The 57,671-nt window shown below is 47.1% G+C and carries 53 protein-coding genes and 1 other annotated feature (2 of these 54 cut by a window edge); of the genes, 51 read left to right on the forward strand and 2 right to left on the reverse strand.

Features of this window, described 5'->3' with window-relative positions; genetic code table 11:
• The 48 genes from WG8_RS10135 to WG8_RS10365 all read left to right on the forward strand — a co-directional run.
• Nucleotides 1-2,727, forward strand: the 3' portion of a protein-coding gene (locus WG8_RS10135) for a PolC-type DNA polymerase III (protein ID WP_007430064.1). The gene continues 1,590 nt to the left of window position 1, outside the view; 2,727 of the gene's 4,317 nt are visible here — the last part of the coding sequence; its start codon lies beyond the left edge, outside the window; its stop codon occupies nucleotides 2,725-2,727.
• Between the two features lie 311 nt (nucleotides 2,728-3,038).
• Complete coding sequence (gene rimP / locus WG8_RS10140; protein ID WP_007430065.1) at nucleotides 3,039-3,500, forward strand: ribosome maturation factor RimP; 462 nt, start codon at nucleotides 3,039-3,041, stop codon at nucleotides 3,498-3,500.
• Between the two features lie 100 nt (nucleotides 3,501-3,600).
• Nucleotides 3,601-4,698: a transcription termination factor NusA gene (gene nusA, locus WG8_RS10145; protein ID WP_007430066.1), complete on the forward strand. Its 1,098-nt coding sequence runs from the start codon at nucleotides 3,601-3,603 to the stop codon at nucleotides 4,696-4,698.
• Between the two features lie 24 nt (nucleotides 4,699-4,722).
• A complete protein-coding gene (gene rnpM / locus WG8_RS10150) occupies nucleotides 4,723-5,031 on the forward strand; it encodes an RNase P modulator RnpM (protein WP_007430067.1) in 309 nt (102 codons plus the stop codon).
• Nucleotides 5,024-5,347 (forward strand): L7Ae/L30e/S12e/Gadd45 family ribosomal protein, encoded by a 324-nt coding sequence (locus WG8_RS10155; RefSeq protein WP_007430068.1) that lies wholly within the window; start codon nucleotides 5,024-5,026, stop codon nucleotides 5,345-5,347. The genes rnpM and WG8_RS10155 overlap by 8 nt, the downstream gene beginning before the upstream one ends.
• A complete protein-coding gene (infB, locus tag WG8_RS10160; protein ID WP_007430069.1) occupies nucleotides 5,340-7,916 on the forward strand; it encodes a translation initiation factor IF-2 in 2,577 nt (858 codons plus the stop codon). The genes WG8_RS10155 and infB overlap by 8 nt, the downstream gene beginning before the upstream one ends.
• A 20-nt stretch (nucleotides 7,917-7,936) precedes the next feature.
• Nucleotides 7,937-8,287, forward strand: a complete 351-nt coding sequence (rbfA, locus tag WG8_RS10165) for a 30S ribosome-binding factor RbfA (RefSeq protein ID WP_007430070.1) — start codon at nucleotides 7,937-7,939, stop codon at nucleotides 8,285-8,287.
• A 51-nt stretch (nucleotides 8,288-8,338) separates the two neighbouring features.
• Entirely contained in the window at nucleotides 8,339-9,316 is a 978-nt protein-coding gene (locus WG8_RS10170) for a DHH family phosphoesterase (protein ID WP_007430071.1), read from the forward strand.
• On the forward strand, nucleotides 9,313-10,251 hold the full coding sequence (gene truB / locus WG8_RS10175; protein ID WP_007430072.1) for a tRNA pseudouridine(55) synthase TruB: 939 nt from the start codon (nucleotides 9,313-9,315) through the stop codon (nucleotides 10,249-10,251). Before WG8_RS10170 ends, truB begins: the two co-directional genes overlap by 4 nt.
• Nucleotides 10,252-10,420: 169 nt before the next feature.
• Nucleotides 10,421-11,359, forward strand: coding sequence for a bifunctional riboflavin kinase/FAD synthetase (locus WG8_RS10180; RefSeq protein ID WP_007430073.1), 939 nt, complete (start codon nucleotides 10,421-10,423; stop codon nucleotides 11,357-11,359).
• 132 nt (nucleotides 11,360-11,491) lie between these two features.
• Complete coding sequence (gene rpsO / locus WG8_RS10185; RefSeq protein WP_007430074.1) at nucleotides 11,492-11,761, forward strand: 30S ribosomal protein S15; 270 nt, start codon at nucleotides 11,492-11,494, stop codon at nucleotides 11,759-11,761.
• Nucleotides 11,762-11,993: 232 nt separating this feature from the next.
• Nucleotides 11,994-14,096 (forward strand): polyribonucleotide nucleotidyltransferase, encoded by a 2,103-nt coding sequence (gene pnp, locus WG8_RS10190; RefSeq protein ID WP_007430075.1) that lies wholly within the window; start codon nucleotides 11,994-11,996, stop codon nucleotides 14,094-14,096.
• A gap of 227 nt (nucleotides 14,097-14,323) precedes the next feature.
• Complete coding sequence (locus WG8_RS10195; RefSeq protein ID WP_007430076.1) at nucleotides 14,324-15,328, forward strand: polysaccharide deacetylase family protein; 1,005 nt, start codon at nucleotides 14,324-14,326, stop codon at nucleotides 15,326-15,328.
• A gap of 66 nt (nucleotides 15,329-15,394) precedes the next feature.
• Complete coding sequence (locus tag WG8_RS10200) at nucleotides 15,395-16,654, forward strand: M16 family metallopeptidase (RefSeq protein WP_007430077.1); 1,260 nt, start codon at nucleotides 15,395-15,397, stop codon at nucleotides 16,652-16,654.
• Complete coding sequence (gene dut / locus WG8_RS10205) at nucleotides 16,638-17,084, forward strand: dUTP diphosphatase (RefSeq protein ID WP_007430078.1); 447 nt, start codon at nucleotides 16,638-16,640, stop codon at nucleotides 17,082-17,084. Before WG8_RS10200 ends, dut begins: the two co-directional genes overlap by 17 nt.
• Before the next feature lie 255 nt (nucleotides 17,085-17,339).
• Nucleotides 17,340-18,239 carry a dipicolinate synthase subunit DpsA gene (gene dpsA / locus WG8_RS10210; RefSeq protein WP_007430079.1) on the forward strand — a complete coding sequence of 300 codons (900 nt, stop codon included), beginning with the start codon at nucleotides 17,340-17,342 and terminating at the stop codon, nucleotides 18,237-18,239.
• Complete coding sequence (locus WG8_RS10215) at nucleotides 18,236-18,829, forward strand: dipicolinate synthase subunit B (protein WP_007430080.1); 594 nt, start codon at nucleotides 18,236-18,238, stop codon at nucleotides 18,827-18,829. Before dpsA ends, WG8_RS10215 begins: the two co-directional genes overlap by 4 nt.
• Nucleotides 18,830-18,964: 135 nt before the next feature.
• Complete coding sequence (locus WG8_RS10220; RefSeq protein ID WP_007430081.1) at nucleotides 18,965-20,002, forward strand: aspartate-semialdehyde dehydrogenase; 1,038 nt, start codon at nucleotides 18,965-18,967, stop codon at nucleotides 20,000-20,002.
• 36 nt (nucleotides 20,003-20,038) lie between these two features.
• Nucleotides 20,039-21,256 (forward strand): aspartate kinase, encoded by a 1,218-nt coding sequence (gene dapG / locus WG8_RS10225; protein WP_007430082.1) that lies wholly within the window; start codon nucleotides 20,039-20,041, stop codon nucleotides 21,254-21,256.
• A 40-nt stretch (nucleotides 21,257-21,296) separates the two neighbouring features.
• Nucleotides 21,297-22,178 carry a 4-hydroxy-tetrahydrodipicolinate synthase gene (gene dapA / locus WG8_RS10230; RefSeq protein WP_007430083.1) on the forward strand — a complete coding sequence of 294 codons (882 nt, stop codon included), beginning with the start codon at nucleotides 21,297-21,299 and terminating at the stop codon, nucleotides 22,176-22,178.
• A gap of 288 nt (nucleotides 22,179-22,466) precedes the next feature.
• Complete coding sequence (locus WG8_RS10235; protein WP_007430084.1) at nucleotides 22,467-24,146, forward strand: ribonuclease J; 1,680 nt, start codon at nucleotides 22,467-22,469, stop codon at nucleotides 24,144-24,146.
• Nucleotides 24,147-24,374: 228 nt separating this feature from the next.
• Nucleotides 24,375-25,223 carry a ClpP family protease gene (locus WG8_RS10240; protein WP_007430085.1) on the forward strand — a complete coding sequence of 283 codons (849 nt, stop codon included), beginning with the start codon at nucleotides 24,375-24,377 and terminating at the stop codon, nucleotides 25,221-25,223.
• Entirely contained in the window at nucleotides 25,220-25,432 is a 213-nt protein-coding gene (locus tag WG8_RS10245; protein ID WP_007430086.1) for a YlzJ-like family protein, read from the forward strand. The genes WG8_RS10240 and WG8_RS10245 overlap by 4 nt, the downstream gene beginning before the upstream one ends.
• 103 nt (nucleotides 25,433-25,535) lie before the next feature.
• Complete coding sequence (locus tag WG8_RS10250; RefSeq protein ID WP_007430087.1) at nucleotides 25,536-28,202, forward strand: FtsK/SpoIIIE family DNA translocase; 2,667 nt, start codon at nucleotides 25,536-25,538, stop codon at nucleotides 28,200-28,202.
• A gap of 227 nt (nucleotides 28,203-28,429) precedes the next feature.
• Nucleotides 28,430-29,272, forward strand: a complete 843-nt coding sequence (gene sleB / locus WG8_RS10255; RefSeq protein WP_007430088.1) for a spore cortex-lytic enzyme — start codon at nucleotides 28,430-28,432, stop codon at nucleotides 29,270-29,272.
• Between the two features lie 159 nt (nucleotides 29,273-29,431).
• Nucleotides 29,432-30,712, forward strand: coding sequence for an EF-P 5-aminopentanol modification-associated protein YfmF (gene yfmF, locus WG8_RS10260; protein WP_007430089.1), 1,281 nt, complete (start codon nucleotides 29,432-29,434; stop codon nucleotides 30,710-30,712).
• Between the two features lie 3 nt (nucleotides 30,713-30,715).
• Complete coding sequence (gene yfmH, locus WG8_RS10265; RefSeq protein ID WP_007430090.1) at nucleotides 30,716-31,996, forward strand: EF-P 5-aminopentanol modification-associated protein YfmH; 1,281 nt, start codon at nucleotides 30,716-30,718, stop codon at nucleotides 31,994-31,996.
• Entirely contained in the window at nucleotides 31,996-32,784 is a 789-nt protein-coding gene (gene ymfI / locus WG8_RS10270) for an elongation factor P 5-aminopentanone reductase (RefSeq protein WP_007430091.1), read from the forward strand. The genes yfmH and ymfI overlap by 1 nt, the downstream gene beginning before the upstream one ends.
• Before the next feature lie 103 nt (nucleotides 32,785-32,887).
• On the forward strand, nucleotides 32,888-33,142 hold the full coding sequence (locus WG8_RS10275; protein ID WP_007430092.1) for a DUF3243 domain-containing protein: 255 nt from the start codon (nucleotides 32,888-32,890) through the stop codon (nucleotides 33,140-33,142).
• 240 nt (nucleotides 33,143-33,382) lie between these two features.
• Nucleotides 33,383-34,156 carry a DUF3388 domain-containing protein gene (locus WG8_RS10280; protein WP_007430093.1) on the forward strand — a complete coding sequence of 258 codons (774 nt, stop codon included), beginning with the start codon at nucleotides 33,383-33,385 and terminating at the stop codon, nucleotides 34,154-34,156.
• Nucleotides 34,157-34,186: 30 nt separating this feature from the next.
• Nucleotides 34,187-35,284 (forward strand): helix-turn-helix domain-containing protein, encoded by a 1,098-nt coding sequence (locus tag WG8_RS10285; RefSeq protein ID WP_007430094.1) that lies wholly within the window; start codon nucleotides 34,187-34,189, stop codon nucleotides 35,282-35,284.
• Nucleotides 35,285-35,367: 83 nt separating this feature from the next.
• Nucleotides 35,368-35,532: a hypothetical protein gene (locus WG8_RS27375; protein WP_007430095.1), complete on the forward strand. Its 165-nt coding sequence runs from the start codon at nucleotides 35,368-35,370 to the stop codon at nucleotides 35,530-35,532.
• A 147-nt stretch (nucleotides 35,533-35,679) separates the two neighbouring features.
• Nucleotides 35,680-36,171 carry a YajQ family cyclic di-GMP-binding protein gene (locus WG8_RS10290; RefSeq protein ID WP_007430096.1) on the forward strand — a complete coding sequence of 164 codons (492 nt, stop codon included), beginning with the start codon at nucleotides 35,680-35,682 and terminating at the stop codon, nucleotides 36,169-36,171.
• 209 nt (nucleotides 36,172-36,380) lie between these two features.
• On the forward strand, nucleotides 36,381-36,968 hold the full coding sequence (pgsA, locus tag WG8_RS10295; RefSeq protein WP_007430097.1) for a CDP-diacylglycerol--glycerol-3-phosphate 3-phosphatidyltransferase: 588 nt from the start codon (nucleotides 36,381-36,383) through the stop codon (nucleotides 36,966-36,968).
• 96 nt (nucleotides 36,969-37,064) lie between these two features.
• On the forward strand, nucleotides 37,065-38,336 hold the full coding sequence (locus WG8_RS10300; RefSeq protein ID WP_007430098.1) for a competence/damage-inducible protein A: 1,272 nt from the start codon (nucleotides 37,065-37,067) through the stop codon (nucleotides 38,334-38,336).
• A gap of 237 nt (nucleotides 38,337-38,573) precedes the next feature.
• On the forward strand, nucleotides 38,574-39,635 hold the full coding sequence (gene recA, locus WG8_RS10305; protein ID WP_007430099.1) for a recombinase RecA: 1,062 nt from the start codon (nucleotides 38,574-38,576) through the stop codon (nucleotides 39,633-39,635).
• A gap of 221 nt (nucleotides 39,636-39,856) precedes the next feature.
• Nucleotides 39,857-40,600, forward strand: coding sequence for a regulatory protein RecX (locus tag WG8_RS10310; RefSeq protein ID WP_007430100.1), 744 nt, complete (start codon nucleotides 39,857-39,859; stop codon nucleotides 40,598-40,600).
• Nucleotides 40,601-40,974: 374 nt separating this feature from the next.
• Nucleotides 40,975-42,519 (forward strand): ribonuclease Y, encoded by a 1,545-nt coding sequence (gene rny, locus WG8_RS10315; protein WP_007430102.1) that lies wholly within the window; start codon nucleotides 40,975-40,977, stop codon nucleotides 42,517-42,519.
• A gap of 76 nt (nucleotides 42,520-42,595) precedes the next feature.
• Complete coding sequence (locus tag WG8_RS10320; protein ID WP_043890951.1) at nucleotides 42,596-43,390, forward strand: TIGR00282 family metallophosphoesterase; 795 nt, start codon at nucleotides 42,596-42,598, stop codon at nucleotides 43,388-43,390.
• A gap of 129 nt (nucleotides 43,391-43,519) precedes the next feature.
• Nucleotides 43,520-43,780, forward strand: coding sequence for a stage V sporulation protein S (locus WG8_RS10325; RefSeq protein WP_007430104.1), 261 nt, complete (start codon nucleotides 43,520-43,522; stop codon nucleotides 43,778-43,780).
• Between the two features lie 119 nt (nucleotides 43,781-43,899).
• On the forward strand, nucleotides 43,900-44,916 hold the full coding sequence (locus WG8_RS10330) for a dipeptidase (protein WP_007430105.1): 1,017 nt from the start codon (nucleotides 43,900-43,902) through the stop codon (nucleotides 44,914-44,916).
• Between the two features lie 118 nt (nucleotides 44,917-45,034).
• Entirely contained in the window at nucleotides 45,035-45,607 is a 573-nt protein-coding gene (gene pduL, locus WG8_RS10335) for a phosphate propanoyltransferase (protein WP_007430106.1), read from the forward strand.
• Nucleotides 45,608-45,901: 294 nt separating this feature from the next.
• Nucleotides 45,902-47,455, forward strand: coding sequence for a tRNA (N6-isopentenyl adenosine(37)-C2)-methylthiotransferase MiaB (gene miaB / locus WG8_RS10340; protein WP_007430107.1), 1,554 nt, complete (start codon nucleotides 45,902-45,904; stop codon nucleotides 47,453-47,455).
• Nucleotides 47,456-47,539: 84 nt separating this feature from the next.
• Entirely contained in the window at nucleotides 47,540-47,992 is a 453-nt protein-coding gene (locus tag WG8_RS10345; protein ID WP_007430108.1) for a RicAFT regulatory complex protein RicA family protein, read from the forward strand.
• A 157-nt stretch (nucleotides 47,993-48,149) separates the two neighbouring features.
• A complete protein-coding gene (locus WG8_RS10350; protein WP_007430109.1) occupies nucleotides 48,150-48,560 on the forward strand; it encodes a PaaI family thioesterase in 411 nt (136 codons plus the stop codon).
• 78 nt (nucleotides 48,561-48,638) lie between these two features.
• A complete protein-coding gene (locus tag WG8_RS10355) occupies nucleotides 48,639-49,427 on the forward strand; it encodes an NUDIX domain-containing protein (protein ID WP_007430110.1) in 789 nt (262 codons plus the stop codon).
• 68 nt (nucleotides 49,428-49,495) lie between these two features.
• Nucleotides 49,496-50,062, forward strand: coding sequence for a cysteine hydrolase family protein (locus tag WG8_RS10360; protein ID WP_007430111.1), 567 nt, complete (start codon nucleotides 49,496-49,498; stop codon nucleotides 50,060-50,062).
• A gap of 123 nt (nucleotides 50,063-50,185) precedes the next feature.
• The gene (locus WG8_RS10365; protein WP_007430112.1) at nucleotides 50,186-51,649 is read left to right on the forward strand and encodes a nicotinate phosphoribosyltransferase; all 1,464 of its coding nucleotides are present in this window, start codon (nucleotides 50,186-50,188) and stop codon (nucleotides 51,647-51,649) included.
• A gap of 71 nt (nucleotides 51,650-51,720) precedes the next feature.
• Here the strand turns inward: WG8_RS10365 and WG8_RS10370 are convergent, their stop codons facing one another.
• A complete protein-coding gene (locus WG8_RS10370; RefSeq protein WP_007430113.1) occupies nucleotides 51,721-52,236 on the reverse strand; it encodes a MogA/MoaB family molybdenum cofactor biosynthesis protein in 516 nt (171 codons plus the stop codon).
• A 261-nt stretch (nucleotides 52,237-52,497) separates the two neighbouring features.
• Here WG8_RS10370 and WG8_RS10375 point away from each other — a divergent pair, with 261 nt between their 5' ends.
• The 3 genes from WG8_RS10375 to WG8_RS10385 all read left to right on the forward strand — a co-directional run bounded on the left by WG8_RS10375 (nucleotide 52,498) and on the right by WG8_RS10385 (nucleotide 56,097).
• On the forward strand, nucleotides 52,498-52,827 hold the full coding sequence (locus WG8_RS10375; protein WP_007430114.1) for a four-helix bundle copper-binding protein: 330 nt from the start codon (nucleotides 52,498-52,500) through the stop codon (nucleotides 52,825-52,827).
• A gap of 74 nt (nucleotides 52,828-52,901) precedes the next feature.
• Nucleotides 52,902-53,191 (forward strand) — a binding site (T-box leader).
• 84 nt (nucleotides 53,192-53,275) lie between these two features.
• Nucleotides 53,276-55,006 (forward strand): arginine--tRNA ligase, encoded by a 1,731-nt coding sequence (gene argS, locus WG8_RS10380; protein ID WP_007430116.1) that lies wholly within the window; start codon nucleotides 53,276-53,278, stop codon nucleotides 55,004-55,006.
• Between the two features lie 122 nt (nucleotides 55,007-55,128).
• On the forward strand, nucleotides 55,129-56,097 hold the full coding sequence (locus WG8_RS10385; protein ID WP_007430117.1) for an S-layer homology domain-containing protein: 969 nt from the start codon (nucleotides 55,129-55,131) through the stop codon (nucleotides 56,095-56,097).
• Nucleotides 56,098-56,259: 162 nt separating this feature from the next.
• Here WG8_RS10385 and WG8_RS10390 read toward each other — a convergent pair whose 3' ends face one another.
• Nucleotides 56,260-57,671 carry the 3' portion of an ABC transporter ATP-binding protein gene (locus WG8_RS10390; protein ID WP_007430118.1) on the reverse strand. It continues 769 nt past the right edge of the window, so 1,412 of the gene's 2,181 nt are visible here — the last part of the coding sequence; its start codon lies beyond the right edge, outside the window — the gene reads right to left on this strand; it ends in the stop codon at nucleotides 56,260-56,262.

The following is a 57,671-nucleotide window of genomic DNA, read 5'->3' on the forward strand; positions in this document are numbered from 1 at the left end:
CTGGATACGCTGGAACTGGCCCGCTTGCTGTTTCCGACGCTGAAAAATCACCGATTAAATACGCTGACGGCTAAGTATAAGGTTGCGCTCGAAAGCCATCACCGGGCTATTGATGATACCGTTGCGTTGGCAGAAGTGTTAAACGGACTGCTGAGTGATGCGGAACAAATTAAGGGGTTGAAAATGCTTGATCGCTTGAATGACTATGTAGGGAAGGATCTATCGACCGTTCGTCCCTTCCACTGCTGTATTTATGCCCTGAACCCAATAGGCAAAAAAAATCTGTACAAGCTGGTTTCAATGTCTCATACCGAATATTTCAAGCGTGTGCCTTGTATTCCTAAATCTAAATTGTCGGAAATGAGAGAGGGATTGCTTATTATTTCCGGCTGCGAAAAGGGAGAGTTTTTCGAAGCTGTGTTGAATAAATCCGAGGAAGAAGCCGAGGAAGTTGCACAGTTTTATGATGTGTTGGAGATTCAACCTTTAACAATGTATATGCATCTGGTGGAAAAGCAACTGGTAAGCGGACCTGACGCTCTGAAAACGGCCATACGCAAAGTATGTGAAATAGGAAAGCGGCTTGATAAGCCGGTTATTGCTACAGGCAATGTTCACTATTTGGAGACTCGCGATAAGCTGTATCGTGATATCACCATACACGGCATTACTGGGTTTAGCCCGTTAAAAGATATCCGTAAGCCGGATGCTCATTTGCGGACAACGGATGAAATGCTGGCAGAGTTCGAGTTTTTAGGTGAGGAAAAAGCTTATGAGGTTGTTGTGACCAACACAAGCGAGCTGGCGGAGCGGTTTGAGGAACTGGAATTGTTCCCTGACAAGCTGTTTACGCCATTGCTGGACGGAGCAGATGAGGAGATCCGTAATACATGCTATGAGACGGCTCAATCCATCTATGGCGAATCCTTGCCCGAGGTCGTTGTAGCTCGTCTTGAAAAAGAATTGGAGCCTATTATCAAATACGGGTTCTCCGCTAACTATCTCATTTCCGAGCGTCTGGTTAAAAAGTCTAATCAGGATGGATACCTGGTAGGTTCACGGGGCTCTGTCGGTTCTTCTGTGGTAGCTACTTTCCTCGGTATTTCCGAGGTTAATCCATTGCCTGCTCATTATATTTGCGTTAATCCTGAATGCAGACACAGCGAATGGTTTTTGGATGGAAGTGTGCCGAGCGGGTTTGACTTGCCAGACAAAAACTGTCCGAATTGCGGTGGCAAGCTTAAGGGTGAGGGACAGGATATACCATTTGAAACGTTCCTCGGCTTTAAAGGAGATAAAGTTCCCGATATTGACTTGAACTTCTCCGGAGAATATCAGCCTGTCGCGCATAACTATACGAAAGTGCTGTTTGGTGAAAAAAGTGTTTTCCGTGCAGGAACCATCGGTACGGTTGCTGAGAAAACGGCGTTTGGTTTTGCCAAAAAATATGAAGAGGCACATCATAAAAAATGGCGCGGAGCTGAGCTGAACAGGCTGGCTTCCGGTTGTACAGGTGTAAAACGCAGTACCGGACAGCATCCGGGTGGGATTGTGGTTGTTCCCGATTATATTGAGGTCGAGGACATTACGCCGGTGCAGTACCCGGCTGATGATACGAGCTCGGAATGGAAAACGACGCATTTTGATTATCACGCTTTTGATGCGAACTTGCTCAAGCTCGATATTCTGGGCCATGATGATCCGACCATGATGAGGATGCTTCAGGATTTGACCGGGGTTGACCCGACGACGATCCCAATGAATGATCCCAAAGTGATGAGCATGTTCAACTCCACGGAGGCACTCGGTGTAACACCACAGCAAATCCGCACACCTGTCGCAACCTATGGTGTACCAGAGATGGGGACGAAGTTTGTACGCCAAATGCTGGTAGAGTCGCAGCCGAGCTCTTTTGCCGATTTACTGCAAATCTCCGGTTTGTCTCACGGTACGGGCGTATGGCTGGGGAACGCGCAGGAGTTGATCAAAAATAATACCTGCAACATCAAGACTGTAATTGGTTGCCGGGATGATATCATGCTGTTTTTGATTTACAAGGCGGGGATGGACGCAGGTCTGGCCTTTAAAATTACGGAGAGCGTGCGTAAAGGTAAGGGTCTTAGTGCCGAATGGATTGAGGAAATGAAAAAATGCAAGGTGCCGCAGTGGTACATTGATTCCTGTCTGAAAATCCAGTACATGTTTCCGAAGGCGCATGCCGCAGCCTATGTTATTTCAGCGGTGCGTACAGCGTATTTCAAGTTGTATCATCCGATAGAATATTATGCGACTTACTTCTCCGTACGTGCAGCCGATTTTGATATTGAACTGTGTTGTCAGGGATATGATGCAATTGGAAAGAAAATTGTTGAGATCGAGCAGCTTGGCTTCCAGGCCTCGCAAAAGGAAAAAGGGATGCTGCCAATCCTGGAAATGGCTTTGGAAATGACAGCTCGCGGCTTCAGTTTCAAATCGATTGATTTGTACCGTTCCGAAGCTACACGCTTCAAAGTAGATGGAGATTCGCTCATTCCGCCGTTTGGAGCCCTTCAGGGGATTGGTGAAAACGCGGCGCGTAACATCGCGGCTGCCCGTGAACAGGGTGAATTTTTGTCTGTCGAGGATTTTCAGCAAAAGTCGAAGGCCAGTAAAACCATTGTCGAAATGCTGTCCCAGATGGGGTGCTTTCGAGGTCTGCCAGAGAGTAATCAGCTGTCTCTGTTTTAATCCGAACCACAGTAGTCAAGCTCTGGCACTTGTCACATAACTACGGTTATGATATAATTTTTTTGGTAATCATGGAGATAAAACCGTTGCTAAAAGAGTGGGGAAACCCACTCTTTACTGTTTGATATACAGTTACAACGTGAAAACGTTATTTTTGGGCCAAAACCGGTACGCCGGTTTATTTGCAGTGAGCCCGAAATGAACATTACATCAAATAAAAATGGAAAATGCCGGTGATGAAGAAGCATTGTCCATCGTAATGGGGCGTCTTTTTTCACCACAGGAAAGTTTACTTTTGGAGGTTATAATCTTTGAGCACACCAAAGATCAAGTCAGCAGTAGAAGAAATGGCCCAACCTTATTTTGATGAGCATGGCTTTGAACTGGTCGATGTCGAGTATGTCAAAGAGGGCAGCAACTGGTTTCTTCGCGTTTTTGTAGACAAAGACGGAGGAATTGATCTGGACGACTGTAGTATGATCAGTGAATATCTGAGCCAAAAGCTGGATGAGAATGATCCGGTTTCTACAGCATATTTTCTGGAAGTATCCTCACCAGGTGCCGAGAGACCGCTGAAAAAAGCGGAGGACGTAACTAAAGCGGTAGGCAAAAATGTATTTGTTACTACATACGAGCCGATCAACGGCCTGAAGGAATTTGAAGGTCGTCTGCTTTCTTTTGAAGATGGGGAGCTCACCGTTCAAAGCGGACAAAAGAAGCATGCCATACCTTATGAAAAGGTAGCTGGTGCAAGGCTCGCGATCATATTTTAATTTGGATTTGACTGTTGCTGTTTGACATGACTTCATGTTTTATACCTCGTGTGCTGACCAGGACACAGGTGCCATCATTTGAAAGGGGGAGCAGTAATCCATGAGTATGGATTTTATTGAAGCAATGAACGAGTTGGAAAGAGAAAAGGGGATCAGCAAGGATGTGCTGTTTGAGGCCATTGAAGCAGCCTTGATTTCCAGCTACAAACGGAATTTCAACACTGCACAGAATGTGCGTGTTGATATGAACCGCAACTCGGGAGTCATTAAGGTATATGCGCGCAAGCTGATTGTTGAGGAGGTATTGGACCCTCGCACCGAGATTTCGTTGCCGGCAGCTCGTGAAATTAATCCGCATTTTCAGTTGGAGGATATTGCTGAAATTGAAGTTACACCACGTGATTTTGGACGGATTGCTGCACAAACGGCGAAGCAGGTCGTGACCCAGCGTATCCGCGAAGCGGAACGAGGCTTGATCTACAACAAGTTTGTGGACAAGGAAGAAGATATTGTAACAGGAACTGTACAGCGCCAAGACCCGCGCAATATTTATATTGATTTGGGCAAGGTAGAAGCGGTTCTGCCGTTGAGCGAGCTGATGCCGAATGAGAAATTCAACCATCTGGATCGGATTAAGGCTTATATTACCAAGGTGGAGAACACAACTAAAGGGCCGCAAATTATGCTGTCCCGCTCACATCCCGGTCTGCTTAAGCGTTTGTTTGAACTCGAAGTGCCTGAAATTTTTGACGGTGTGGTAGAGATTCGTTCTGTAGCGCGTGAAGCAGGCTTCCGTTCTAAAATCGCGGTTCATTCCCGCAATGAAGAGGTTGATCCGGTAGGCTCCTGTGTAGGACCTAGAGGAACACGGGTACAAACCATTGTGAATGAGCTGCGTGGCGAAAAAATCGACATCGTGCGCTATTCCGATAACGTTGACGAATACGTTGCTAATGCGTTAAGCCCTTCTAAAGTACTTGAGGTACAGGTTTTTGAAGAAGAAAAGATGGCGCGCGTCATTGTACCGGATTATCAGCTTTCTCTGGCTATTGGCATTAAAGGGCAGAATGCTCGTCTTGCTGCTAAGCTTACTGGCTGGAAAATTGATATTAAGAGTGAGACACAGGCGGAGGAAGAGCTTGGCAGACCAAGAACATCCACCGATGAAATGCATCAGGATTCCGTTTCTGTAGATTAAGCGGAGTGTAGGGGGGGTTAATGCATGAAACAGAGAAAGATACCTTTGCGCAAATGTGTGGCCTGTCATGAAATGATGCCAAAGAAGCAGTTGATCCGTGTCGTTAAAACCCCTGAAGACGAAGTGCTGATTGACTTGACCGGTAAAAAGTCAGGGCGCGGTGCTTACTTGTGCGGCAAAGCCGCCTGCTTCAAGCTGGCTCAAAAAAGCAAGGCACTGGATCGAGCATTGAAGCACTCGGTTCATCCTGACATCTATGAGCAGCTAAGTCGTGATTTTGCTGCCGTCGAGGAAGAATTCCTGGCGGCACAAGGCAGCGTGCAGGATGAATAAGGCGCTGTCTGGATTGGGTCTTGCCATGAGAGCTGGCAAGCTGCTAACAGGTGATGAGATCGTTTATAAAGCGATCAGGTCTTCAGAAGCCAAGCTGGTCATTCTTGCAAAAGATGCTTCAATGAATACTCAAAAGAAATTCCGCGACAAATGCGGGACGTACAAAATCCCCTTATTGATAGGATTTGACCGGGAAAGCTTGGGAAGCAGTATCGGCAAACCTGAACGGGTTGTGCTGGCTGTGACGGATCAAGGATTCGCGAAATTGATCATGAAACATGCGGGGATAATGTCGGAGGTGGAGTATATTGAGTAAACAAGAAAGCAAAGACAAAGTGCGGGTATACGAATACGCCAAATCGTTGAACATGAGCAGCAAAGAAATTATCACCATTCTTAAACGGCTGGATATTCCCGTAAACAACCATATGAGCGTCATGGAACATGATGCCGTAGGCAAAGTGGAAAATTTTTTTAAGAATATCAAATCCAATGCTGCGGCCAAGCAAGGTGGAGCAGACACGGCGCAAGTAAGCTCGAATCAGGCTGGTTCAAGCCAGAACGGTTCAAGTCGGACTGGTTCAAGTCAGACCGGTTCAAATCAGAACAGTAATCATTCAACTGAGCAAACCAAAAATCAACAGGAAAAGCAGGTAAGTATGAATAGGACAAATAACAACCAAAACAGTAGTCGAAGCAGCGCTCCAAAAGCGCAAGGTAGTCAGCAGGGCGGTCAAAACCGCAGTCAGCAAAGTGCGAATAAACCAAGTGGCCAGCAGGGCAGCCAGAATCGCAGTAATGGTCAACAACAAGGGGGACAACAGCGTTCCGCTAGCAACACAGGCACGCGTTCTCAAGGGAGTAGTCAAGGTGGGACGGCAGTAAGAACATCTTCATCTACGGGAAGCGGCAATGCCAACCGTAATGGTGGTGGCAATCGTACAGGCAGTAACTTCAGTAACGGAAATAACCGTTCCGGTCAAAGTCGTTTCGACGATAACCGTCAAGGCGGAGGACGCGGTGGTAACGGCGGTGGCCGTGGTGGCAATAACCGCGGTGGTAACAATCGTGGCGGGAAATTTAACAACCGTGGTAAAGGACAACCGCAGGAGCGCCGTGAGAAAATCGACAACACGCCTAAGAAAATTATTGTACGTGGCGAGATGACCGTAGGCGAAACAGCGAAGCTGCTTCACAAGGATGCGTCAGAAGTTATCAAAAAGCTGATTATGCTCGGAACAATGGCGACAATCAATCAGGAACTGGATATGGATACCATTCTTTTACTGGCTGGTGACTTTGGCGTTGAGGTAGAAGTGAAAATTCCGGTCGAGGAAGATCGTTTTGAAACGGTGGAAGAAAATGATGATCCAGCGGATTTGAAAACACGTCCACCAGTTGTAACAATTATGGGTCACGTCGATCATGGTAAAACCACTTTGCTGGATGCTATTCGCTCCACGAATGTAACGGGTGGCGAAGCCGGTGGTATTACACAGCATATCGGTGCATACCAGGTTGAAATCAACGGTAAAAAAATCACTTTCTTGGATACACCGGGTCACGAGGCCTTTACTGCAATGCGTGCTCGTGGTGCTCAAGTTACAGATATGACGATTATCGTGGTTGCAGCTGACGACGGTGTTATGCCACAGACGGTCGAAGCCATCAACCATGCGAAAGCGGCAGGTTTGCCTATTATCGTGGCTGTGAACAAGATTGACAAACCGGATGCGAACCCGGATAAAGTGAAGCAGGAACTGACTGAATATGAGTTGGTACCTGAAGAGTGGGGCGGAGATACCATTTTCGTCAACGTCTCAGCGAAACAAAGAATGGGTCTGGAAGATCTGCTCGAAATGATTCTGCTGGTAGCTGAAGTGAATGAATACAAAGCGAACCCGGACAAACGGGCACGCGGTACTATCATTGAGGCTGAGTTGGATAAGGGCCGCGGTTCTGTAGCTCGTGTGCTTGTGCAGAACGGTACTCTGAAAGTCGGGGATGCCTTCGTAGCGGGGAACTGCTTCGGGCGCGTACGTGCCATGGTCAACGATAAAGGTCGTCGTCTCAAGGAAGCTGGGCCTTCCACACCAGTTGAAATTACTGGTTTGACAGAAGTTCCACTCGCTGGCGATCCGTTCATGGTGTTTGAGGATGAGCGCAAAGCCCGTGCTATCGCGGATAAACGTGCGATCACGCAGCGTCAGTCCGATCTCGGCAGCAACACCCGCGTAACGCTGGATGATCTGTTCCAACATATCAAGGATGGTGAGATGAAGGATCTGAACGTCATTATCAAAGGTGATGTACAAGGTTCTGTCGAAGCGCTGAAAGGCTCCTTGAACAAGATTGAAGTTGAAGGTGTACGCGTCAAAATTCTTCACAGTGGTGCAGGTGCAATCACCGAATCCGATATTATTTTGGCTGCGGCTTCCAATGCCATTGTCATTGGCTTTAACGTTCGTCCTGATAATCAGGCGAAATCTACAGCGGAAGCTGAAAAAGTGGACATTCGTCTGCATCGCGTCATTTACAATGTCATTGAAGAAATCGAGCAGGCTATGAAAGGCATGCTGGACCCTGAATATAAGGAAAATGTGATCGGACACGCTGAAGTTCGTAACGTATTCAAAGTTACTAAAGTCGGTACGATCGCTGGTTGTATGGTGACATCCGGTAAAATTACCCGTTCAGCAGAAGCACGCCTGATTCGTGATGGCATCGTCATTTTTGAAGGTAAAATCGACTCACTGAAACGCTTTAAGGACGACGCAAAAGAAGTTGCCCAAGGTTATGAATGTGGTATCACCCTTGATGGCTATAATGATGTTAAGGAATCCGACATTATTGAAGCGTTCGTCATGGAAACAGTGGAGCGCTAACGGCAGAGAGGTGAGCATCCATGGCTAAAATACGTACAGGTCGAGTTGGCGAGCAGATCAAGAAGGAGCTAAGCCTACTCATACAAACCGAATTAAAGGACCCTCGTATCGGTTTTATTACGGTGACGGGTGTCGATGTCACAAACGATTTGTCCCAAGCGAAAGTATACTTGAGCGTACTTGGGGATGACGAACAAAAGACTTCTTCCCTGAAGGCGTTGGACAAAGCGAACGGTTATCTTCGTTCTGAGCTTGGCAAACGGATACGGCTCCGCCATATTCCTGAGCTGATTTTCAAAATTGACGAATCTATTGCTTACGGCAGCCGAATTGAAAAGCTGTTGAGTGATATCGACAAGGACGAAAAATAGGAAATCCTCTTGATCCGAAGAAACCATGAACTGAATGTAAAGGAGACGGCAATGCATACCTATGAACAGGCGCTTCAACAAGCGAAGGAATTTATTCTGGAGCATGATGATTACCTGATCGTATCGCATGTACAGCCGGACGGAGACGCAGTCAGCTCCACCGTAACGGTGGGCTGGCTTCTCTCATGTCTGGGGAAGAAATTTACCATGCTGAACGAGGGAGCTATTCCCAAACGCATGGATTTTTTATGGCATGCCGATGAGATTATGGATATGAGCCAGCAACCGCCAGAACGGAAATACAACCGGATTATTTGCGTGGATTGTGCAGACTACCGTCGTGTTGGTCTGACAGAACAGTTTTTTGCGGAAGATGCCGTTATCCTGAATATTGATCATCATCCAACGAATGATGCGTATGGTACGGTGAATGTAATTAAGCCGGATGCAGCGGCAACAGCGGAGATTCTTTTTGATTTACTGGAAATATTTGCAGTGAAGTGGGACGTTGAAGTAGCGACTTCTGTGTATACAGGACTGCTTACGGATACAGGGGGGTTCCGGTATTCCAACACTTCGCCAAAGGTGATGTCTATTGTGTCTCAGTTGCTCACTTACGGTGTAGACGGTCCATCTTTGTCTGAGAATTTGCTGGAAGAAATGACATTTCCGCAGATGAAGGTGCTGACCAAGGCATTGCAGACGCTCACGATGTCGGAGGATGGTAAAGTCGCCTGGGTGGTTGTTACACCTGAAGATATGGAGGAGTGCGGAGCTGTTAACGAGGACTTGGAAGGGATTGTTAACTATCCAAGAAATATTCGTGGCGTTGAAGTAGGCATTTTCTTTAAAGTCATCAATGAACAAGCGGTTAAAGCCAGCATGAGATCAGCAGGCCGTGTTAACGTAGCTGCGTTAGCCCATTCGTTTGGGGGCGGAGGACATGTTCGTGCTGCGGGCTGCCGGCTGGAAGGTACACTGGAGGATATTATTGAGACGGTTGTAGGGCGGGTGAAGGACGAGCTATGAACCCAATGAAGAAGGAACAGGCAAGTTGGGAAGGCATTTTGCCCGTCCTTAAACCCGCTGGATTTACCTCTCATGATGTGGTGGCAAAGGCTCGCCGTCTACTGGGGATGAAACGGATTGGACACACCGGAACGCTTGATCCGCAGGTAACCGGTGTGCTGCCCTTGTGTCTGGGGCGGGCTACCCGAGTCGTTGAATACATGCAGGAGCGGCCCAAGGAGTATCAGGCCACGCTGAGATTAGGCATAGCGACCGATACCGAAGATCTTACAGGGACCGTTACTGAAGAAAGTGAACGCCCAGTAGAGGTGACGGAAGTAGAAGCCAAAGCGACGCTGGAGCGATTTGTTGGTACGATCTCTCAGGTGCCGCCGATGTATTCTGCGCTCAAAGTGAATGGCAAACGTCTATATGAACTGGCCAGGGAAGGAAAAACCGTGGAGCGCAAAAGCCGCGAAGTAGACATTTACGAGCTGGAGATGACAGGATTCGAGCAGACAGGATCGTATGTGGATATTTCCTTCCGTGCCCTATGCTCCAAAGGGACATATATCCGTACACTATGTGTTGATATTGGCCGTGCGTTGGGATACCCTTCGACGATGGTCAAGCTGGAGCGAACCATGTCTGCGGGAATATCCGCGGAACGTTGCCTGACGTTCGATGAGATAGAGCGCTGCGTAGCGGATGGCAGTTTGGGTGAGCGGCTCATTGCAACCGATCAGGCGATTGACTATATGCCTGAGCATACGGTGGCCGAAGCAAAGGCAGCCGCAGCTTTGCAAGGTCAACGTTTGTCGCTGAATATGATTTCACCACCTGTGACCGACAGCCAGCCCTTTCGTTTGTATAAAGAGGATCAAACGTTTTTAGGCATATATGGACGAGATGAATCAGGTGCGATCGCTCCAATTAAAGTTTTTTTAAGATTATAGAATTTATAAATTTTCAGCGGAGCTGAACAATTCTATAATCGCAAGAAAAACTTCCGATAGGCGCAGTCTGGCTGCTGTGAAAGTACGTCGATAGACGTTTTTCTTACCTTGAATTGTGCTATAATTTTGACGAAGTTAGTCAAATGATGTGAAATGCAGGTGAATGAATATGATTACCGTTTCATTATCTTATCCATTGAGTGATGAGCTTTTACAGCAATGGGGGCGTCCACAGGTCACGGCGATTGGTCAGTTCGACGGTCTTCATCTGGGACACGCAAGCGTCATACACCAAGCCGTTTCGCTGGCTCGGGAACAGAAAGTGTCGGCATCTGTCATGACTTTTCATCCTCACCCGAAGGAAGTCATGAAAAAAGGTGACTATGAAGGTTATCTAACACCGCTTGCGGACAAGCAGGCTATTTTGGCCGACATGGGTGTGGATATTCTTTATATTATGAGCTTTAACGAAGATTTTTCCAAGGTCAGCCCTGAGGCGTTCATGACAGATGTACTGCTTCCATTGCAAATCCAAACGGCAGTAGTGGGCTTTGATTTTCGGTTTGGCTACCGAGGTGCGGGGCATGAGGATACGCTTCGCAAGCTTGGTGGAGAGCAGATGGCTGTTCACACCGTACCCCCGTTTGAGCTGGATGGGGAAAAGGTGAGCAGTTCTGATATCCGCCGTGCTTTGCAGACCGGGGATCTGACCCAAGCGTCTCGCTGGTTGGGACGTCCTTACCGTATACGGGGGACTGTAATGGATGGAGAGAAGCGGGGGCGCACGATCGGATTTCCGACCGCTAATCTCAAACTGGATGATACCTACGTAATTCCGGTCAAGGGTGTATATGCTGTACGAGCACTCGTAGGCAATCATTGGATAAGCGGTGTCATGAATGTAGGAGTTAAGCCTACCTTTCATGAAGGCGTACTGAATCCGTCGTTTGAGGTGCATCTGTTTGATTTTAATCAGCAGATTTATGGGGAGTCTGTGGTGGTTGAGCTTCATCATTACATCCGTCCTGAACGTAAATTCTCTTCCGTAGACGAGCTGATCAGTCAAATTGGCAATGACGCACAGACGGCTAAAAAGCTGTTGGGCTAAATTATTTACATAAGACAGGCGCTGTGTTATACTGACTTATGTTGTGTAAACAACGATGAACCTTAGCTTGGTTGTCCGCTTTCACCGGCGGCTACGAGGCTAGTGGCGATTATAATGAAGGAGGTGAACAGGATGGCATTGACTCAAGAGCGTAAACAGCAATTGATCGAGGAGTACAAAACTCATGAATCCGATACAGGATCACCTGAGGTACAAATCGCTATCCTTACTGAAAACATCGTCAACTTGCAAAGTCACTTTCGTTCGCACAAGAAAGACCATCACTCCCGCCGCGGGTTGTTGAAAATGGTCGGTCAGCGTCGTAAACTTTTGGCTTACCTGAAGAAGACTGATGTTAAACGTTACAGTGCGTTGATCGAGCGTCTCGGACTGCGTCGTTAATTTTCAGACATGTAATGTGAAAAGAAGCCTGGTTGTTCACCGCTTGTCCCTGCTAAGGCGACGGCGGACAGCAGCCGGGTTCTTTTTTGAAATGGGAATCTTTTTTGGAAAGCAGAATCTTTTTTTGAAATTACATATCGTATTTGAATGTGAATTTCTTATGAATAAGACCTGCGCAGGAAATACTGGATATGTATAGAACTTTTACAATGAAATGAAATGGAGGGATACCATGGAGCAACGTGTAGAAATGCAGCTCGGCGGAAGAAAGCTGGTGCTGGAAACAGGACGTCTTGCGAAACAGGCTAATGCGGCAGTTAAAGTAAGCTACGGAGAAACAGTTGTGCTTTGTACCGTGACTGCTTCCCGTGAACCAAAAGATCTGGACTTTTTTCCGCTGACCGTGAACTATGAGGAAAGATTGTATGCTGTCGGGAAAATTCCAGGTGGATTTATTAAACGTGAAGGACGCCCAAGTCAAAAAGCGATTTTGTCTAGCCGTTTGACAGACCGTCCAATTCGCCCATTGTTCCCGGAAGGCTTCCGGAATGATGTACAGGTGTTGAACTTGGTGATGAGTGTTGATCAGGATTGCGAACCGGAAATTGCAGCGATGATCGGAACCTCGGCGGCACTTAGCATTTCGGATGTGCCTTTTAACGGGCCGATTGGTGGAGTTGCTGTAGGCCGTGTCAACGGACAATTCGTGATTAACCCGGACATTGCGCAGCAGAAAACCAGCGATTTGTACCTGGTTGTAGCCGGAACGAAAGATGCCATCATGATGGTAGAAGCGGAAGGCGACGAAATTCCAGAGGAAGTCATGCTGGAAGCGATTATGTTCGGTCATGACGAGATTAAGAACATTGTGGCAGTCATTGAACAATTGGTTCAAGTGGCAGGTAAAGAGAAAATGCAGGTTAAGCTGCATGCTGTTGATGACAAAGTGAACAGTGAAGTACGTGCTTATGCAGCTGACCGTTTGGTGGAAGCTGTAAAAGTTGCAGAAAAACATGCCCGTCAAGAGGCGATTGATGCAATCAACGAAGAGACAGTTGCCCACTTTGAAGCGCAATACATAGAGACGCCTGAGCTTTTGAAAGACGTGAGCGAAGTTCTCTATGATATCGTTAAAGAGGAAGTTCGTCGTCTGATTACGCATGATAAAGTGCGTCCTGACGGTCGAAAACTTGATGAAATTCGTCCGATCGAAAGCGACACGAGCATTTTGCCGCGTACGCATGGCTCGGGCTTGTTTACACGCGGTCAAACGCAAGCGCTCAGCGTTTGTACACTTGGCGCATTGGGTGACGTACAAATTCTGGACGGTATTGATCTGGAAGAAACGAAGCGCTTCATGCATCATTACAATTTCCCTCCATTCAGCGTAGGTGAGGCTCGTCCTTTGCGTGCACCGGGTCGACGTGAAATTGGACATGGTGCTCTTGGTGAGCGTGCACTTTCCAAAGTAATTCCTTCCGAAACTGAATTTCCATATACCATCCGTCTGGTTTCCGAGGTTCTGGAATCGAACGGTTCAACCTCCCAGGCTAGTATTTGCGCAAGCACGCTCGCTATGATGGATGCAGGTGTACCGATCAAGGCTCCGGTTGCAGGTGTAGCTATGGGATTGATCAAGGACGGAGATCATGTTTCCGTGCTGACGGATATCCAAGGCATGGAAGACCATCTGGGCGATATGGACTTTAAAGTGGCTGGTACAGCAGAAGGTGTAACTGCCATCCAAATGGACATTAAAATTGACGGTATTGACCGTGAAATTTTGCAGGATGCGCTCAAGCAAGCTAGAGAAGGACGTTTGTTCATTCTTGGCAAGATGATGGAAGCCATCCAAAAGCCGCGTGAGCAGTTGTCTCCGTACGCTCCAAAAATTATGACGATGCATATTAATCCGGATAAAATCCGTGATGTTATTGGCGCAGGTGGTAAAATCATTAACAAAATCATCGAAGAAACCGGCGTGAAAATTGATATCGAGCAGGATGGTCGTGTGTTCATCGCTTCCACAAACCAAGAGATGAATGAAAAGGCACGCTCCATTATTGAAGGTATCGTTAAAGAAGTTGTGGTCGGTGAAATTTACATCGGCACAGTGAAGCGGATTGAAAAATTCGGTGCATTCGTCGAGATTTTACCGGGCAAGGACGGTCTGGTTCATATTTCTCAACTGTCTACTGAACGTGTAGCCAAAGTTGAGGATGTGGTTGCTATTGGAGATACGATTACGGTGAAAGTAACTGAAATCGATCAGCAAGGTCGTGTCAATTTGTCCCGTAAGGCGGTTCTGACGGCTGAAGCTCCTGCAAAGTCCTAGGTACTGGTACCGCGGACCACAGCAAGAGGAAGCCTATCCGTTTTACAGAACTCGGGATTTGAATAGCATGATTTAAGCTTTTGGAAAGAGGCAGAGCTACGTTTCTGGCTCTTTTTTCATACATACGCACAAGCTGTGCCGAACTGGGCTTCTAGAAGCTTACTGCGTCATAGTTCTTGTCCTCCCCGCATACAATGTGGACAAACGCGTGGGAGGATGAAGGGATCATGAGAAGGGCAAAGAGAGCAGTGTGGGTTGTAGCCAGTTTGGCCATCACGCTGATTATCGGGCAGTTTAGCGGCGTTCGTGAATACATTGGTCAATTACGTGACGGACAAGGCACAGGGGGTAACGAGCCAGAGGCTGTAACAACAATGGGAGTTGCAGCTTTACCTGATAATGCGCTTATGCAGCGACTACGTGCTGAAGCAGCCCGTCAGCGGCGGGAACCGGTTGATGCCAAGATCGACAGAGTATGGAAGGCTATCCCAGGCTATAACGGACTGGAGGTCGATCTGGATGCCACCTATCGCAAAGCGATTAAAGCTCCAGACCGCCCAATCCAGTATGTGTATCGTCAATTGGCACCCAAAGTACATTTGAATCAACTGGGTAATGTGCCGATCTACAAGGGGAATCCTGAGAAGCCGATGGTCTCCTTCATGATCAATGTGGCTTGGGGAAACGAGTATATCGTACCGATACTGAATACGCTGGATCAGGAAAAGGTCAAGGCTACGTTTTTTCTGGATGGAAGCTGGTTGAAAAAAAATCCTGAACTCGCCAAGGAGATTCAAAAAAGAGGACATGAGCTTTCGAATCATGCCTACTCTCACCCCGATATGAGTCGTCTAAGTCGGGAAAGGGCCACACAAGAAATACAGAAGACGGAAGTGCTTCTTCAAGAAATCTTGGGTGTGAAAAACAGCTGGTTTGCCCCGCCGTCAGGTGATTTTAATCAGCAAACCGTTGATCTGGCCGCAGAACTTGGACTCAAAACCGTGCTGTGGACATTGGACACCGTAGACTGGAGGCATCCGTCGCCAGAATCGGTGGTTAACAAAATCAGCAGTCAGGTTGAATCAGGCTCCCTGATATTAATGCACCCTACGGATTCCTCAGCGGCGGCTCTCAAAGGCATGATTCATGCCATTCGGAGTAAGGGACTCGTGCTCGGAACTGTCAGTCAGACGCTTTCCCCTGATCGGCAGCTACCTGCTCCGGTTGAGTGAACGTCCTTTTTCTGTTAGGATTGAACATTATGGCTAAGTATGCAATTCAGTTTAGGAGGGCCAATCGTGGAAAGAATTCAACTCAAAAACGGCCTAAGAGTGGTCATTGAAAAAATTCCAACCGTGCGTTCAGTTTCTTTTGGTATCTGGGTAAAAACCGGCTCCCGGAATGAAACATCGAACAATAGCGGTATTTCTCATTTTATTGAACACATGCTTTTCAAGGGAACAGAGCGCTTTAATGCCAAGGAAATTGCCGAGCAATTCGACGCTATCGGGGGAAATGTGAATGCGTTCACTTCCAAGGAATATACCTGCTATTATGCAAAAGTGCTGGATGAGCATCTGCCAATCGCGGTCGATGTGTTGTCTGATATGTTCTTTCATTCCAAATTGGATCGTGATGAACTAGCAAGAGAGAAAAATGTGATTCTTGAGGAAATCTCCATGTATGAGGACACACCGGATGATATGGTGCATGATCTTGTATCTCGGGCAGCTTATGGTGAACATCCACTGGCTTTTCCAATTCTCGGAACCGAAGGGCATCTGCTTGCTATGGATAGCTCACATCTCAGCCACTATATGAAGGAGCGTTATACCATTGATAATACAGTTATCAGTGTGGCTGGCAATGTGGACGATCGACTGATCGAATTGCTAGAGCAACATTTTGGACATTTTGACAATCATGGTACCGCTTCGCCGCTGACAGTGCCTGCGTTTAACGGTGAGCTGCTGTATCATGAGAAAGCGACGGAGCAAAATCACATTTGCTTGTCCCTGCCCGGATTTGCAACTGGCGACGAACTACAGTATGCTATGGTCTTGTTGAATAATGCGATCGGCGGCGGCATGAGCTCACGTTTGTTTCAAGAAATTCGGGAAAAGCGCGGACTGGCTTATTCGGTTTATTCCTATCATAGCTCTCATGCAGATAGCGGCTTGTTCACAATCTATGCAGGGACGGCCCCTAAGCAGACGAAGGACGTGCTGGATTTGACGCTGGAGCTGCTGCAGGATGTGGCTATCAACGGATTGGACGCTAATGACATTCATAAAGGCAAGGAGCAATTAAAAGGAAGCTTGATTTTAAGTCTTGAAGGTACAGGCAGCCGGATGAACCGTCTTGGAAAAAATGAGTTGATGCTGGGTCGGCATTATACGCTGGATCAAATGATCGAACATATTGAGCAAGTGACGGCTGATGATGTGAACAAGGTGCTGAATCGGATGTTCTCGGAGCCGTTTGCTCTGTCGATGGTCGGAGCAAGTGATTCAGCGGTTAAGGATATGAGGAGGGACTATTTTGTTAACTTACGTTGAAATTAACAGACTTGAGGGCAATGAAGATATTGAGTTGCCTCGTAAAATGTCAGAGCTTGCATCCGGGTTTGACCTGTATGCAGCGGTACAGGAGGAGCTGGTGCTGGAGCCGGGCAAACGTTGCCTTGTTCCAACCGGATTTGCAATAGCGATGCCAGCCGGACTGGAAGCACAAATCCGTCCACGTAGTGGACTGGCTCTCAAGCATGGTATTACCTGTCTCAACACACCGGGGACGATAGATGCGGATTATCGTGGGGAAATAAAGGTACTGCTTATTAATTTGGGCGAGGAACCGTTCACGATTACACGTAATGAGCGAATTGCGCAAATGGTATTTCAGGCTGTACCTGAGGTGGAATTGAAACAAGTAGACCAGTTGTCTGAGACAGTGCGTGGTGCTGGGGGCTTTGGTCATACAGGACGCTGAGTATATGGTTTATCTATAAATTTCCTTATTCATTTTTCATGGCTCGGCAGCACAACATGTAAACGAATTGATGCGTTTCGCTCTATATATCACCGAGTTGAAATCGCTCTTGGCATGTATTCAAATGGCCTGCTTATGAATATAAATACACATAAAGGCTGTCCCATAAAGGGGCAGCCTTTTTTGCTTTTCACCCCTTTCCGGGCGCATGCATAGAATAAAAACATGATCGTGTCTCGGAAAGGAGTGATCTGGATGCTAACAGGAATACGCATCCTTATTTTGGGTGGCGATGCAAGGCAGCTTGAAGTCATCCGCAAATGTGTGGACATGGATGCTACGGTCAGCGTGGTTGGTTTTGATAAGCTTGAAGCGCCACTCAAAGGAGTATCACTAGAGCCATTGTCTGTCAAGCTGCTGGAATCGTCAGACGCGCTGATTCTGCCGGTTGTGGGATGCGATGAGGAAGGGAACGTGACTGCACTTTTTGGAGCGCAAAAGCTCCAATTTTTGAATGAGCATGCTGCTGCTCTTCCACCGCATTGCGTTGTGTACACAGGAATGGCGAGGACATACTTAAAAGATATTTGTAACAGGCACGATTTGAAGCTAGTGGAGCTACTGGATAGAGATGATGTAGCCATATACAACTCCATACCTACGGCCGAAGGCGCATTGATGATGGCCATTCAGCATACAGATTTTACGATTCATGGTGCCGATTGCATGGTTTTGGGCATGGGGCGGACTGGATTTACCATGGCAAGGGTACTGCAGGGTTTGGGAGCCAAGGTGAAGGTTGGAGTACGGCGGGCAGAGGAAGCGGCGAGAGCGGTGGGAATGGGGTGGAGCCCTTTTATGACAAGGGATCTAGCGTGTGAGACACAGGGAGTTGACTTGATTTTTAATACGATACCCTCTATGATAATCACAGCGCAAATCCTGTCTAAGTTGCCACTGAGCACCGTGATTATTGATCTTGCCTCCGCCCCGGGCGGATGTGACTTCCGTTATGCGGAAAAACGTGGAATCACGGCTGTGCTTGCCCCCGGCCTTCCCGGTATTGTTGCTCCCAAAACTGCTGGTACCATTATAGCGAATACACTGGTGCAGTTGTTAATGGAAGATAATCCTGAGCGGGGGGATGCACAATGAGTTGGCAAGGGAAAACAGTAGGTTATGCCATTACAGGCTCACATTGCACATTTGAAGAGGTAATGCCTGTTATACAGCGCTTTGTTGATGAGGGTGCTAAGGTCATTCCCATTATATCCAATGCGGTACTAACAACGGATACTCGCTTTGGTACTTCGCAAAGTTGGCAAAAACAGTTGAAAGATATAACAGGGAATGATATCATTTCTACAATTGTGGAGGCTGAACCACTGGGACCCTCCCAAATGCTCGATGTGCTGGTGATTGCACCTTTGACGGGGAATTCGATGAGCAAGTTGGCGAATGCGATGACAGACAGTCCGGTTTTAATGGCTGCCAAGGCGCAATTACGCAATGGTCGTCCACTTCTTTTGGCCATATCTACCAATGATGGTCTGGGTCTGAATGCTGCCAATATCGCCAAGTTACTAGTAGCTAAAAACATCTTTTTTGTGCCGTTTGGACAGGACAATCCACTTAAAAAGCCAAACTCGCTTGTGGCTAACATGGAGCTGATTCCGGAGGCAGCTTACGAAGCAATGCAGGGCAAACAGCTTCAGCCGATGATTGTGGAACGCAAGACCCTATGAAGTACTATAGTTGACTGCTGAGCATCCCTCGCCTAGAAGATGATTCGATCATGCATCGGGTCTAATTTCTTGTTGGCGGTGGATGCTTTCAGAATAAAAAATGGTTTTTTTAGTCGAGAAGGGGAGATAAGCCAGATGAGCAATAGAAAGTTTAATGTAGCTGTCGTTGGAGCGACGGGCGCTGTAGGAGAACAAATCGTAAATCTGCTGGAAAAAAGAGATTTTCCTGTGGACAAAGTTAAATTTCTTTCGTCGCCTCGTTCTGCCGGCACGTTAATTAGCTTTAAAGGTCAGCAAATTCCAGTAGAGATCGCTACCCCCGACAGCTTTGAAGGAATCGACATTGCCTTGTTTAGTGCAGGCGGAGACGTAAGTAAGGAATTGGCACCACATGCTGTTCGTCATGGTGCAGTTTGCATTGACAACACGAACGCATTCCGAATGGAACCGACAGCTCCTCTTGTAGTTCCTGAGGTGAACAGTGACAAAATTGCCGAGCATCAGGGTATCATTGCCAACCCGAACTGCTCCACCATCCAGATGGTAGCTGCTTTGAAACCATTATATGATAAATATGGAATTTCTCGTATTATTGTATCCACATATCAGGCAGTGTCCGGAGCTGGAAGTCGTGCCATTGATGAGTTAAATCGTCAAAGTGCAGCGATCCTTAACGGTGAAGATGCTCAGCCCGATCTGTTGCCGGTAGGCTCATTGCCAGTGAAGCATCAGATTGCTTTCAATGCTATCCCGCAAATCGATAAATTTCAGGACAACGGTTATACACTGGAAGAAATGAAAATGGTACGTGAAACGAAAAAAATACTGGGTGACGAATCCGTAGAAGTAACGGCAACATGCGTACGGATTCCTGTCGTATACGGTCACTCGGAATCTGTCTATGTAGAGCTTAAAGAAGATTATGATTTAGAGGAAATCCGCAATCTGCTTGCTTCGGCACCAGGAGTAACGCTGGTGGACGATCCTGCTGCCCAGCTCTATCCGCTGGCATCCGAAGCCGCAGGAAAACCGGATGTATTCGTAGGACGTGTACGCCGTGATTTGGGCAATAGCCGTGGATTAAATTTGTGGGTCGTATCCGACAATCTGCTCAAGGGAGCGGCATGGAACGCGGTACAAATCGCGGAAATTATTGCTGCAAATGCGGAGTAACGTTCCCGAAGCAGGGAGTAAGATGGGGGAAGAATGATGGGTATTTTAGTGCAAAAATTTGGGGGAACTTCGCTGTCCACACCTGAAGCGCGTCAACTGGTGCTGGGACATGTGAAGCGAGAGCTGGAACAAAATGTTCAACTGGTTGTTGTTGTGTCAGCCATGGGGAGGAAAGGAGAGCCTTATGCGACGGACACGCTGCTCGATTGGGCGGCGTCTAACGGCGACAGTCTTCCGAAGCGCGAACGGGATTTACTGCTGTGCTGTGGTGAAATCATTTCTGCCGCTACATTATGCAGCCTGATGGAGAAGGAAGGTATTCCTGCTACGGTGCTAACTGGTGCACAGGCAGGCTTTATTACGGATGATCAATACGGCAATGCTCGTATTTTGGATATAAAGCCGGATCGTATTGTGGAAGAGCTAAACCAGGGCCGGGTCGTTATTGTGACCGGTTTTCAGGGACAGACGGCAAACGGTGATATGACTACACTGGGCCGGGGCGGCAGTGATACATCGGCCACTGCGCTGGGTGTTGCTCTACATGCGGATATGGTTGACATTTATACGGATGTGAACGGCATATTGACTGCAGATCCGCGCATTGTAGAAAATGCCAAGCCGCTTTCGCATGTTAGCTATACAGAAATTTGTAATATGGCTCATCAGGGAGCAAAGGTTATCCATCCGCGTGCTGTTGAAATCGCTATGCAGGCGAATATTCCGGTTCGTGTTCGCTCCACTTTCTCTGAAGGAGAAGGTACGCTGGTTACACATCCAGAAGGCTTCAAGGACGTAGAGGCAGACATCGTAGACCGCTTCGTGACCGGTATTGCGTATGTCGGCAACGTCACTCAAATTACCGTAGAATTAAAGCCGGGTTTGGAGCATTTGCAGCTGCATGTATTCAAATCTATGGCGGAGCACGGAATCAGCGTTGATTTTATTAATGTCACTCCATCCGGGGCAGTTTATACGGTGTCCGATCATGATGGAAGCAAAGCAGTTGATGTGTTGAACAATTTGGGCCTAGAGGCTAAGATTCTGGCCGGGTGTGCTAAAGTTTCAGTCATAGGAGGCGGTATCAACGGGGTACCGGGCATTATGGCGACGATTGTAGAGGCATTGGCAGAATCAGATGTACAGATTCTTCAATCGGCAGATTCCAACACGACTATCTGGGTACTTGTAAAAAAAGATGATATGGTGCAAGCTGTACGCGCATTGCATAATAAATTCGAACTCCATCAGTAGGCGCATGTCCGTGCTCGGACTTGCAAAAAAAGGAGGCAGCATGGTGAACTTCGGCAGACTGATTACCGCAATGGTGACACCTTTTGATCAGCAAGGAGAGATTGACTGGGCTGCATTGTCCTCGTTGATTGATTATTTAATAGAAGAACAACATTCAGAGTCACTTGTCGTATCAGGGACAACAGGCGAATCCCCTACTCTGAGTGATGAGGAAAAAATCAAGCTATTTGCATTTGTTGTAGAAAAAGCAGCCGGACGATGTAAAATCATTGCCGGAACCGGAAGCAATAATACACGTCATTCCATTCACTTGACCCGTGCTGCGGAGCAAGCAGGAGCAGACGGTGTGCTACTGGTAGTGCCTTATTATAACAAACCGAATCAGGAAGGGATGTATCAGCATTTTGAAAGCATTGCGAACTCCACTTCCCTTCCAGTTATACTGTATAATGTTCCAAGCCGTACCGCAGCGAGTCTGACAGCTGAAACGACGCTGCGTCTGGCACAAATCCCGAATATTGTGGGCACCAAGGAATGTGCATCACTCGCGCAGGTTACACAAATTGCAGCGGCAGCCCCAGAAGGCTTTGTAGTTTATTCAGGGGATGACGCGTCTGGATTGCCTGCTATGGCTGTGGGCGCATATGGTATTATCAGCGTAGCCAGCCATGTGGTAGGCACAGAAATGAAGCAGATGATCGATGCACTTGTTGAAGGGCACGCGCAGGAGGCAGCGAAGCTGCATCAGCAGTTGTTCCCGGTTTTCAAAGGCTTGTTTGAATGTCCTCATCCTCTGCCTAATCCGGTCGCTGTAAAGTATGCATTGGAATTGCGGAATGTTAAGGTCGGTTCGGTTCGGTTGCCGCTTATTCCTCCAACCGAGGAGGAAGCGGAGTTTATCAAGAAGTTATTTACTCGGTAATTGAAGATCTCGCGGTGAGAGTTTATGGCCTGACAAGATTTTTCGGCATGAAGGGCGTTCTTATGGAACGCCCTTTTTGTCGTGCTTTTAACCATCCATCTGGATAAATGGACTGGACTAATGGTTTTAGACGGCAATGGGAAACCTAGCGTAACGGACTGGATGACTTGTTTTTTCGTATTTTAATCATGTATAATGAGGTCAAGTGACTGGGTGCGGTATTTTTTTGAAAATTAAATAAACAAATCAAGGTACGACGTCCAACTACCATAGGAGGTTTAGATTCATTTGTCTAAAAAAACAAACAACGATAAATTGATGATTTTCGCTTTGGGCGGCGTCGGTGAAATCGGGAAAAATATGTATGTCGTTCAATACGGCAATGACATTGTCGTGGTGGACTCCGGCTTGAAATTTCCGGAAGAGGACATGCTCGGCATTGATATCGTTATTCCTGATATTTCCTACCTTACAGAGAACCGCGACAAGGTAAGAGGCATTGTGCTGACTCATGGTCATGAGGACCATATCGGTGGTTTGCCTTACGTGCTGAAACATTTGAATGTACCTGTATATGGTACCAAATTGACGCTGGGATTGGTGGAGAACAAGCTGAAGGAAGCGAATCTGCTTGGCGAAACCAAACGGATTTTAATCAATGCTGATTCCGAAATCAAGCTGGGTTCCTCGCTGAAGGTAACATTCTTCAAAACAAACCATAGTATTCCGGATTCTGTAGGTGTCTGCATTGATACTCCTGAAGGTGCTGTTGTTCATACTGGCGACTTCAAGTTTGATCATACTCCGGTTAACGGACAATATGCGGATTTACAGCGTATGGCTGAAATCGGCGCACGTGGCGTACTGGCTCTTTTGTCAGACAGCACCAATGCGGAAAAACCGGGCTTTACACCTTCAGAAAAGAGCGTCGGCATCGTGCTGGAAGATATTTTCCGCAAGTCGAGACAGCGTGTGGTTGTAGCAACTTTTGCTTCCAACGTACACCGCATTCAGCAGGTTATCAATGCTGCGGAAGCGACAGGGCGCAAAGTAACGGTTATCGGTCGCAGCATGGTGAATGTCGTAGGAATTGCTTCTGATCTGGGCTATTTGGAAATTCCAGACGGAATGCTGATCGAGCCTGAAGAAGTTGGCAAAATGTCAGCAGATCGCGTAGTTATTCTCTGCACAGGCAGTCAGGGCGAGCCAATGTCCGCTTTGACAAGAATGGCTCGTTCCACACATCGTAAAGTGGATATTCTTCCAGGAGATTCAGTCATTATCGCAGCTACTCCGGTACCTGGTAATGAAAAATATGTGGGTCGCACGATTGACGAATTGTTCCGTTTAGGTGCCAATGTATACTACAGCGCAGCTAATCCGGGGATCCACGTTTCTGGACACGGAAGCCAGGAAGAACTCAAGCTGATGTTGAACCTGATGAAACCCAAATTCTTCTTGCCAATTCACGGTGAGTTTAGAATGCAACGCCGTCATGCTCTGCTTGCTGAAGGAGTAGGTGTAGAGCCTGAAAACATCTTCATCACAGACATCGGTGAAGTCATTGAAATTCAGAACGGCGGGGCGCGCAGAGCTGGTAAAGTTACAGCAGGGAACGTGCTAATCGACGGACTGGGTGTAGGGGATGTAGGAAATATCGTATTGCGTGACCGCAAGTTGCTGTCACAGGACGGTATTCTGGTGGTTGTTGTAACGCTGAGCAAGCAAGACGGTACGATCAAATCGGGACCGGATATCATTTCCCGCGGTTTCGTATATGTCCGCGAATCGGAAGGCTTGCTGGATGAAGCCAATCGTATTGTCTCAAGTACATTGCATAAGCTCATGAGTGAAAATGTAAATGAATGGGCTTCCCTCAAGACAAACGTCAAGGATGCACTGGGTCGCTTCTTGTACGAGCAAACTCGTCGCAGACCGATGATCCTGCCAATTATAATGGAAGTGTGAGTCAATTGAAATTTGTTGGAAAACCTGAATTAAAAACTTAAGTCACAGGCACACAGTCGCCTCTCTCCCGCAGGAAATATTGGACGGTTTCCGCGGGCGGAGAGGCTTTTTTGACTTTTTCGACTGAGGAAAGGCATGGGGACGGGTATAAAATATTCCATTCCCATCCCATACTAGAGGGTGAATACGGGGCACATAGATGCGTAAAGCGAAAGGAAGATCACCCATATGGAACAATACAGCAACCTATCATCTGGCAACGAGGAAACAGAAACGCCGGATCAACCAGAAGTTGGACAAAGACCCGCTTTACCTGCTATGGAGGCGTTGCAGCAGTTGGGACAAACCTCCATGCCCGGAAGCGAATCCAATATTTTCTGCATGACAATTATCGGCCAAATTGAAGGACATCTCATTTTACCGCCTCAAAACAAAACGACCAAGTATGAGCACATCATTCCCCAACTGGTAGCGGCAGAGCAAAACCCACGAATCGAAGGATTAATGATATTGCTGAATACAGTTGGTGGTGATGTAGAAGCTGGGCTGGCTATTGCTGAAATGATCGCTTCGATGAGTAAACCAACAGTGACTATCGTCATTGGCGGAGGGCATAGTATCGGTGTCCCTATTGCTGTATCATCCACTTATTCCTATATTGCCGAGAGTGCGACAATGACCATTCACCCCATTCGTATGAGCGGTCTGGTCATCGGAGTCCCGCAAACGTTTGAATATATGGAGAAAATGCAGGAACGCGTCGTGCGTTTTGTTGTTTCCCATTCCCGGATCACTGAAGAGAAGTTCAAGGAACTGATGTTCAAAACAGGTGAATTAAACCGCGATATTGGTACAGCAGTTGGTGGAGCCGATGCAGTAAAATATGGATTGATGGATGCGGTTGGTGGCATCGGAGAGGCGCTGAAACAGTTGAACACCATCATTGAAACACGCCGCCAGCAAAACGGGCTGGCAGGGAATCAGCAGCAGGCTTCGTTTGCTCCTTTTTCACCCAATGCTACTGGTAGCCCTACAGAGACGCATTCAGGTGAGCATAGCGGGGAGCTGCCCCAATGACCTTATATACGGTAATGCCAATGGAAATGGTGTGGGAAGGTATGTGGAAGGAGCCAGAGGGGTTTGCAGAGGTTCGGGTGGATGGTTTGCTTATGCAGGTCCAGCAGCTCGAAAGTCGTCGGGGAATCATTGTACGATTGTTGGACTGCCCGCTGGAAGCCTACCTGAATCCGCGTTATGAGCCAGGGCAAGTCATCGAGTGGTCGTAGAAGGTGTCGAATAACACGAAAATAGGTCGTTTATTGCTGAAAAAGAACATATGTGCGGATACCCGGTGACGTGGTATAATATTCTTCTGGGGGGTGACCTTGTATGTCCAGAAGAAGAAAAAAGAAAAAGAAGGCTGTGTTTGGCGGAGTTCTAAAATTTGAAATTTACGGCATTGTGCTGATTACATTGGCGGTCATTGCGCTATCGGGTGAAGCGGCGGTTGGCCGGTCGCTATCCAAGATGTTCGGGCTTGTACTGGGAAAATTCTATTTTGCAATCCCGCTGATTGGCATTTATTACGGTCTGATGGTGATGATTCATCGTAAATGGCCGAACCAGTGGAACTCACGTAAAACGGGATTGCTGTTACTGGTATTCGCCTTTACACTTATGAGTTCTATTTCATCGATGGAGCAGCGTTTGGGGCCGATTAACGCGCTTCAACCAGGCGGAGTGATGAGCCAAATACATATAGATATGCGTGAGCAGTTGCTGTCGCCTGACAAGGTAGGTCATACCTCCATGCTGAACAAGGATATTAGCGGCGGGTACGTCGGCGCATTGCAGCTTACCGTTCTGTTGTGGCTGTTCGGGATTACAGGAGCCAAGCTGATTATGATTGTCATGTTTGTTATTTGCTTCATGCTGTTGACCCAGCTGTCTTATGTGGATTTGGTACGGATTGTACGGACCAAGCTACTGACAGCAGGGGGAAGTGTGCGAAAAAAGTGGATTGGTAAAGCGACTCCACTTTCGGCATCTGACAAAGGCAATAGAAAAGTCAAGTCCGAGCCCATTCCTGCTTATGAGGAGGATATGGATGATGACTTTGAAGAAATGCAGCCTCCGGCACGCAAGCAGCCGATTTTCTTTCAGTTGTTTGGTCTCAAAAAATCTGATAAATCGGACAAGGAAGAGCATTCTGACCATGTGGATGAGGATAATTATGACCTTCCATATGAGACTGAGGCTGCAGAGTCCCAGTGGCGAAACGGAACCCAGGAAGAAGAGCTGTCTGATGTGATCGAGCACGCTGGGGAGGAAGCCTCAGCTCCGGTGAAAAGGTCGCCGATTATTCGGGATTTCTTTGAGCAGGTGAAGCATGAGGAAAAAAGATCAGAAGCTGAGGAGTCTTTGGTAGAGGCGGAGCATTCGGATTCTGTCTATGATGAGCCGCTGGATGATAACTTCACGGATGCTGTGGTAAACACAGATATGGATAATGCATCGGCGGCTCATAGCACAACGGAAGGTATTGAAGGACAAGCTCAGACGACTGCAACCGGATTAACAGGTGTCGGGACTGAAGGTGCCGATGCAGCCATGCCTGCTCCACCGCCTCCTAAACCGTATAAGCTTCCGTCGTTTCGTTTGCTTGCCAAACCGCAAAACGCGGGCAAGGGTATGGGACAAAAGGATTACATGCAAACGGCACGCAAGCTGGAGGCAACGCTGGAAAGCTTTGGTGTGCGGGCAAAGGTGCTGGAGGTTGTCCGTGGACCTGCCGTAACGCGTTATGAAATTCAGCCGGACATTGGTGTGAAGGTCAGCCGTATTGTGAGCCTGACGGATGACATTGCGCTTGCGCTTGCTGCAAAAGATATCCGTATGGAGGCTCCGATTCCTGGCAAATCCGCTATCGGAATTGAGGTTCCGAATAATGAAGTTTCCATCGTAACGATGCGCGAGGTCATGGAGACAACTGTTTTCCAGGAGTCAGCTTCCAATTTATCCATTGCATTCGGACGTGATATTGCAGGTCAGACGATTGTCGGTAATTTAGCCAAGATGCCCCATTTGCTTGTAGCCGGAGCAACGGGCTCAGGTAAATCGGTGTGTATTAATGGGATTATTACAAGCATCTTGTATAAAGCGAAGCCAGATGAGGTCAAATTCCTAATGGTCGATCCGAAAATGGTGGAGTTGAACGTGTACAACGGAATTCCGCATTTGTTGGCTCCAGTCGTGACCGATCCGAAGCGTGCCTCGCTTGCTTTGAAAAAAATCGTTGTTGAAATGGAAAAACGCTACGAGTTATTTTCCAAATCGGGAACACGCAATGTTGAAGGCTATAACAATCTGATGAAAGACAATCCGGCTGCATTTCTGCCATACATTGTCGTTATTGTTGACGAACTGGCGGATCTGATGATGGTAGCTGCCGGAGATGTGGAGGATGCGATTGCCCGGCTTGCCCAAATGGCGCGTGCTGCAGGCATTCATCTGATCATTGCTACGCAGAGACCTTCGGTTGACGTTATCACCGGGGTTATTAAAGCCAACATTCCTTCACGTATTGCCTTCGGTGTTTCTTCGCAGGTGGATTCCCGTACCATACTGGACATGGGGGGAGCCGAGAAGCTGCTTGGACGAGGTGATATGCTGTTCATGCCGATGGGAGCCTCCAAGCCGGTTCGCGTTCAGGGGGCGTTTATGAGTGATCAGGAAGTGGAGAATATCGTTAACTACGTGCGTGAACAGGGTGAAGCGCAGTATGATGAAACGCTGGTGCCTGAGGTGGAAGAGGTATCGGCTGATGCGGATGAAATGCTGGATGAGCTGTATGATCAAGCCGTCAACATCATTTTGGAAGCCAAGCAAGCCTCCGTATCTCTCCTTCAGCGCCGGATGAGGATCGGTTATACACGTGCTGCCCGGCTGATTGACTCCATGGAGGCTCGCGGTGTGATTGGCCCTTACGAGGGCAGCAAGCCTCGGGAGGTACTTATCTCAATAGAGCAATATCAGCAAAATAAAGTTAGCTCCTGATCATTAGCTTTTATCAGAACTACATGAAATCGCTGTTTGTACGCTTGGACGGTTGCTTCAATATGGCAACTTCATCCGTACAGACAGCGTTTTTTTTGTGCTGTTTTTTCAGGTGCTGCGGCTGTCTGCTGTAAGAAGATTAAAAGGGTGAATAGCTTCAAGCAGAGCTTGTCATAATAAACGTAGCCATCCTGTTAATCCCACAAAAGAAAGGTAGATCACAGCATATGAAAAAGACAATGGTCTGGATTTGCACGGGTATTCTCGTAGCCTCGGCTATTACGTACACAGGGCTTTTAAAAATTGACTCTGCACAGCAGCAAGCAAAACAGCTGAATACACAACAGAAAGTACAAGTGGCGCAGCCTTCCCAGCCGACATTCAGCTCAGAAGCGATTAATTTTGGTTCTTACGGTCAGGATGTATATGAGTTGCAATCACGATTGAAGCTGCTCGGTTTTTTCGGCGCGCAGGTGGACAGTCAGTTTGGCAACAGCACGTTAAAGGCTGTCAAAGGATTTCAAAAGGAATTTGGCATGACACCGGATGGAGTGGTCGGAGCGAAAACAAAGCTGAAGCTGGTCAACGCTACTCCTCACTGGAAACCGACAGAAACTCCTTTGCACCGTAAAAATCAAGGCTCCACACAAGGACAGACAGCGGCCAATGATGATCAAAATGATGAAACGATGGGATCGGCCAACACGATGGGGCTATCTGAAAATGATCTTAAAATTATGGCCAATGCGGTCTATGGTGAATCCCGTGGCGAGCCGTTTGAAGGTCAAGTTGCCGTAGCGGCAGTTATTTTAAACCGGGTCAAATCCCCCAGTTTTCCAAACACACCGTCTGGGGTAATTTTTCAACCTGGAGCCTTTACAGCTGTAGCTGATGGTCAAATCTGGCTCACTCCGAATGAAACTGCACAGAAAGCAGTGCGTCAGGCATTGAACGGCTGGGACCCAAGCGGAGGTTGTCTCTATTATTTTAATCCGAAAACAGCCACCTCCAAATGGATTTGGAGCCGTCCGCAAGTGAAGACGATTGGTGAGCATATTTTCTGCATGTAAACCGCCGAAGCAGCCGGAAACTTGTCTCCGGTTGCTTCTTGGCTTTTGCATGGTTAGAATAAAGATTGGCACACTTTACCTCTTTACAGGAGAATGATTCACAACGGTCTATGCTAACAAAGGCTGGACGAAATTGACGCCACAAAAGGAGTTTTGGACTTGAACAAAACAGGTTTCGAGCGTGGCACGCGCAGGCAATTAAGAATTCATGTGCTGCCGACCAAACGCTTTAAGACGTTTGCCATATCATTGTATGTAGGTACTCCACTACGAGAGGAAACCGTAACCCGAGTGGGACTGACACCATTCGTACTGCGACGGGGTACAGAATCATATCCGCAGACTACACAATTCAGAGAACAATTAGAGCAATTGTATGGGGCGGGCTTTGGATTCGATGTTTATAAGCGCGGAGATTATCAGATCGTGCAATTTCGCATGGATACGATCAATGACAGCTTTGTAAACAGCTCGGACAGCTTGCTGGATCGTTCGTTTGCTTTTCTCGGAGAAGTGTTAACAAAACCAGCTCTGGAAAAAGGTGCTTTTCAAACTGGATATGTTCAGCAGGAACGAGAAAATGTACGCAAGAAGCTGGAATCTATAGTTAACGATAAAATGCGTTATGCTGCAGAGCGCTGCATGGAGGAAATGTGTAAAGATGAGCCTTATCGTCTGCATCCCCTCGGCCAACGCTCCGATCTGGATAATATAGATGCGCAGGGTTTATATCAGGCTTATGTACAATGGCTAAATCATGCCAGCATGGATTTATACGTTGTTGGGGATACAACGCTGGATGAAGTTGAAAAGTATGTTGATCGTTATTTTCAGTTAAACCGTTCAGCGGAAACAGAGTATGTTCCCGAACAGCCCAAGTCGGTGGAGCGTGATGTTCAAACGATAGTAGAGCGTCTTGATGTGAATCAGGGTAAGCTGAATATGGGCCTGCGTACTCCCATTACGTATGGCGATGATCGTTATGCTTCTGCGCTGATGTACAATGGAATTTTGGGCGGATATCCGCATTCCAAGCTGTTCGTCAATGTGCGTGAGAAGGAAAGCCTGGCCTATTACGCCTCATCTCGGTATGACGGTCATAAGGGCATTGGCACGATTCAATCCGGTATTGAAATTCCCAATTACGAAAAAGCGGTCACTATTATTCGCAAGCAATTGGAAGATACGCAAAATGGAGCGATTACCGAGCTGGAAATGACCCAAACGCAGGCGATGATTCGCAACTTGCTAAAGGAAATGCAGGATTCCGCTTTTGAAATGATTGCCTACGATTTTAACAGACAGCTTTCCGGCAAAGAGCGGACGGTAGATGAGCTGCTGAGCCAGGTGGAGGCTGTCAAGGTGCAGGATGTTCAGGATGCCGCCCGGACGTTCCGACTGGATACTATTTATTTCTTGAGAGACCAGAAGGGGGAATAGCGGGTGGAGCGCATCGTTTATGAGCATGTGCAGGAAACGTTGTACTATGAAGTGATGGATAACGGCTTGCACGTCTATGTGTTGCCCAAACCGGGTTTTCAGAAGACATACGCCACATTTGCAACAAAATATGGCTCAGTCGATAATCATTTCCGTGTGGAAGGTCAACAACCGATCAAGGTACCGGATGGGATCGCCCATTTTTTGGAGCATAAAATGTTTGAAGAGCCTGAGGGTGATATCTTTGCTACCTTTTCTTCGAATGGGGCATCTGCAAACGCATTTACGAGCTTTGATCAGACCGTATATCTGTTTTCTGCAACCGAACGCATTCAGGAAAACTTGACTACTCTTGTGAATTTTGTGCAGCATCCTTACTTTACGGATGAAAATGTAGAGAAGGAAAAAGGCATTATTGGCCAGGAAATCAATATGTATGGGGATAACCCGGACTGGCGGAGCTACTTTGGTCTGATTGAAGCGCTATACAAAGTCCATCCGGTGCACATTGACATTGCAGGTACGGTCGAATCCATCAGCACGATTACAAAGGAAACGCTGTATAGCTGCTATGAAGCTTTTTATCACCCGAGCAACATGATTCTTTTTGTGGTCGGTGGGGTGGACCCGACTGAAGTAATAGAACTGGTGCGTAATAATCAGGCGAAAAAGGACTATAAGCCGCAGGGAGAGATCGAGCGGATTTTTGATGAGGAGCCTGCCACGGTTGCAGAACCGCGCCGTGAGGTGAAGCTGGCGGTCTCTCTGCCGAAGCTGCTGTTCGGATTCAAGGAGGCCAAGGTAGGTCTGACGGGTGATGAATTGCTCCGTCATGATCTGGAAACCAAGCTGATGCTTGATCTTCTTTTTGGCTCCAGCACACAGCTGTATCAAAAGCTTTACGATGAGGATTTGATTTCGGACAGCTTTGGTCATGAGTATAACTCTACGCCACAGTATGCCTTCTCTGCCATCGGTGGGGATACCAAAGACCCGGATCGATTGCTGGCGCGAATACGTGAAGAGGTAGAGTCTGTTCAGAAGCAGGGTTTTGCGGTAGAACATTTTGAAAGAGCCCGTAAAAAGAAAATCGGCGGTTATTTGCGTACTCTCAACTCACCCGAGAATATTGCGCACGAATTTACAAGGCATCGCTTTCGGGGCAGTGATTTCTTCCAACTGTTGCCGATCTATGAAAGCATTACACTAGAGGATGTAAATCGGCGTCTGAAAGATCATATCCAGTGGGATCAATTAGCAATATCTTTGGTGGTGAGTCCATAATGTCCAGGGAGAGGGAACCGATAACCACCAAAAATGGTGCATTAAAAGCCATTGGCGATACGACCGTACTGATTACAGGAGCGAGTGGGGGGATTGGGGCGGCGATTGCCGAGCGGTTTGCATCTGTAGGGATGAATGTAGTCATCCACTACATGAAGTCCCATGAAAAAGCGAATGAAGTTGCCCGTCGTTGTATGGTTTATTCAGGCAAGGTGATGACCGTGTCTGCGGATCTGCGCAGCAAGGAGCAGATTGAGCGTATGCGGGAAAAGCTTGAAAATCACGGAATGAGGCCAGATATTCTAGTGAATAATGCTGGATTATCTCATTATGGACTGCTATCGGATGTATCGGAAGAGGAATGGGACGAAGTGATGGCCGTCAACGTTAAGGGAACCTTTTTGTGCTCGCAGGCTTTTATGCCCCATATGATTTCTCAACGCTATGGCCGCATTGTAAATGTGTCATCCGTGTGGGGGATATGTGGTGCTTCATGCGAGGTGCTGTATTCCACCACCAAAGGAGGCATTAACGCTTTCACGAAAGCGCTGGCTCAAGAGGTTGCACCTTCCGGTGTGACGGTAAATGCTGTAGCTCCGGGTGCAGTGGATACATCGATGCTGGATCATTTAGATGAGGGGGAAATTACCAGTTTGGAAGAAGCGATTCCTGCCGGGCGATTGGCTCGGCCTGATGAAATTTCGTCCCTGGTATATTTTCTCGCACTTCCTGAGTCAGGCTATATTAACGGTCAGGTCATAAGTCCTAATGGGGGATGGGTAACTTAAGGGGAAACTATGCTTGGAGGAATCCACCAGTATAGTAAGCGTCTGAGAAGAGAATATTACAACTGTTGATTTTAAATCTGAATCATCTAAGGAGGATTTAAGCATGTCAACAGTCGTTAAGGATTTTGATGTTTGGAAAAAGTTCCTCGGTCAGCGTGTAGAGCAAGCGGAGAAGCTGGGCATTAGTCAGGATACCATTTCAGAGCTTGCTTATGAAATCGGTGATTTTCTGGACGAAAAGGTCGACCCGGCCAACCATTCCAACCGTGCACTGAAGGAACTGTGGGGAGTTGCCGATGAAAGTGAGCGCCACACCATCGCCCGGCTAATGGTTAAATTAGCCAAAAGCAGCACATAAGCAGGAATTCACATGAAAAGCTCCCTTTTGGGGGGCTTTTCTGTAATGGTTACAGACCTGTTCTTGTAATTCCATTGTAATTTATATATCATAAACGTGATTGAATCATTATTGAAGCATACAACTCAATAACGACCTTTCAGGTCTCAATAATTGGTTTTGTCGAATGATGGTATTTTATGATACAATAATGCTTTGATTTGGAATTTTTGGCGGTTTGAATGTGAATGAGGTGCTAATGTGACGGAGGAAATGAAACAGTGGTACATGGAGTACAAGATACATAAAAATCGGCCCGGACTGCTGGGGGACATTGCTTCCATGCTTGGTGTTCTGGGGGTTAATATATTAACGATCAATGGTGTTGAAGGCGAAAGACGGGGAATGTTGCTGGAAACGGATGACGATGAGAAAATACGCATTCTCGGCGATACGTTAAAAAAAGCCAGCAACATTACTGTCACGGCCTTGCGTGCTCCGAGACTGGTCGATATATTGGCAGTAAGACATGGTCGTTACATTGACCGGGATTCGGACGATCGTAAAACATTTCGCTTTACTCGCGATGAGCTTGGGTTGCTGGTCGATTTTTTGGGTGAAGTATTAAAGAGGGACGGCAATCAGGTCATTGGCCTTCGCGGAATGCCACGTGTAGGTAAAACGGAATCTATTATTGCCAGTAGCGTATGCGCCATGAAGCGCTGGACTTTCGTATCCTCGACGCTTCTGCGTCAGACGGTGCGCAGTCAGCTTTCCGAGGAGGAAATGAACCCGAACAATGTGTTTATTATTGACGGGATTGTGAGTACAATTCGATCCAATGAAAGACATTATCACTTGCTTCAGGAAATTATGAGCATGCCAAGCACCAAAGTGATCGAGCATCCTGACGTATTTGTGCGTGAATCGGGATACAGCTTTGACGATTTTAATATCATTATTGAACTTCGCAATAATCCGGCTGAGGAAATTATCTATGATACCTTTACAGCCAGTTATACAGAAGAGCTTTAAATAAGCGTAATTATACAAGGAGATGATGACATGTCAGAACTGGGTCAGCAATTAAAGGAGGCCCGGCTGCAAAAAGGATTGAGCCTTGACGATGTTCAGGAAATGACGAAGATACGCAAACGTTATCTGGAAGCCATTGAGACGGGCGATTACAAAGTGCTGCCGGGAAGCTTTTATGTCAGAGCTTTTATTAAAACATACGCCGAAACGGTCGGTTTAAATCCCGATGAGATTTTGGAAGGACATCAAAGCAATGTACCTGAACCTGAACCGGAAGCGGTCATGGAGCCTGTTACACAGAAACGCTCTAGCCGTCCCGCTACAATTGGGAGTCTCAAATGGTTGCCTACTGCGTTAATGTGGCTTTTTCTAGTTCTCATTGTTGGGGTTATTTATGCTTATTGGGTGAGCAACAATCATTCAGCTCCAAAAACAGCAGAAAACACAACACCGGTCACAACACCAAGCTCGTCTGCTCCTGATACTACGAAGGGTGGAACTACGCCGCAACCGCAGGACACAACACCAGCCCAACCGGATAATAACAGCCAAACGACGACTCCTAACGGTGGTGGCGGGCAAACCACTGATACAGGACAAACGGGACAGACTCAGCCAGGTGGTACGGGAACAGTTACTCCTGATGGAACTTCACCTGACAATAGCCAGCAGCCGAATACAACTGCGCCACAACAAGGTGTAACTGTGGCACAGGACGGCAAGCAAGGCAAAACGACGGTTTTCAAAGTCTCCAGTGCGACTGGGGCCACGGTCAAGGTTGATATTAAAGCAACAGGTGAAAGCTGGCTTGAGGTATACAAGGGACAAAACTCCCGTGGTGAAAAGCTGAGCTATGGTATGACTAAAAGCGGGGATGCCATGTCCTTTGATATTGGTCCGGAAGGTTTATATATCAAATCAGGACGATCTTCTGCCACAGACATTTCTGTAGCTGGCCAGCCGATAACCGATAACAAATCGACTACTCGTGTACTGATACAGCAAGGAGAACCTTCTTCTACCGGAACAAGCGCCGGGGTGACGGGTTCACCTACAGATTCGACGACAGGCAGTAATACGGATTCTGCGCAAAGCGGTGCAGACTCTACAACTACGAACGGCGAATAAACATCTTCGTGCGAGTAAATACTAATGACTGTAATTCTTGGGATGCCAGTCATTTTATTTCCGCAAAGTGAGGTGTACACGTTATGACCGTTAGCTGGATCGTGACAGGGCTCGGAATCATTGTCAGTTTGCTTGGCTATTATCTGACACCGAGTGCTTGGGGCTATGGCATACTGGGCTTTGGTCTTGCTCACATTTTGCTTGGAGTTTTGGATATGTTTCGAACTCCAACCCGTATCTACAATTAGACATGTTGAATCGTAGAATTGAAATAAAGGCGTTTTTGTCAGGGAAACTGGCAGGAACGCCTTTTTAATGAACGGATTATTGGATTTTTGTAAATGACTAGCCTATAATTAGATATTGAACTTTGTTGTGGAAAGGGAAGTGAAACGATGGCTTCAGAAAATTCATTTGATATCGTCTCCAAAATGGATATGCAGGAGTTAACGAATGCAGTTCATCAGACGGAGCGTGAAATTGAAACACGGTTTGATTTTAAGGGGAGTAAAAGCAGCCTAAAGCTTGAGAAAGAAGCTCTTACGATTGCATCAGAAGACGAATACAAGCTGAATGCGGTGATTGATATTTTACAATCCAAAATGGTCAAGCGGGGATTGTCTCTTAAAAATGTGGAGTTTGGCAAGCTGGAACCGGCTTCTTTAGGTTCAGTACGCCAGCGTCTTACGCTCAAGCAGGGGATTGATCAGGATAATGCCAAAAAAATTAACATTCTTATTCGGGACTCCAAGCTAAAAGTGAAAAGCCAGATTCAAGGTGATCAAATTCGCGTAACCGGAAAAAGCAGGGATGATTTACAGGCGATCATTCAATTGCTGCGTAAAGCTGATTTGCCATTGGAGCTCCAATTTACGAATATGAAATAAAGCCGTTTTCCCTCATGCTTTGTGTAGGATAAAACGTTGCTTGATGTGGGCAGGCTATTTTGACATGCGTTTTGCACCATATTATACTTGTAACGAAAATGCAGACAATGCAGGTGTATAGCGCTTGTCGGAAGCGATTTACATCGGATTGAATTCAATCCGAAAACTGCCATTTGTAATCAAGTACGATAATCAGGGGAGAGTGTGTTGTGAATTTACCCAACAGAATTACAATTACGCGGATTTGCCTAATTCCGGTGATGATGCTGGCTTTGCTGGTGGATTTTGATTTTTATCCGCCGCCGATTGAGATCGGAGCTTTCAAGTTGCCGTATAATCAACTGATTGCGGCTATCATTTTTCTCATAGCAGCCAGCACGGATGGTCTTGACGGATACTTGGCCCGCAAAAATAACATGGTCACCAATTTGGGCAAGCTGTTGGACCCCCTTGCTGATAAGCTTTTGGTAACTGCTATTTTGGTTTCTTTGGTGGAAATGGGCAAGATTGATTCGTGGATTGTCGTTGTGATTGTTAGCCGTGAGTTCGCGGTTACGGGTCTGCGTCAGATTGCCTTGCTGGACGGTTCAGTGGTCGCTGCAAGCAACTGGGGCAAATTAAAGACGGTCATTCAGATTGTTGCTATTGTAGCGCTGCTCATTAATAATTTCCCGTTTGTTTTTCTGGGTATTCCGTTCGATTTAATAGCGATATGGGCAGCTGCGCTGGTTACCATTTATTCGGGTATAGATTACTTTGTGAAGAATATCCATTTGCTGAATTCCTCCAAAGTTTAACAGGATAAATTTTAATGGAAACAGCAATAGGGACAATACTTATTGCTGTTTCTTTACATAATTCCCACAACATTTGCAATACAGGAGGAAAAGACAATGAAGGCTGAAATCATCGCAGTAGGAACAGAATTATTGCTTGGACAAATCGTGAATACGAATGCTCAATACTTGTCACAAGAGTTGGCCGCAATCGGAATTGATGTATATTTTCAGACTGTAGTTGGCGATAACATGGATCGGCTTCAGGAAGCGGTACGACTGGCTCAGAAGCGTGCAGATATTATTTTGTTTTCCGGTGGTCTAGGACCAACTCAGGATGATTTGACGAAAGATGCGATAGCTGCTGTACTGGGGCGGAAATTGCATATAGATCGTCTTGCCATGGACAAGCTCGAACAGTTTTTCCGCAACCGTGGGGTAGTAATGACCGAGAATAACCGCCGTCAGGCGCTGTCTATTGAAGGGGCTACCCCGCTTGAAAACGAGACAGGATTGGCTATAGGGGACGCCATTGCACAGGATGGCAAATTTTATGTGGTTTTACCTGGTCCTCCTAAGGAACTTAAACCGATGTTTGAAAATCAAGCAAAGCCTTGGCTGCTTCAGCAGGCATTGAGCGGTAAGGAAATGCCGATTTATTCGAAAATGCTAAAATTTGCAGGGATTGGTGAGTCCGCGCTGGAAACCCGGCTTCTAGATCTGATTCAGTCTCAGACAGACCCGACTATTGCTCCTTATGCCAAGGAAGGGGAAGTCACGATCCGCATATCCACCAAGGCTGCGAGTGAAAGTGAAGCGTTAATCAAGCTGACGGCTACCGAAGCAGAAATTCAACAACGTCTTTCCGAACATATGTATGCAAGCGAGGATGTTACGCTGGAGAAGGTCATCGTGGATCTAATGTCCAAGCGGGGGCTAACGGTTAGTGCTGCGGAAAGCTGCACAGGCGGGATGCTGATGGAACACATTACTGCCGTACCGGGGAGCTCTGTTATGTTTCAAGGTGGCATTGTGTGTTATTCCAATGAAATGAAGATGAAGCTGCTTAACGTTCCTTATGATTATTTGGAAGGGGATCATGCGCCCGGCGCAGTGAGTAAGGAAGTGGCCCTTGTGCTTGCAGAGCAGGCAAGAATAGTCATGGACAGCGATTTCGGACTTTCAGTTACAGGTGTGGCCGGACCTGGATTTTCCGAACGCAAGCCTGTAGGCCTGGTATACATCGGTATCGCTGAACGAGACAAGAAAACGGAAGTATATGAGCTGAATCTGAGTGGAAACCGTGAAGCAATCCGTCTGCGATCTGTCAAAGCAATCCTATACAGATTGTGGCGCAGATTGATGGAGAACGAGAAGCTCTCTTCATGATGTAGAGGGTGCGAATCATAGAGTTGTTTTAGATAGACTATTTATGATATAATCTTACTATCGGAAGAACCGTTGCAAAGCCTTTTGCCTACGGTTCTTTTTTTATTTTAAGAGACAGATGCAATTATAGTAGAGAACCGACTGAGTAAAAAAACGAATGTATGTTCGAAAAAATGCTTGGCAAGCGTGTCAAAACAAGGTATTATTAAAGTACAAACAATGAAGGATGTGAGTTTATTGTCAGATCGTCGTGCTGCGCTGGATATGGCGCTCCGTCAAATAGAAAAGCAATTCGGTAAAGGTTCCATTATGAAGTTGGGTGAGTCCACTCACATGCAAGTGGAAACGATTCCCAGTGGTTCGATTGCTTTGGATATTGCGTTAGGAACGGGCGGCTTTCCAAGAGGCCGGATTATTGAAGTATATGGACCGGAATCATCCGGTAAAACGACAGTAGCTCTTCATGCTATCGCAGAGGTGCAAAAAACAGGCGGACAAGCCGCCTTTATCGATGCCGAGCATGCGCTTGATCCGTCGTATGCGAGCAAGCTGGGTGTCAATATTGATGAGTTGTTACTGTCGCAGCCAGATACAGGAGAGCAGGCACTTGAGATTGCCGAGGCTCTTGTACGTAGTGGAGCAGTAGACATTATTGTCATTGACTCTGTAGCGGCACTTGTGCCAAAGGCAGAGATTGAAGGCGAAATGGGGGATTCCCACGTTGGTCTTCAAGCGCGCTTGATGTCGCAGGCATTGCGCAAGCTGTCTGGAGCCATTAATAAATCGAAAACCATTGCTATCTTTATTAACCAGTTGCGTGAAAAAGTAGGTGTTATGTTCGGCAACCCTGAAACTACACCAGGTGGACGTGCATTGAAGTTTTACTCAACGGTACGCCTGGATGTCCGTCGTGTTGAAAGCTTGAAAATGGGGAACGACATCGTGGGTAACCGCACACGTATTAAAGTCGTGAAAAATAAAGTGGCCCCTCCTTTCCGTCAGGCCGAAGTGGATATTATGTACGGTGAGGGCATTTCCAAAGAAGGTAGCTTGATCGACATCGGTACGGAGCATGATATTGTCGACAAGAGCGGAGCCTGGTATTCTTACGAAGGTGAGCGCCTTGGTCAGGGACGCGAGAATGCGAAGCAATTTTTGAAGGAAAATCCGAACATTGCTAGTACAATCGAGCAAAAAATTCGGTTGGCCAGTAATTTAATTACGACGGTTGCGCCACCGACCGAAGAAGAGTTGGCACAGGAAGCCAAGGAAGAACAGGAATTGCTAGAGCTTGAATAAGCTTGGCTGAATCTTGGTTTCTGTTCTGTCATGTGAACTGTAGCCTGGGGATTATGGCACAGTCCGTTTGAACAGCATAATTCTGATGCCCTGCACAGTTAGTTGTGCAGGGCATTTTTGCATCGAACACGGTCTGTTCTGTCAGCAGGAATCTAACTTTTGCGTGGCAGGCGCTCTCAGCCTGCTTTCGTGAATTTCAAAGTGAGGGAAGCACATTGCATTTGCACAATGAGGATGAAAATATCCCGAACGAAAATGAGCAGCAAGGGATTTCTCATTTTCCGGATAACGAAGAATTGATGATTACCAGGGTGGAGCAGGGACAGGGACGCAAACGTGGAAGATACATCATCCATTTCGGACCGTATTCACTGTCCGTGTTGGAAGATGTAATGATCAAATACAATATGTTTAAAGGAACGTTGTTCGACAAAAAAGAACTGGAAGATATCGTTCTGGCCGATGAAAAGCAGCAGGGTTACGTGTATGCGCTCTACTATTTGGGGCGAAAGCCGCGTACACGTCAGGAAATTGCGCAGCGATTGGTGCAAAAGGAACTGGGTCAGGCTGTTATAGATGAAGTGTTGATGCGACTTGAAAGGGAACGACTCGTGGATGATGATTTGTACGCCCGCCAGTGGGCAAGGCAGCGTATAACGAGCCAACGTAAGGGGAAGATGTGGGTTAGGCAGGAACTTCGTCAAAAGGGCATCTCTAAAGCCTCTATTGGGGAGGCTTTAGAAGAGATCACTGATAACGAGGAATGGGAAAGTGCTTTGGTAATCGGACGTAAGAAGTGGGAACAGGTACGCGGTGACGTGATGGAGAAAAAACGGAAAACGTATCCTTTTCTCATGAGACGCGGATACTCGGGTGACATGACACGCCGAGTAGTCAATCATCTCACTGCGGCTGAGCAAAACGGAGCTTATGATGATGAGGAATTATCGCAGTGGGAGGAATAGTTGTTAAATGTCGGTCATTCATTGGCTGGTGATCTGATCGGGCAGGGCGAACAGGTTATTACATGGAAACTGCACGACAGCCTACTAAAGTTTGCATTCCCTTGACAATGCCATTTGTCAAATAATAAAATATATATGAAACGATACTTGTGGAATGCCCTTTTTCCTTCCAAAAAAGCGGAATCCACGGTAAGTTCTCATCGCCAAATAACAAGTGATGCCGCTATGCCAGGCGGAATTGTACATGTGAGAGCATGTGCATATGAAATGAAACGACCTCGTGTCGTTATCTTAGTTTGACGATTAAAGTAAATATGACAACTGCAAAAAGTCCCAAGGAATGCCTTGGAGGAACCAACGGGGAGGTGAACAGTATGATGACTGCGATCTGGTTCGTTCTCGTTGCTGTAGCCGCGTTATTCTTTGGGTTCTGGATTGGTTATTTTATTCGCAAATCTATTGCAGAAGCTAAAATCTCCAGTGCGGAAGAAGCTGCCGCGCAAATCGTGGAGAACGCGAAAAAAGAGGCGGAAGCACTGAAGAAGGAAACGGTATTGGAAGCGAAAGATGAAATCCACCGCATCCGTGCCGAAGCTGAAAAAGAAACTCGTGAACGTCGCAATGAAATTCAACGACAGGAACGAAGATTGCTGCAAAAAGAAGAATCGCTGGATAAAAAATTGGAATCGCTGGAACGTAAAGAAGAACAAGTGGCCAACAAAGAGAAACGAATCGATGAAACCCAGCAGCAAATTGATTTGATTTACAAGAGTCAGGTAACTGAGCTGGAGCGTATTTCCAATCTGACGATGGAGGATGCAAGAAGTATTATTCTGACCAACGTAGAGCAGGAAGTTCGTCATGAAACAGCTCAGATGATTAAGGAAATTGAACAGCAGGCTAAAGAAGAAGCGGACAAAAAGTCTCGTGAAATCATCACACTGGCCATCCAACGCTGTGCGGCAGACCATGTAGCAGAAACGACGGTTTCTGTTGTCACGTTGCCAAACGAAGAAATGAAGGGCCGGATTATCGGGCGCGAAGGCCGTAATATCCGTGCACTTGAAACCCTTACGGGAATTGACCTCATTATTGATGATACGCCGGAAGCTGTTATTTTGTCCGGATTTGATCCGATTCGTAGAGAGATTGCGCGTACTGCGCTTGAGAAGCTCGTAGCGGACGGACGGATACATCCGGCACGTATTGAAGAGATGGTTGAAAAATCCCGTAAAGAAGTGGACGAACGAATCCGCGAGTATGGCGAACAGGCTACCTTCGAGGTGGGTGTGCATAGCCTGCATCCGGACTTAATCAAAATTTTGGGACGTCTCAAGTTCCGTACGAGCTACGGACAGAACGTGTTGAAGCACTCGATGGAAGTTGCATACTTGACAGGTCTGATGGCCGGGGAACTGGGCGAGGACGTTGTACTGGCAAGACGGGCAGGATTGCTGCATGACATCGGGAAGGCGCTGGATCACGAAGTGGAAGGATCACACGTTGAAATTGGCGTGGAACTAGCGAAGAAGTACAAGGAACACCCGGTCGTCATCAACAGCATTGCTTCACATCATGGCGACTGCGAAGCGACTTCAGTGATCGCCATGCTGGTCGGGGCGGCAGATGCTCTGTCAGCAGCAAGACCGGGAGCGCGGCGTGAAACGCTAGAGACGTACATCCGTCGTCTTGAGAAGCTGGAACGTATCTCTGAGTCTTTTGAAGGCGTTGAAAAATCATACGCGATTCAAGCCGGACGCGAAGTTCGTGTCATGGTACAGCCAGAGAAAATTGATGATGCGGAAGCATTCCGACTGGCCCGCGATATAACGAAAACGATTGAAAATGAACTGGACTATCCTGGTCATATCAAGGTTACCGTCATTCGCGAGACCCGCGCGGTAGAATACGCAAAATAAAAGCATTTCAATGAAAAGTGGCCGCTGCTTGTAGGGCCACTTTTCATTATGTAGGGCAGACTAGGGAGGGCTTTCTATCAACGTATTATTTATTGGAGACATCGTCGGCAGTGTAGGCAGAAAGGCACTGAGGGAAAATCTTCCTTCATTAAAGTCAAAATACAACCCGCATGTTATTATTGTCAATGGAGAAAATGCGGCATCGGGAAGAGGGATTACCCCAGCCATCGCTAGGGAGTTTTTTGATTGGGGCGTTCATGGGATTACGATGGGAAATCATACATGGGACAATAAAGAAATATTTGATTTTATAGATGATGAGCCGCGTATTATACGCCCGGCCAACTTTCCACCGGGAACACCGGGACGGGGTTACACTGTTGTAAAGGGTGGGGGAAAAGAGCTGGCAATCGTTAATTTGCAGGGCAGAACCTTTTTGCCAGCTATTGATTGCCCATTTCGTGCAGCCGATGAAATTGTAGATGAGCTGCGCAAAAAACACAAGCATATTCTGGTCGATTTTCATGCGGAAGCTACCTCGGAAAAAATCGCCATGGGCTGGCATCTGGATGGACGTGCTTCTATTGTGGTAGGCACACACACACATGTACAGAGTAATGATGATACCATTTTGCCGCAAGGAACTGCGTATCAGACAGATGCGGGAATGGTGGGTCCCTATGAGGGAGTGCTTGGTATGCAAAAAGAGGCTGTGCTGCAGAAATTCAAGACGCAGCTTCCAGTACGTTTTCAAGTGGACATGGGCAAATGGCACTTTCATGCCATCAGCGTAGAGTTGGATGATAACAATGGAAAAGCCCGCAAAATTCAGAAAATCAGACTTAAAGAAGATGAATGGCGGATGGATTAACCTTTTTACAAACTACTTAAGGAAACAATATGGAAAACTGTCACCAAAAAGCAGGAATTTTTTGCTGACCCTCGAATAACATCTAATAGTGGAATCAAACCATCATCATTCCCAGGGGAGGTACTTACTATGGATGTATTAAAAGTATCAGCAAAATCCAATCCCAATTCAGTTGCAGGCGCGCTTGCAGGAGTACTGCGTGAACGCGGAAATGCAGAATTGCAGGCGATTGGAGCCGGTGCACTAAACCAAGCCATTAAAGCGGTAGCCATTGCCCGGGGATTTGTCGCACCAAGCGGAGTGGATTTGATTTGTATTCCTGCTTTTACAGACATTGTTATTGATGGAGAAGATCGGACTGCAATTAAATTGATAGTAGAGCCAAGATAATAAATGATATTTGTCTGAGCCTGTTTACGCTGGTAAACGGGCTTTTTTGCTTTGTGGCTCGTTACGATATGATTTTTAAAATACATTTCGTGCTTCAAGCTATGAAGGAGGTAAAGTGCATGAACGGTAAGTTAAATGCAATACGGCCAGTTGTTGACTTTCATTGTGATGTGCTGTGTAAAATGCAGCTTGATTCAAAGGTAGATTTCAGTCATCCATCGCTTGATGTTACAAAGGAGCGCTTGCTGGCAGGTCATGTGCGGCTGCAAACGTTTGCTATATATATTTCACAGGTATTGGGCACGCCAAGATTTGAGCATATAGTTCGTCAAATTGAGCTGTTCAGGCAGTATGTGGTATCTTCCTCAGATGGGCTGAGACCCTTGCTATGGCGGGAAGACTTGGCAGAACAAGACGAACAGGCAGAAAAGCCGAAGCATTTGGATGGTAATAGGGCGGATCAAACCGACTCACCTTGGGCTCTTCTCTCACTGGAGGGAGCAGACGCGCTAGAAGGGAATCCGTTGTATGCGGAACTGTGCTATGCCATAGGAATACGGCTCATTGGATTGACGTGGAATCATGCAAATTGGGCGGCTGATGGCATTATGGAGCCAAGGGGAGGCGGCCTGACACGTAAAGGGCGTGAGCTGGTTAAGCGCTCCAATGAGCTGGGGCTGCTGCTGGATGTATCGCATTTGTCCGTACAAGGATTCTGGGAGGTACTGGAGGAGGCAACTTTACCGCCAATCGCCTCGCATTCGAACGCTTTTGCAGTTTGCTCTCATCCACGCAATTTGCGGGATGATCAGATTCGGGCGTTGATCGCATGTGACGGACGAATCGGTTTGACTTTTGTCACGATGTTTATCAAGGAGCAGGGTACAGTAACTGCTGAGGATCTGCTACCGCATATTGAGCATATTTGTGCTTTAGGCGGTGCACGGCATATGATGTTTGGCTCTGATTTTGATGGTATCGAGCGTCATGTACAGGGATTGGAGCATCCGGGGAAATATCCCGAGTTTGCAGAATTGCTATTAAAGCATTATCCTGAGGAGCTGGTCACGGGCTGGTTGGGAGGCCATGCGCTTCATTATTTGCAAACCAATCTGCCCTCTAAAAGGTCTTTTTGAATGCTCTTATTGTCAAAAAAGGGAACTTTGTGTCCTTTCCTTTTCTTTCTTGACGAAATAAGAGTATAATAGCAGAGGTGTGTAAAGTATTGTATAGAGAAAAAGGAGTGACCTTACGATGAGTAAAATCGTACCTGTCGGCGTTTCCGCACGTCATATTCACCTGACTCAAGAGCATATTGAAATTTTGTTTGGAGCAGGCTATCAATTGACTGAATTTAAACCTTTGTCCCAACCAGGACAATTTGCCGCAAATGAAACCGTAGCTGTAATTGGTTCTAAGGGCCAATTTGATAAGGTTCGCATTTTGGGACCGGCTCGTCCAGCTTCCCAGCTCGAAATCTCCCGTACAGATTCCTTTGCTATTGGTGTTAAAGCACCTGTACGTGAATCTGGCAGCATTGATGGTACACCAGGAATCACGGTAAAAGGACCAGCCGGAGAAGTGGAACTGCAAGAGGGTGTTATTGTAGCAGCCCGTCATATTCATTTTCATACATCTGATGCAGCTAAATGGGACATTAAGGACAAGCAGCTGCTGAAAGTACGTGTCGGCGGCGAACGTGGCCTTGTGTTTGAAAATGTGATTGCACGTGTGTCTGATTCCTTTGCTTTGGATATGCACATTGATACGGATGAAGCGAACGGAGCCGGTGTGAAAAACGGCGACAGCGCAGAAATCGTAGACTAATATACGTATTGGATGCCGGAAGGCTTGGAAGCTCGATTCTTGCAAAGGAATCGGGCTTTTTTACATATATAGAAAATTCACAAATCTCCACATATACATATAAAGATCACTCGTTCAGATTGGCGGCATTTGCCGTCTGTGGCTGCTCTATGGCTATGGCCTATAAATCATGCTATAATTTAGTGTAATGCCTTTTTCAAAGGATATTAATGGGCTTAAAGGGATATATACATGTATGGGAATTTAGTAAAAGCGCACATGGCGTGAAATAGATGGTGTAAGGAGTGACCAGGAATGGCTAAGGAAACAAAAGATTACTCCCAATATTTTGATTTCTCGGATGCGAAGATTATTTCTGAAGATGAGCATAGCAAAAAGATCCGCATTCGCGGACGTGAAATCAACATTATGGCGGAGCCGAACCATAGAAAAGAAAAGCAGCGCGGTAAAGAGGACGTACAGGTATTGTATGATAACGCAGTCCCGGATGAGCTAAAGCATATCGGTCAGGGAAAGCATTATATCGTATATACATTCGGTTGCCAGATGAACGAGCATGATTCCGAAACGATAAAAGGCTTGCTGGAGCAAATGGGCTACCAAGCAACCGAGGATCGGAAGGAAGCAGATATCATTTTACTGAACACTTGCGCCATCCGTGAAAATGCGGAGGATAAAGTGTTTGGTGAACTGGGTCACCTCAAGCATCTCAAAACAGAAAAGCCGGGACTGCTGCTCGGCGTGTGTGGCTGCATGTCGCAGGAAGAGAATGTCGTTAACCGGATTATGCAAAAACACGGTTTTGTCGATATGATTTTTGGTACCCATAATATTCACCGTTTGCCTCAACTCGTTAAAGAAGCGCTCTTCAGCAAAGAAATGGTGGTCGAAGTGTGGTCCAAGGAAGGCGACATTATCGAAAACCTGCCGAAGAAGCGCGAGGGAATGCGGGCTTGGGTAAACATCATGTACGGCTGTGATAAATTTTGCACCTATTGCATCGTTCCCTTCACACGTGGTAAGGAAAGAAGCCGTCGACCAGAGGATGTTATCGCCGAGGTACGGGATTTGGCACGTCAAGGCTTTAAAGAGATTACCTTGCTGGGCCAGAATGTCAATGCCTATGGCAAGGATTTGACGGATATGAATTACAGATTCGGGGATTTGATGGATGATATGCGCAAAATCAATATCCCGCGTGTACGTTTTACCACATCACATCCACGTGATTTTGATGATCATTTGGTTGAAGTGCTCGGTAAGGGCGGCAATTTGGTGGAGCATATTCATCTGCCGGTACAATCCGGCAATACGGATATATTGAAGAAAATGAACCGAAAATATACTCGTGAACGTGTTCTGGAGCTGGCAGCGAAGATTAAAGCGGCTGTTCCGCATGTTTCTCTGACAACGGACATTATTGTAGGTTTCCCGGGTGAAACTGACGAACAGTTTGAAGATACACTATCACTTGTGCGGGAGGTCGGTTACGACTTCGCCTACACATTCATCTATTCGCCACGTGAGGGTACACCAGCGGCTTCGATGGAAGACAATGTACCAATGGAGGTCAAAAAAGAGCGTCTTCAACGCCTTAACAAGGTTGTGAATGAAAACAGTCTCCGCTTTAATAGTCGACTGCGGGGCGAGGTGGTTGAGGTACTGGTAGAAGGCGAGAGCAAAAATAACAGCGAGGTGCTTGCCGGACGTACCCGTTCTAATAAGCTCGTGCATTTTGAAGGTTCCAAGGATCTGATTGGTACTTTTGTTCAAGTGAAAATTACAGAGCCTATGACCTTCTACATCAAGGGTGATCTGGTTCAAACCGCAGTTGCGGTTAACGGATAAAAAAGATTCTAGCTGGTTGCATTTGAATGACTAGAGTACCACCGGGTGCATAGATCGTCTAAGTGAGAAAAGGAGCGATGGACAGTGACAGAGGAGCGGTTGCAACAGACAGAACTTCAATCGGCGGCGCGCCAGCATGATCATTTGGTCAATCGCGATATGATATTGGCAAAAGCCAAAGAGTTGGCAGGTATTTTGGGCAACAGTGAGGAAGTGCAGTTATTTCGGAAAGCAGAAGAAAAGATTCGGGATCATCAGCGCATCCAGCAACTGATTGCAACTATGAAGAAGAAGCAAAAGGAAATTGTAGCGTTTGAATCCTTGAAGAATCAAAAAATGATTGCCCAAATAGAGGCCGAGCTTCAGGAGCTGCAGGAAGAGCTTGACGGTATTCCGATTGTAACGGAGTTCCAGCAAAGTCAGGTGGAAATTAATGAATTGCTGCAAATGGTGATCATGGCTATCCGTGATACGGTTGCGGAAAAGGTGAATGTAGAAGAGGGGAAAAGCACTTCTGCCTCCAATTGTAGTGACTAAAATCAGATGTATGGTGTGGAGGCTTAGGCTTCCACGCCTTTTTTTCGAAGGCAATCTTGAGGTGAGGAATGCATGCTGAACCATGCACACTGAACCATGCATACTGCGCCAGACATCAGGAGTAATGTGACATCGAAGAAGGGATGAAAACTAGGAAATGGATAAGTTGCGTAAGATGGTAGAGGGGGAAGGGAATACATTCTGGAGTTACTTGGGATGTGAGCTGGTTGGTGCGGATGAGAACGAGGTACGCATTGCCTTGCAAGCTGGTCCGCAGCATACGAATGTAATGGGGATTGTCCATGGGGGCGTGCTGACTTCGTTAATGGACCAGGCCATGGGAATGGTTGCTATGGGCTCGCGTCAGATGCAGTCATGTGTAACGACGAACCTGAATGTTCATTTTTTGTCAGCGATGAGGCAAGGGGCACTGGAAGTGAAAGCTCGGATTCTTCATCAAGCAGGTCGCACCATCACGACAGAGGCAGAGGTAAGGAATGGTGAAGGGACACTCGGATGCATATCTACGGCGACCTTTCGAGTGTTGCATAAACAGCCAACTGACTAAGGATAAGGTCTAAAGCTTGACAAAACTTTTTATTATGTCATAATGAATTTATCAAAACGATATAATATGGTGATGTGAATGGATAACAATCGTACAAACGAAGAGGCGCAGAAGGCGTCGTACAACATTAAGAAATACCGCACCCCGGATGGTGCTCCGGCAGATATCGTAATGTTTACCTTAACGAAGCGGGAACGCAAGACGGTGACGAAGACATTGCCGATCCGGGAACTGAAGGTAATGCTCATCAAGCGCCGCAGGTGGCCGTTTGCGGGACGCTGGGCGTTGCCCGGAGGGTTTTGTCAGGAAGATGAGTCTATGTATGGAGCGGCCAAGCGGGAGCTATTAGAGGAAACCGGTGTGGACGGCGGACATCTGGAGTATTTAGGTGTATACAGCGGACCGGGGCGTGATCCGCGTGGCTGGATTATATCGCATGCATTTTTTGCATTGGTAGAGGAATGGATGCTGGAGCAGCGGCAGGCAGCGGATGATGCTTCCGAGGTAGGGCTGTTCACGATCCGTGAGGCGCTGGAGGAATTGGAGCTGGCGTTCGATCACCGGGACATCATCGTCGATGCTTATCGGAAGATTCAGCTGCAGATGCTGCAGACGACGATAGCCAAGCAGTTTTTGCCGCCACATTTTACACTGGGCGAGCTGTATCAGGTAATTCAGAGCGTCGTACCGGATTTTGAAGAGCCGAATTTTATCCGTAAAATAACATCGACCCGCAGCAGACAGGGAATACTGGAAGAGGTACGGGATGAAGACGGTAAACCGCTCAGCTCCAATCAGTATTCACAAAGACCGGCTCAGCTGTACCGTTTTAGTGACAGAGTACCGCGGTTGTCTATCTACACCTAATGTGATAGGACGGGTCATACGAAGAGCGCACAATCCCCAACTTTGTGGATGAAGGAGCTGATTGTACGATGAAGGCACTCATTGTTATTGATTACACGAAGGATTTTGTAGATGGAAGCTTGCCTGTAGGTCAACCGGCGATTGACCTGGATGATCGGATTGCAGCAATCACACAGGCGTATGTGGATCAGGGGGACTTTGTAGTCATGGCTGTGGATTTACATGAGGAGAAAGATCCTTATCACCCGGAGAGCAAGCTATTTCCCCCACATAATATACGTGGAACTGAGGGACGACATCTATATGGCAAGCTCCAGCCCCTCTATGAGAAACAAAGTGATTCTATCTATTGGTTGGATAAAACACGGTATAGTGCCTTCGCTGGCACCGATCTGGAGCTCAGGCTGCGCGAACGAGGCATTTTGGAGGTTCATCTGATCGGTGTATGCACGGATATATGTGTACTCCATACGGCTGTAGACGCTTATAACAAAGGCTTGGCCATTACCGTATACAAGGATGCCGTGGCGAGCTTTAATCAGGCTGGACATGATTGGGCTTTGGGCCATTTTGAGGGAAGTCTGGGAGCTGCCGTATGGTCGGCTGAGGATACGATTTTACTACAGAATAAGTAAATAACTTAACGATTGTGCACCAGTATCCGATAACAAATGGAGTCGGATACCGCTAAGCTGGACAGATGAGACGATATGCCGTCGCAATCGCAAAACCGGGGATAGTCAGAGAGGATGAATACGATGCAATCAACGAGCCTCGCATTACATACAGATAAATATCAGATTAATATGATGTACGCCCACTGGGTGAACGGAAGTCACCAGTGTAAAGCTGTGTTCGAGGCGTATTTCCGTAAGTTGCCCTTTGGCAATGGTTATGCGGTGTTCGCTGGTCTGGAACGCATTGTGAATTACATCTCAAATTTGCGTTTTACAGAAGAGGATATTCGCTACCTTTCGGAACAGGAAGAGAAGTATGATCCTATGTTTCTGGAGGCTTTGCTGCAGTTTAGATTTGGCGGAACGGTTCATTCGATGAAGGAAGGAGCTCTCGTTTTTCCGAACGAGCCTCTGATACGCGTTGAGGGAACAATTATGGAAACGCAGCTGGTGGAGACGGCGATACTGAATTTTATGAATTATCAGACGCTGATCGCTACAAAGGCGTCACGTATTAAACAGGTGGCAAATAACGACACGCTGCTTGAATTTGGCACACGGCGTGCCCAGGAAGCAGATGCGGCGATTTGGGGGGCGCGTGCAGCTTATGTAGCAGGCTTTGACGCGACGTCCAACATGCTGGCAGGAAAGCACTTTGGGATTCCGACGAAGGGAACGCATGCCCATTCCTGGGTGCAAACCTTTATGTCGGAGCAGGAGGCTTTTGACGTGTATGCCAAGGTTTTGCCAGATCAGGTTACGCTGCTGGTAGACACCTTCGACACGTTGGAAAGCGGTGTTCCTCATGCGATTCGCACAGCGAAGATGCTGGAGAGCCAGGGCAAGCGCATGAACTCAATCCGTCTCGACAGCGGTGATTTAGCTTATCTGTCCATCCAGGCGCGGGAAATGCTTGATGCTGAAGGCCTGGATTATGTACAAATTGTAGCCTCCAATGATTTGGATGAAAATACGATTTTTAATTTGAAAGCCCAAGGAGCGCGTATTGATGTATGGGGTGTGGGAACACAGCTTATTACAGCTTCGGATCAACCTTCACTTGGCGGAGTGTACAAGCTGGTTGAGCGGGAAGTGGACGGCGAAATGCTGCCGACGATTAAGATTTCGGGTAATCCTGAAAAAGTAACCACACCGGGCAAAAAGGATGTATACCGCATCGTGGATAAAAAGAAGGGAAGAGCCGTTGCAGATTATATTTCTTTTCCGGATGAAGAGCGTCCGCGTAATGGAAAGCGTCTGAAACTGTTTAATCCTTTGCATCCATATATGAAAAAATACGTAGAAAATTACGAAGCCGTACCGATGCTTGAACCCATTTTCATAAACGGGCAGAAGGTATATGCGCTTCCCGAGCTGGATGAAATTCGAGCTTACCATGCTTCACAGCTGAAGCTGTTTTGGCCAGAATATTTGCGGAAGCTCAACCCTGAAATTTATCGCGTTAATCTCAGCGAAAAGGTGTGGGGGCTGAAGCAAAAGCTGATCGACAGCTATATGCAGCCTGAAGTAGAGGAAAAGGAATAATAGCATGAAGAGGCACCTCATGAATGTATGGGGTGCCTTTTTGTGTTGTGGCGAGTATGGAAAAAGAGAGCTTACTTATAAATTTCTCTCATGACATGTCTTAGCTCAGGTACAATAATGCGTTCCATCGCCAAACGTACAGCCCCACGTGAGCCAGGCATGGAAAATACAGCTGTCCGGCCTATCGTACCGGCCACAGCACGGCTTAATATAGCCGCTGAACCAATATCCTCGGCAAAGCTGAGATATCGGAAGATTTCTCCAAAACCAGGCAGCTCTTTATCCAGTAGGGAGGTAACAGCTTCATATGTGGTATCCCGAGGGGAAATACCGGTGCCGCCTGTCAAAAGCACAGCTTCGATGCCGTCCTCTGCTGCAGCTTCGGATACCAATTGCCGGATGCCTTCATAGTCGTCCTTGACGATGACATATCGGGCGATCTCATAGCCGTTGGTTTCCAGCAAGTCCATGAGCAGTCGTCCGCCAGTATCTGTTTCTACGGTGCGTGTGTCGGAGACGGTTATGACCATGCAGCTAACCTGCTGCGGAGATTCCCGTCGGTGCTCTTCTACAGAAGTCATATTCATTACAATGTTCACTCCTTGAATCAGTGGTTAAGCCTACTCTTTTTACAATAGAGGAATGGTTGTCCGTATGCAAGTCAGGAGCGGAGACTATAAAGCTTTGTGATGAATATCCTTGCTTTCATGCATTGGAATATAGTACACTTCCTTACATAAGTCGGGACTTTCTGGTTTTATTTTGTTGAAAGCGCGAACATCAACCGATTAATCTCAATTATTAGCGGGTAATAATCAGCAGGGTCGACAACTGGGAGGTAATGTAATATGGATTATTCATACCAACAATGTGTAGATGCTTGCCTGGAATGTTTGAACGCTTGCAATGTTTGCAATGTAGCGAGCTTAAAGGAATATGATTTGGCCATGCTGCGTGAATGTATCCGAGTGAGCAGGGAATGTGCGGAGATATGCGGGTTTGCTGCTCAAATGCTGGAGCACGGAACCAATTTCGCCGAGCAAATCTGTGAATTGTGTGCTCATGCCTGTGAAGTATGCGCTGCCGAATGCAGCAAGCATACCCATGATCATTGCAAACAATGCGCAGAAGCCTGCCGTCGCTGCTTTCAGGCTTGCCGCCAATTGGTGGCTGTGTAATTACATATATGGAGTTAGCGCCTGAAGAAGAAAAGGTTGCTTTCTACTGAATAGATTTGTATAATGATGGGAAATTAACGTCGTGGAATGGGAGAGTAGCATTGAAGCCCGATCATTACAGCGAGCCGGAAAAGGTGGAAGCCGGTATGAGGTTTGATGTGAAGCGCACCCGGGAGATGGTTGGTCGAATCATGAAGTACATTCAGGAGATTCCTTGAGTGTAGTTCCTTTAGTAGATCAGCCCGGCAGACACCGTTATTCGTCATTGGAGTGAAATCGGCGATTTGTGCAAGTAAGCTTTTAGCTGCGCAGCCCGATTTACGAAGAGTGGTACCGCGGGGATATTGAAGTTCTCGTCTCTTGAATCATGTCAAGAGGCGGGAGCTTTTTTTGTTAGACAAGGATTTTGCAAAATCCTGAAATCTTAATAGAGAAGGAGAGAGAAAACATGCTGTTAAAGACTGCTGCCAAGGTTTTATTGACCCATACGGGCTTGGAGGAAAAGGAAGTTTTATCTTTATTGGAGATACCCCCGCAGCCGGAATGGGGAGATTTGGCATTTCCGTGTTTTGTGCTGGCTAAAAAGCTCCGCAAGTCTCCACAGCAAATTGCGCTTGAATTGGCGGAGGCAATAAGCGATGAGGAAGGTTTAAGTGCTTCGGCTGCTGGTGCCTATGTAAATATAACACTGAATCGTTCTGTTCAGATTCCGCTTATGCTGGCTGAATTGAACAAGCCTGATTTCCTCAAGCCAGATATCGGGCATGGACAGCGGGTGGTGATTGATATGTCCTCACCTAACATCGCCAAACCATTTGGTATCGGCCATCTTCGCTCTACTGTCATCGGTGCTGCCCTGTATCGCATTCTGGGGGAAACGGGACATGTTCCTATTAGCGTGAATCATCTGGGAGATTGGGGAACACAATTTGGCAAGCAAATTGCAGCCTATAAAAGATGGGGCAATGACGAGCAGCTGCAACAGGACCCGATTGGAGAGTCGCTTAAGCTATATGTGCGTTTTCATCAGGAGGCCGAGCATGACCCGTCTTTGGAGGAAGAAGGCCGTGAGTGGTTCCGGCGTTTGGAGCATGGGGATGCCGAGGCACAGCGACTATGGGAGTTTTTTGTTGAGGTCAGTCTGGGTGAATTTGATCGCATGTACCAGCGTTTGAACATTACATTCGACCATGTGCTAGGGGAAAGTTTTTATAATGATAAGATGCAGGCAGTTGTTGCCCAATTAAGAGCGAAAGAACTGCTGGAGGAAAGCGACGGGGCACTCGTGGTTCGCCTGGAAGAAGAGGAGCTGCCGCCGTGTCTTATTTTAAAAAAGGATGGGACCACGATTTATCCGACACGTGACCTGGCAACAGCGATCTATCGTCGTGAGGTGATGAAGGCTGATCGGTTGCTTTACGTCGTTGGCGGGGAGCAGAGGTTGCATTTTCAGCAGGTATTTGCGGTACTGAAGCGTGCAGGGGAGACGTGGGCGGAGCAATGTGAGCATGTGCCGTTTGGACTGATGCGGTTCGCAGGCAAGAAAATGTCTACGAGACGTGGCAAGGTTGTGAAGCTGGAGGAGGTGCTCGATGAAGCTGTAGCGCGTGCTCAAGCCATTATCACGCAGAAGAACCCTGATTTGCAGGACCAACAGGAAATAGCTGAGGACGTTGGGATCGGAGCGATTATTTTCGGTGATTTAAAAAACAATCGTCTAAATGAAGTGAATTTTTCGCTGGAGGAGGCGCTCACCTTTGAGGGCGAGACCGGGCCTTATGTGCAGTACACTCATGCGCGCATACGCAGTCTTCTGGAAAAAGCTTACGCGCGCACTCACGCTGGTGCTCATTCTGATTTTAGCGGCACCGTCCCAGCGCAGGAGAAGCATTCCTCTGAATTGACTGACGCCTCGAGTGAGATACTGGGTGATGCAGGCTGGGAGCTGCTTAAGCAGTTGGATCGCTATCATGGACAATTGATACGTGCGGTTCGACAGTTGGAGCCTTCGGTTATGGCAAGATTTGCGTTGGATACGGCTCAAGCGTTCAACCGTTTTTACGCCAAGGAACGGATTGTTGGTGGTGGGCGGTGGCGTATTCAGCTGGCGGAACAAACTGCGGATATTCTGGCAAGTACGCTGCAGCTTCTTGGGCTGAAAGCACCTAATCGGATGTAAACCAAGCGAATAAAGGGCTGCTTGCTGTGCTTGTTTTGCAATCCTTTTGTGCATATGTGAAACATTTGCTGCTCCTATTGCGTCGGTAAGTATAGAACATAGTAAAAATGGAGGTGCACCACATGACAAAAAATAAAAGTGTGACAGCTGCTCTGCTCGTCATCTGCTCATTGGCAGTGGCTACATCGGCTTCTGCTTTTCGTGATATAAAAGGAGCTGAACAGGAGAAAATCGTGAATTCGCTTCAGGAGAAAGGTATTATTCAGGGAATAACAAAGGACAAGTTTGCACCTGACCAAACACTTACCTATGCACAAGGAGTGCATATGGTCGTTAATGCCATGGATCTTCAGGTTATGCCTGATTTCACAACCGGTTCCTTTGCAAACATTCCCGCTTCAGCCTGGTATGCCAAGTCCTACCGGATTGCAGCACAGCATCAAATCCCTCTGTCACCGGATATTGACCCAGGTACTCGCATGACAAGGGAACAATTCGCAAACATTCTGTATAAAGCAGTGAGTGCCACAGGAGAATACCCAACCGTTCGTATGTACGTTAATGTAGCGGACGGCAAAAAGCTGGACCAGGATTCAAGCGAAGCGATTCAATTTCTGCTGTTGACCAAAATTGCCAAATTGGATGATCAGAGCAACTTTAATCCGGATCGAAAAGTAACCCGGATGGAGGCAGCGGAAATGGTCTATAACGCATCTGAATTTGTGCAAAATCATAGACCATCTGAGGCCACTCCTGAAAATCCGGCCGAGCCTTCAGATCCGGTTCAGCAAAACGGTATTAGTATGAGCATAGAGAAGGTGAATGACCAGCAGAACAAGGTGACAATTACCCGTTTGCAGGCACCTAATCCGGGATACGGCATTGAAGTGGATCATATCGACTATGTAGATGATACGAATGCAGTCATTTACTACAAGTTAACAAGTCCAAAGCCTGGGGAAATGAACATCCAGGTTATTACAGATACCCACACAAGTACATTGGTGAACAGCAAATATAAGGTTACGCTCAAAGCTGTAGAAGGAACAGTATCTCCACCCGCAGGCACAGGTACATCGGTAGCTAAATAAGGTCTGTAGCCCATTCAGGGAATGTAGCAATATACAAAAATAAAACCAGCAAGTCTCCTATATCTAATGGAAACTTGCTGGTTTTTTTAATGCTTAATTTTAATGCATCACGCGAGTCATTTGCCCAAGGCAATGTCGTTTATTTCATCTTTACAAGCCGACTTAAGTGTTTCCGCCAACCAAGCCGGGGCCGCCTTGGCCGGAACTTGCTTTCTGCGAAGCGCTAGAACCCGACCGCTTGTCAGACTTTCCAGAAACCGTAGCCATTGCGGCTACAGTATCTTTACCGCCAAGCAAGCCGTCCTGCGCAGGTGATGAGGCTGCATCTGTTCCAACCGTTCCCGACTGAAGCTGATACATTTGGAAATAGCGACCACCATGAGCCATAAGCTCCTCATGGCTACCGCGCTCCACAATTTCACCCCGATGCAGCACCAAAATTTGGTCCGCGCTGCGAATGGTCGACAAACGGTGAGCGATGATAAAGGTCGTGCGCCCCTTTTTAAGCACCTCAAGGGCAGATTGAATGAGCGCTTCCGTTTCGGTATCAATATTGGCAGTAGCTTCATCCAAAATCAAAATGGCTGGATCGAAGGCCAGCGCACGCGCAAAGGAAATAAGCTGGCGCTGTCCGGCAGATAACGTGCTGCCTTTTTCAATAACAGGTTCATCAAAGCCTTGCGGCAAATGGGCTAACAGTTTGTCAGCTCCAACGTCATGCAGCGCTTTCTCGACCTGTTCTCTGGTGATGCGGCTGTCTCCAAGACTGACATTGGAGGCTACCGTACCTGTGAACAAATACGGATCTTGAAGAACAATGCCCATATGATGGCGAAGCCATTGCTTAGGGATTTCCTTGACAGGTGTTCCGTCAATGGTGATCGTTCCTTTCTGCGGATCATAGAAGCGGAACAGCAGATTAATAATCGAGCTTTTACCTGATCCGGTATGTCCGACCAGGGCAACTGTTTGGCCGGGCTGTGCTGTAAAGGAAATATGCTTGAGCACATCATCTTTTTTGTAGGCAAAAGATACGTCGTCAAATTCTACCTTCCCTTTGTAGCGCGGCATGGTCCCGTCCGTCACGGGCTCTCCGGTTTCATCCATCAATTCAAATACCCGTCCGGAGGACACGATGGATGTATCCAGTACGGCGAGTTGGTTGACCATACCTGTCATAGGTTGGAACAGTCGTCCCAGCACATCGACGAAGGCATACAGGACACCTAGCGATATCGCACTGTCTGTGGTGCCAAGCGCCTTGGATCCGAAATACCATAGCACCACAGCAAAGGCGAGGTTTCTCAACACGTTGACCAAATTGTGCGAAGTAAAAGCGTTCAAATTCAGCATTTTATTTTGATGCTTCATATAGTCATCATTCAATTCTTCAAACTCGGTTTGCGTTTGCTTCTGATGACGGAATACACGAATAATGGACATACCCTGAATAGATTCATTGATAATCGCATTGATTTCACTGAGCCTGGATCGAATGATCGTATTATAGCGGGTGGCAACCTTGCGATATAGCACAATCCACAAGATCAGCAGCGGCACAATGAATAAGGAGA

The sequence above is a fragment of the Paenibacillus sp. Aloe-11 genome (assembly GCF_000245715.1).
Lineage (GTDB): Bacteria > Bacillota > Bacilli > Paenibacillales > Paenibacillaceae > Paenibacillus > Paenibacillus kribbensis.

What these genes read in the sequence shown, in the direction of transcription:
- WG8_RS10170 (WP_007430071.1), top strand. Translation starts at nt 8,339, where the DNA reads ATGCATACCTATGAACAGGCGCTTCAACAAGCGAAGGAATTTATTCTG.
- WG8_RS10275 (WP_007430092.1), top strand. Translation starts at nt 32,888, where the DNA reads ATGTCAACAGTCGTTAAGGATTTTGATGTTTGGAAAAAGTTCCTCGGT.
- sleB (WP_007430088.1), top strand. Translation starts at nt 28,430, where the DNA reads ATGAAAAAGACAATGGTCTGGATTTGCACGGGTATTCTCGTAGCCTCG.
- WG8_RS10370 (WP_007430113.1), bottom strand. Translation starts at nt 52,236, where the DNA reads ATGAATATGACTTCTGTAGAAGAGCACCGACGGGAATCTCCGCAGCAG.
- WG8_RS10355 (WP_007430110.1), top strand. Translation starts at nt 48,639, where the DNA reads ATGGATAACAATCGTACAAACGAAGAGGCGCAGAAGGCGTCGTACAAC.
- WG8_RS10245 (WP_007430086.1), top strand. Translation starts at nt 25,220, where the DNA reads ATGACCTTATATACGGTAATGCCAATGGAAATGGTGTGGGAAGGTATG.
- WG8_RS10365 (WP_007430112.1), top strand. Translation starts at nt 50,186, where the DNA reads ATGCAATCAACGAGCCTCGCATTACATACAGATAAATATCAGATTAAT.
- WG8_RS10215 (WP_007430080.1), top strand. Translation starts at nt 18,236, where the DNA reads ATGAGTTGGCAAGGGAAAACAGTAGGTTATGCCATTACAGGCTCACAT.
- WG8_RS10375 (WP_007430114.1), top strand. Translation starts at nt 52,498, where the DNA reads ATGGATTATTCATACCAACAATGTGTAGATGCTTGCCTGGAATGTTTG.
- WG8_RS10285 (WP_007430094.1), top strand. Translation starts at nt 34,187, where the DNA reads ATGTCAGAACTGGGTCAGCAATTAAAGGAGGCCCGGCTGCAAAAAGGA.
- nusA (WP_007430066.1), top strand. Translation starts at nt 3,601, where the DNA reads ATGAGTATGGATTTTATTGAAGCAATGAACGAGTTGGAAAGAGAAAAG.
- pduL (WP_007430106.1), top strand. Translation starts at nt 45,035, where the DNA reads ATGAGTAAAATCGTACCTGTCGGCGTTTCCGCACGTCATATTCACCTG.
- dapG (WP_007430082.1), top strand. Translation starts at nt 20,039, where the DNA reads ATGGGTATTTTAGTGCAAAAATTTGGGGGAACTTCGCTGTCCACACCT.
- WG8_RS10195 (WP_007430076.1), top strand. Translation starts at nt 14,324, where the DNA reads ATGAGAAGGGCAAAGAGAGCAGTGTGGGTTGTAGCCAGTTTGGCCATC.
- WG8_RS10250 (WP_007430087.1), top strand. Translation starts at nt 25,536, where the DNA reads ATGTCCAGAAGAAGAAAAAAGAAAAAGAAGGCTGTGTTTGGCGGAGTT.
- rny (WP_007430102.1), top strand. Translation starts at nt 40,975, where the DNA reads ATGATGACTGCGATCTGGTTCGTTCTCGTTGCTGTAGCCGCGTTATTC.
- WG8_RS10350 (WP_007430109.1), top strand. Translation starts at nt 48,150, where the DNA reads ATGGATAAGTTGCGTAAGATGGTAGAGGGGGAAGGGAATACATTCTGG.
- WG8_RS10330 (WP_007430105.1), top strand. Translation starts at nt 43,900, where the DNA reads ATGAACGGTAAGTTAAATGCAATACGGCCAGTTGTTGACTTTCATTGT.
- dpsA (WP_007430079.1), top strand. Translation starts at nt 17,340, where the DNA reads ATGCTAACAGGAATACGCATCCTTATTTTGGGTGGCGATGCAAGGCAG.
- miaB (WP_007430107.1), top strand. Translation starts at nt 45,902, where the DNA reads ATGGCTAAGGAAACAAAAGATTACTCCCAATATTTTGATTTCTCGGAT.
- WG8_RS10325 (WP_007430104.1), top strand. Translation starts at nt 43,520, where the DNA reads ATGGATGTATTAAAAGTATCAGCAAAATCCAATCCCAATTCAGTTGCA.
- WG8_RS10180 (WP_007430073.1), top strand. Translation starts at nt 10,421, where the DNA reads ATGATTACCGTTTCATTATCTTATCCATTGAGTGATGAGCTTTTACAG.
- rpsO (WP_007430074.1), top strand. Translation starts at nt 11,492, where the DNA reads ATGGCATTGACTCAAGAGCGTAAACAGCAATTGATCGAGGAGTACAAA.
- WG8_RS10220 (WP_007430081.1), top strand. Translation starts at nt 18,965, where the DNA reads ATGAGCAATAGAAAGTTTAATGTAGCTGTCGTTGGAGCGACGGGCGCT.
- truB (WP_007430072.1), top strand. Translation starts at nt 9,313, where the DNA reads ATGAACCCAATGAAGAAGGAACAGGCAAGTTGGGAAGGCATTTTGCCC.
- pnp (WP_007430075.1), top strand. Translation starts at nt 11,994, where the DNA reads ATGGAGCAACGTGTAGAAATGCAGCTCGGCGGAAGAAAGCTGGTGCTG.
- rnpM (WP_007430067.1), top strand. Translation starts at nt 4,723, where the DNA reads ATGAAACAGAGAAAGATACCTTTGCGCAAATGTGTGGCCTGTCATGAA.
- WG8_RS10385 (WP_007430117.1), top strand. Translation starts at nt 55,129, where the DNA reads ATGACAAAAAATAAAAGTGTGACAGCTGCTCTGCTCGTCATCTGCTCA.
- argS (WP_007430116.1), top strand. Translation starts at nt 53,276, where the DNA reads ATGCTGTTAAAGACTGCTGCCAAGGTTTTATTGACCCATACGGGCTTG.
- rbfA (WP_007430070.1), top strand. Translation starts at nt 7,937, where the DNA reads ATGGCTAAAATACGTACAGGTCGAGTTGGCGAGCAGATCAAGAAGGAG.
- WG8_RS10300 (WP_007430098.1), top strand. Translation starts at nt 37,065, where the DNA reads ATGAAGGCTGAAATCATCGCAGTAGGAACAGAATTATTGCTTGGACAA.
- WG8_RS10360 (WP_007430111.1), top strand. Translation starts at nt 49,496, where the DNA reads ATGAAGGCACTCATTGTTATTGATTACACGAAGGATTTTGTAGATGGA.
- WG8_RS10240 (WP_007430085.1), top strand. Translation starts at nt 24,375, where the DNA reads ATGGAACAATACAGCAACCTATCATCTGGCAACGAGGAAACAGAAACG.
- WG8_RS10290 (WP_007430096.1), top strand. Translation starts at nt 35,680, where the DNA reads ATGGCTTCAGAAAATTCATTTGATATCGTCTCCAAAATGGATATGCAG.
- WG8_RS10155 (WP_007430068.1), top strand. Translation starts at nt 5,024, where the DNA reads ATGAATAAGGCGCTGTCTGGATTGGGTCTTGCCATGAGAGCTGGCAAG.
- dapA (WP_007430083.1), top strand. Translation starts at nt 21,297, where the DNA reads ATGGTGAACTTCGGCAGACTGATTACCGCAATGGTGACACCTTTTGAT.
- WG8_RS27375 (WP_007430095.1), top strand. Translation starts at nt 35,368, where the DNA reads ATGACCGTTAGCTGGATCGTGACAGGGCTCGGAATCATTGTCAGTTTG.
- ymfI (WP_007430091.1), top strand. Translation starts at nt 31,996, where the DNA reads ATGTCCAGGGAGAGGGAACCGATAACCACCAAAAATGGTGCATTAAAA.